General features: G+C 34.6%; 39 protein-coding genes (2 of these 39 running past the window's edge). 6 read left to right on the plus strand and 33 right to left on the minus strand.

All coding sequences use genetic code 11. From position 1 onward, the window contains the following. From AAYQ19_RS05105 to AAYQ19_RS05145, 9 genes are all read right to left on the minus strand, one after another. On the minus strand, positions 1 to 573 hold the 5' end (the start) of the coding sequence (locus AAYQ19_RS05105) for a glycoside hydrolase family 2 TIM barrel-domain containing protein (protein WP_343534574.1). Its footprint begins 1,848 nt before the window's first position; the window shows 573 of its 2,421 coding nt (coding positions 1-573); its start codon is at positions 571 to 573; its stop codon lies off the left edge, out of view. A gap of 156 nt (positions 574 to 729) precedes the next feature. Beyond that, entirely contained in the window at positions 730 to 2,313 is a 1,584-nt protein-coding gene (locus AAYQ19_RS05110) for a glycoside hydrolase (protein ID WP_343534576.1), read from the minus strand. Between the two features lie 118 nt (positions 2,314 to 2,431). Continuing rightward, complete coding sequence (locus tag AAYQ19_RS05115; RefSeq protein ID WP_343534578.1) at positions 2,432 to 4,069, minus strand: glycoside hydrolase; 1,638 nt, start codon at positions 4,067 to 4,069, stop codon at positions 2,432 to 2,434. A 1-nt stretch (position 4,070) separates the two neighbouring features. Continuing rightward, positions 4,071 to 5,672, minus strand: coding sequence for a RagB/SusD family nutrient uptake outer membrane protein (locus AAYQ19_RS05120; RefSeq protein ID WP_343534580.1), 1,602 nt, complete (start codon positions 5,670 to 5,672; stop codon positions 4,071 to 4,073). Positions 5,673 to 5,683: 11 nt separating this feature from the next. Then, the gene (locus AAYQ19_RS05125) at positions 5,684 to 8,695 is read right to left on the minus strand and encodes a SusC/RagA family TonB-linked outer membrane protein (RefSeq protein ID WP_343534582.1); all 3,012 of its coding nucleotides are present in this window, start codon (positions 8,693 to 8,695) and stop codon (positions 5,684 to 5,686) included. Positions 8,696 to 8,741: 46 nt separating this feature from the next. Beyond that, the gene (locus tag AAYQ19_RS05130; RefSeq protein ID WP_343534584.1) at positions 8,742 to 10,139 is read right to left on the minus strand and encodes a hypothetical protein; all 1,398 of its coding nucleotides are present in this window, start codon (positions 10,137 to 10,139) and stop codon (positions 8,742 to 8,744) included. 638 nt (positions 10,140 to 10,777) lie between these two features. Next, positions 10,778 to 14,812, minus strand: coding sequence for a two-component regulator propeller domain-containing protein (locus tag AAYQ19_RS05135; RefSeq protein WP_343534586.1), 4,035 nt, complete (start codon positions 14,810 to 14,812; stop codon positions 10,778 to 10,780). Between the two features lie 659 nt (positions 14,813 to 15,471). Then, positions 15,472 to 15,828, minus strand: coding sequence for a hypothetical protein (locus AAYQ19_RS05140; protein WP_343534588.1), 357 nt, complete (start codon positions 15,826 to 15,828; stop codon positions 15,472 to 15,474). A 163-nt stretch (positions 15,829 to 15,991) separates the two neighbouring features. After that, the gene (locus AAYQ19_RS05145) at positions 15,992 to 16,351 is read right to left on the minus strand and encodes a hypothetical protein (protein WP_343534590.1); all 360 of its coding nucleotides are present in this window, start codon (positions 16,349 to 16,351) and stop codon (positions 15,992 to 15,994) included. Positions 16,352 to 16,554: 203 nt separating this feature from the next. On the opposite strand from AAYQ19_RS05145, the gene AAYQ19_RS05150 reads away from it, so the two are divergent. Further along, positions 16,555 to 16,974: a hypothetical protein gene (locus AAYQ19_RS05150; protein WP_343534592.1), complete on the plus strand. Its 420-nt coding sequence runs from the start codon at positions 16,555 to 16,557 to the stop codon at positions 16,972 to 16,974. Between the two features lie 684 nt (positions 16,975 to 17,658). On the opposite strand, the gene AAYQ19_RS05155 is transcribed toward AAYQ19_RS05150, so the two are convergent. The 15 genes from AAYQ19_RS05155 to rhaT form a co-directional block, all read right to left on the minus strand. Continuing rightward, positions 17,659 to 18,120: a peptidase associated/transthyretin-like domain-containing protein gene (locus AAYQ19_RS05155; protein WP_343534594.1), complete on the minus strand. Its 462-nt coding sequence runs from the start codon at positions 18,118 to 18,120 to the stop codon at positions 17,659 to 17,661. A 166-nt stretch (positions 18,121 to 18,286) separates the two neighbouring features. Then, on the minus strand, positions 18,287 to 18,601 hold the full coding sequence (locus tag AAYQ19_RS05160; protein WP_343534596.1) for a hypothetical protein: 315 nt from the start codon (positions 18,599 to 18,601) through the stop codon (positions 18,287 to 18,289). A gap of 62 nt (positions 18,602 to 18,663) precedes the next feature. Continuing rightward, positions 18,664 to 19,077 carry a hypothetical protein gene (locus AAYQ19_RS05165; RefSeq protein ID WP_343534598.1) on the minus strand — a complete coding sequence of 138 codons (414 nt, stop codon included), beginning with the start codon at positions 19,075 to 19,077 and terminating at the stop codon, positions 18,664 to 18,666. Between the two features lie 124 nt (positions 19,078 to 19,201). Beyond that, positions 19,202 to 19,690, minus strand: a complete 489-nt coding sequence (locus AAYQ19_RS05170; protein ID WP_343534600.1) for a hypothetical protein — start codon at positions 19,688 to 19,690, stop codon at positions 19,202 to 19,204. Positions 19,691 to 20,093: 403 nt separating this feature from the next. Beyond that, positions 20,094 to 20,384, minus strand: a complete 291-nt coding sequence (locus AAYQ19_RS05175; RefSeq protein WP_343534602.1) for a hypothetical protein — start codon at positions 20,382 to 20,384, stop codon at positions 20,094 to 20,096. Further along, positions 20,353 to 20,613, minus strand: coding sequence for a hypothetical protein (locus AAYQ19_RS05180; protein ID WP_343534604.1), 261 nt, complete (start codon positions 20,611 to 20,613; stop codon positions 20,353 to 20,355). Before AAYQ19_RS05180 ends, AAYQ19_RS05175 begins: the two co-directional genes overlap by 32 nt. A gap of 257 nt (positions 20,614 to 20,870) precedes the next feature. Beyond that, on the minus strand, positions 20,871 to 21,365 hold the full coding sequence (locus AAYQ19_RS05185; RefSeq protein ID WP_343534606.1) for a hypothetical protein: 495 nt from the start codon (positions 21,363 to 21,365) through the stop codon (positions 20,871 to 20,873). 247 nt (positions 21,366 to 21,612) lie between these two features. After that, entirely contained in the window at positions 21,613 to 22,200 is a 588-nt protein-coding gene (locus tag AAYQ19_RS05190) for a LutC/YkgG family protein (RefSeq protein ID WP_343534608.1), read from the minus strand. After that, positions 22,190 to 23,593, minus strand: coding sequence for a lactate utilization protein B (locus AAYQ19_RS05195; RefSeq protein ID WP_343534610.1), 1,404 nt, complete (start codon positions 23,591 to 23,593; stop codon positions 22,190 to 22,192). The genes AAYQ19_RS05190 and AAYQ19_RS05195 overlap by 11 nt, the downstream gene beginning before the upstream one ends. A gap of 219 nt (positions 23,594 to 23,812) precedes the next feature. Further along, positions 23,813 to 25,183: a glycoside hydrolase family 28 protein gene (locus tag AAYQ19_RS05200; RefSeq protein WP_343534612.1), complete on the minus strand. Its 1,371-nt coding sequence runs from the start codon at positions 25,181 to 25,183 to the stop codon at positions 23,813 to 23,815. A 13-nt stretch (positions 25,184 to 25,196) separates the two neighbouring features. Then, positions 25,197 to 25,937: a (Fe-S)-binding protein gene (locus AAYQ19_RS05205; protein ID WP_343534614.1), complete on the minus strand. Its 741-nt coding sequence runs from the start codon at positions 25,935 to 25,937 to the stop codon at positions 25,197 to 25,199. A gap of 213 nt (positions 25,938 to 26,150) precedes the next feature. Next, a complete protein-coding gene (locus AAYQ19_RS05210) occupies positions 26,151 to 27,512 on the minus strand; it encodes an FGGY-family carbohydrate kinase (protein WP_343534616.1) in 1,362 nt (453 codons plus the stop codon). A gap of 110 nt (positions 27,513 to 27,622) precedes the next feature. Then, positions 27,623 to 28,897: a sugar isomerase gene (locus tag AAYQ19_RS05215; protein ID WP_343534618.1), complete on the minus strand. Its 1,275-nt coding sequence runs from the start codon at positions 28,895 to 28,897 to the stop codon at positions 27,623 to 27,625. 376 nt (positions 28,898 to 29,273) lie between these two features. Then, on the minus strand, positions 29,274 to 31,415 hold the full coding sequence (locus AAYQ19_RS05220) for a bifunctional aldolase/short-chain dehydrogenase (protein WP_343534619.1): 2,142 nt from the start codon (positions 31,413 to 31,415) through the stop codon (positions 29,274 to 29,276). Between the two features lie 27 nt (positions 31,416 to 31,442). After that, complete coding sequence (rhaT, locus tag AAYQ19_RS05225) at positions 31,443 to 32,513, minus strand: L-rhamnose/proton symporter RhaT (protein ID WP_343534620.1); 1,071 nt, start codon at positions 32,511 to 32,513, stop codon at positions 31,443 to 31,445. 387 nt (positions 32,514 to 32,900) lie between these two features. On the opposite strand from rhaT, the gene AAYQ19_RS05230 reads away from it, so the two are divergent. Both AAYQ19_RS05230 and AAYQ19_RS05235 read left to right on the plus strand, forming a co-directional pair. Then, entirely contained in the window at positions 32,901 to 33,941 is a 1,041-nt protein-coding gene (locus AAYQ19_RS05230) for a GntR family transcriptional regulator (RefSeq protein WP_343534622.1), read from the plus strand. Positions 33,942 to 34,067: 126 nt separating this feature from the next. Continuing rightward, positions 34,068 to 34,865 carry a hypothetical protein gene (locus AAYQ19_RS05235; RefSeq protein WP_343534624.1) on the plus strand — a complete coding sequence of 266 codons (798 nt, stop codon included), beginning with the start codon at positions 34,068 to 34,070 and terminating at the stop codon, positions 34,863 to 34,865. A gap of 337 nt (positions 34,866 to 35,202) precedes the next feature. Here AAYQ19_RS05235 and AAYQ19_RS05240 read toward each other — a convergent pair whose 3' ends face one another. The 3 genes from AAYQ19_RS05240 to AAYQ19_RS05250 form a co-directional block, all read right to left on the minus strand. Beyond that, entirely contained in the window at positions 35,203 to 37,056 is a 1,854-nt protein-coding gene (locus AAYQ19_RS05240; RefSeq protein WP_343534626.1) for a rhamnogalacturonan lyase, read from the minus strand. 204 nt (positions 37,057 to 37,260) lie between these two features. Then, positions 37,261 to 39,387, minus strand: a complete 2,127-nt coding sequence (locus AAYQ19_RS05245; protein ID WP_343534628.1) for a hypothetical protein — start codon at positions 39,385 to 39,387, stop codon at positions 37,261 to 37,263. 144 nt (positions 39,388 to 39,531) lie between these two features. After that, positions 39,532 to 42,879, minus strand: coding sequence for a DUF4450 domain-containing protein (locus AAYQ19_RS05250; RefSeq protein WP_343534630.1), 3,348 nt, complete (start codon positions 42,877 to 42,879; stop codon positions 39,532 to 39,534). A gap of 311 nt (positions 42,880 to 43,190) precedes the next feature. Between AAYQ19_RS05250 and AAYQ19_RS05255 the strand changes: the two genes are divergently transcribed. The 3 genes from AAYQ19_RS05255 (at position 43,191) to AAYQ19_RS05265 (ending at position 49,118) form a co-directional block, all read left to right on the plus strand. Then, on the plus strand, positions 43,191 to 44,546 hold the full coding sequence (locus AAYQ19_RS05255; RefSeq protein ID WP_343534632.1) for a rhamnogalacturonan acetylesterase: 1,356 nt from the start codon (positions 43,191 to 43,193) through the stop codon (positions 44,544 to 44,546). Positions 44,547 to 44,567: 21 nt separating this feature from the next. Then, the gene (locus tag AAYQ19_RS05260) at positions 44,568 to 47,432 is read left to right on the plus strand and encodes a glycoside hydrolase family 2 protein (RefSeq protein WP_343534634.1); all 2,865 of its coding nucleotides are present in this window, start codon (positions 44,568 to 44,570) and stop codon (positions 47,430 to 47,432) included. Between the two features lie 183 nt (positions 47,433 to 47,615). Then, on the plus strand, positions 47,616 to 49,118 hold the full coding sequence (locus tag AAYQ19_RS05265) for a rhamnogalacturonan acetylesterase (protein WP_343534636.1): 1,503 nt from the start codon (positions 47,616 to 47,618) through the stop codon (positions 49,116 to 49,118). A gap of 125 nt (positions 49,119 to 49,243) precedes the next feature. Here AAYQ19_RS05265 and AAYQ19_RS05270 read toward each other — a convergent pair whose 3' ends face one another. The 6 genes from AAYQ19_RS05270 to AAYQ19_RS05295 form a co-directional block, all read right to left on the minus strand. Beyond that, a complete protein-coding gene (locus tag AAYQ19_RS05270) occupies positions 49,244 to 49,420 on the minus strand; it encodes a BF3379 family histone-like protein (RefSeq protein ID WP_343534638.1) in 177 nt (58 codons plus the stop codon). 223 nt (positions 49,421 to 49,643) lie between these two features. Next, entirely contained in the window at positions 49,644 to 52,085 is a 2,442-nt protein-coding gene (locus AAYQ19_RS05275; RefSeq protein WP_343534640.1) for a glycosyl hydrolase 115 family protein, read from the minus strand. A 102-nt stretch (positions 52,086 to 52,187) separates the two neighbouring features. Beyond that, the gene (locus AAYQ19_RS05280; protein WP_343534642.1) at positions 52,188 to 53,516 is read right to left on the minus strand and encodes a rhamnogalacturonidase; all 1,329 of its coding nucleotides are present in this window, start codon (positions 53,514 to 53,516) and stop codon (positions 52,188 to 52,190) included. A 25-nt stretch (positions 53,517 to 53,541) separates the two neighbouring features. After that, the gene (locus tag AAYQ19_RS05285; protein WP_343534644.1) at positions 53,542 to 54,966 is read right to left on the minus strand and encodes a family 43 glycosylhydrolase; all 1,425 of its coding nucleotides are present in this window, start codon (positions 54,964 to 54,966) and stop codon (positions 53,542 to 53,544) included. 53 nt (positions 54,967 to 55,019) lie between these two features. Then, positions 55,020 to 56,360: a TolB-like translocation protein gene (locus AAYQ19_RS05290; RefSeq protein ID WP_343534647.1), complete on the minus strand. Its 1,341-nt coding sequence runs from the start codon at positions 56,358 to 56,360 to the stop codon at positions 55,020 to 55,022. A gap of 196 nt (positions 56,361 to 56,556) precedes the next feature. Next, positions 56,557 to 57,671, minus strand: partial view of a glycoside hydrolase family 88/105 protein gene (locus tag AAYQ19_RS05295; protein WP_343534649.1) — the 3' portion only. The gene runs 235 nt beyond the window's last position; 1,115 of the gene's 1,350 nt are visible here — the last part of the coding sequence; the start codon falls outside the window, past its right edge; the stop codon is at positions 56,557 to 56,559.

Here is a 57,671-nt window from a genome sequence, read left to right on the forward strand (position 1 = left end):
TGGATAAGCGTAAACACCCCATTGTGCAATATGAACTGGATTTGCATAAACCACCCAAACATTTCTGTAAATTCCAGAACCGGTGTACCATCTTGAATCGGCGCTTTGGCTGTGATCTACACGAACCGAAATCGTATTTTCTCCACCGTATTTCACAAATTCTGTAGCATCATAAGCAAATGAAATATATCCGTTTGGACGTTTTCCTAAAGAATGTCCGTTGATGAAAACTTCGCTTCTATTGTAAACTCCTTCAAAATACAGATACACTTTCTCGCCCGATTTGCTTTGCGGAATATTAATTGATTTTCTGTACCAAGCAATGCCACCTGGCAAATAACCAGTACAACTCGCCAAAGTTGGGCTCAATTGTCCTTTTACACTCCAGTCGTGAGGCACGTTTACCAACTGCCATTTGCTGTCATCGAAAGTGGTGTTTTTTGCATCTGGAGTTTCTTGTAGATTAAACTTCCAACTGTCATTGATTTTCTTTGAATCTCCAAACGATATCTGACTACTCGCCGACAGACACGAAAAGAGTAAAACGGGTAAAATGATTTTTTTTGTAAACATTTTTTTTAAAGGTTCTAAGATGCTAAGATTCTGAGGTCCTAAGCTTCTTTTGGGTTTATTAATAGTTTTTCTTTTTATTGTTATTTTTTGTTTCAGGTTTCAGGTTTCAAGTTCGGTCTCAAACGTGAAACTTGGAACCTGAAACTTGAAACAATTTTAATACTGCAATTCCCCCACAAACGTCACAACTGATCTTGCTGGAATTTCCAGATTATCAATTTTCTGAATATTGCTTCTTTTTAAATTTGAAGTTTCAGAAGTGATGTAAGGCGTGAATTCATTGTTTTTTAAAGTTCCTTTTGATAAATCGAACTTGTATTTTTGAGCTGATTTTCCGCAGTTTACAGCCACTACAATCAGTTTTTTATTTTGAACATCTTTGTATGCGGTCAACATTACGTCGTTTGCAGCGTCTAATTCATTTTGGTTTGGAACATCAACTCGAAGCATTCCCGGACGCACAAAAAGAGAATAATTTCCTAAAGCCCACAGCAATTTTGAATCATGGAATTCACCATCATTTCTAACATAATTTGGTTCTGTTCCTCCGTTGCTTTTTCCGTCATCCAAATAAATCAAACCGTCTTTGTAATCTACTCTTGTGATTGAAGTCCACCATTGCCATGAAGCGGCGTTTGCTACCGCAATATCATTGTGGATTAGTCTTGCAACGAACAAAGCGGTCTGCATTCCTAAATCTCTTCCGCCTCCAGAACCGCCGGGAATTTCATTCTCTCCTGGGTTTTCCAAAATGCAATATTCCGATTGCCAATATTTTAAACCCGGATTTCTTTTAATTTCCGCTGCAATTAATTTTCGGCTTAAAACCTGTCTTTCAACTGGCCAAGTCGTAAAATAACTATGACCTAAAATCACATTTTTTACATTGGAGAATTTTGAAACATTCGTTTTTGTTTTTCCAAAGAAATACTCAATCTGATTATCTCGATTTTCTTTGTTTACATTTTCATACAAGTAATCAATTTGAGCAGCTTCGGCAATTACAATTTCAGTGTTCATTTTGTTAGCTTTCAGTTTTTCTGAAAGTGATTTGGTCAAATCATAAATTTCCTGATTCGTTGCCGGAGTTCCTTCCTGACTGTTTGTATCGCCATGTTTTGGCATCCATTCCCATTGTGGTTCATTGATCGGACTTACATAGTCGAATTTAATTCCTTCTTTTTTTTCCAATCCTTGAATACTTTGAACTAAGAAATCGGCAAATTTTGGAATTGCACCATCTTTTAGATTCAGTTTATTCTTTTGAGAAGCAAAAGACAATCCGTTGTTGGTCATAAAAACCGGCGGACTATTTGTAAAAATAAGGAATTTGTCAACGCCACGTTTTTTGGCCGCTTGTAAAAACCATCTTTGTCCTTCTTGTTTCGAAAAGTCGTAAGTTCCATCAGCGTTTAAGAAACATTCACTTCTTCTCCATTCATCTGAAACTTTACTGTTTTCACCTTGTTCTGCACTTCCTGCGCCAAGATTAAATCTCCAGATTGATAGTCCGATTCCTTTAGGATTTCCTTGTGCATCAATTTCTTTACTGAAAAGCAAATCGGCAATTGCATTCTTTTTTTGCTCTGGCCACTTTCCAACAAACTGAGTTCTCCATGCATCAGATCCTCCGAAACCGTCCATCGTTTGTACTACATTATCTGTGCTTATAGTAGCCGTTCGTTGCGCGAATGACAACGAGCAGGTTGCTAGTAAAAGCGAGATATATATTTTTTTCATTTATACTTTGTTTTTTAACCGCAAAGAGCGCTAAGATTTACGCAAGGGACGCTAAGACTTTTAAACTTTGCGAACTTTGCGCTTCTTCTTTGTGTCCTTTGCGGTTAATTTTTTATTCTTACTTGTAACTTCCAACAAAAGTCACCACTGATCTAGCTGGAATTTCTAAATTAGAAGCCTCAACTGCTGTTCCTTTTTTCAAACTTAAAGTTTCAGAAGTGGTGTAAGGCGTTAATTTATTATCTGTCAAACTTCCTCCCGAAAGATTGAATTTGTAGCTTTTTGATGATTTACTGATGTTGACTGCGACTACAACCAATTTTTTATTAGCTGCATCTTTATAAGCAGTAACCATTACATCATTTAAAGTTGTTGCATTATCAACACTCGGAATTTGAACTCTTACCATCCCCGGTTTTACGAAGAATGAAAAATTTCCTAAAGCCCACAATGTTTTTGAATCTCTGATGTAACCGTCATTTTTGCAATAATCAGCATTTCCTGCTCCGTTGCTTGCTCCATCATCAACGTGAATCAAACCATCTTTGTAATCGCCACGGCTGATTGCGGTCCACCATTGCCAAGAAGTTACACCTCCTAAAGCAATATCTGTACTAATAATACGCGCTGTCCAAAGTGCAAGAGGCATTCCTAAATCTCTTCCTGCTCCTGCTCCGCCTGGCAATTCAGAAGTTCCTGGGCTTTCTAAAACACAATATTCTGATGACCAAAGACTAACACCACCAACAGACTGAATTTTTGAAGCTGCAGATTGTCTAGACGAAATCATTTCGCTCAACGGCCAAGCTTGCCAGTAGCTGTGTCCAGAAATAGTTTTCTTTACATTGCTCAATCCAGAAATCTTTTTTGTTGAATTTGCTCCAAAGAAATAATCAATCTGGTTTGATCTGCTTTCTTTTCCAGAAACGGTTTTATAAAGTGGTTCGTAAGCTCCTGCTTCACCAACTACGATTTGAGCTGCAAGTCCTTTTGATTGTAATTTTGGAGACAATACATTTACAAAACTGTAAATATTAGCATTGGTCGCCGGAGAACCTTCTTGACCAGAGCCATCCCACTCATATTGTGGCTCATTAAACGGACTCACATAATCGATTGTCAAACCTTGTTCAGTTTTTAATTTATCTAAGGAATTAACCCAGAAATCAGCCAATTCAGGCATTTTTCCATCTTTCAAATTGTAAAATTCTTTGATGCTCGCGTGCGCTTTTCCATTTTGAGTCAAGTAGACTGGTGCGCTATTGGCGAAAGCCAATAATTTTTCAACGCCACGTTCTCTTGCCGCTTTCATGAACCAAACCTGACCGGCTTGTTTGTTCATATTATAACTCACACCATCAGTTGTAAAACATTCTGTACGTCTCCATTCGTCAGTAATATCACTTGCGTCGCCCTGTTCTGAGCTTCCTGCTCCAAGGTTAAAACGCCATAATGATAATCCGATACCTTTTGGATTTCCGTCAGCATCAACTTCTTTGCTGAATAATAAATCGGCTATTTTATTTCTTTTATCTGAAGGCCAATTTTTTCCAATAAAATTAGCTTGCCAAGCATCAGAAGCACCAAAACTTTCCATCGTCTGAAGGTTCATATCCAGATTTACATTCAATTCGGCAACCGAACTTTCTGAACCTGAATTTTCAGATTTTTCAGAATCGCAAGCCACAAAAAATGTACTTGCGAAAAGCAAGCCTGCACATAGCAGACTTACTTTATTTTGATTATTAAACCTCATTTTAATAACCAGGATTTTGTGTAATTAAACCGCCACTTAAGTCAATTTCCAATTGTGGAATTGGCCATAATAAGTTTTTAGCTGGATTAAAATTGATTCCTTTATCCTGAGGTTCTCTCAAGTTTGTAGTTTCGTAGGGATCTGTAGAACTTAAATTGTATTTCACAAAAGTTCCGTTTGGTCCCATCAAAGATTCGATAACTGGTCTTCCTGTTGTTGGATCTTTTTCACGACGGATATCATATAAGCGTAATCCTTCAAAAGCCAATTCTAAACGACGCTCTTTGTAGATTTGTTTTAATAAGGTTGGTCCAGAAATTCCTGTTTTTGGATCTAATTTTACACGAGCTCTGATGATGTTGATATCAGCCAAAGCATCTCCACTTGTGTGGTAACTAGCTTCTGCTCTTGTCAAATACATTTCCGCCAAACGAATCAACGGAATGTTTAATGGCAAGTGACCGTCTTTTTTATCTAATGCACGACGTGTTGCAACTGGAATATAATATTTACGGCAAATACGTCCTGATTTATTATCATTTAAACTGAATTTGTGTGTTGGGTTCAAAACCTCATCTCCGTAAGCTGCTTCACCCCATTTTGTGATTGTACTTCTGCGACGGATTACATCATTTTCAGATAAATAAGCATTTTCTAAATCGCTTGTTGGCATACACCATCCCCAACCGTCAAGAACATCTCCCGCATCGTTGCTTGGGAAATTCTTTTTGTCTTCACCTCTAGCTCCAGCTAAAGTTGGCAAAGCAGAACCTAAACTTTTATCTTGAACAGATGAAGATTGCGCTTCAAGAATTGATTCAACACCATTGTGGTTATTTACATTCCATATATTCAAGAAATCAGCTTCAAGAGCATAAGGTCCTTCTGTAATAACTTTGTTTGAATATTGTTTTGCCTCAGCCCATTTTTCTTGGAACAATGACACACGTGCCAATAAAGCATAAGCTGCCCATTTGTTGATTCTTCCTTCTCTGTTAACTGGAATAGTTTCCAATTTTGCAGCAGATTCTTTAAGGTCGGCTTCAACTTGTTTGTAAACATCAGCAGCAGTAGCTCTTTGTAATTTCAAATCGCCAGTTCCTAATGAAGTTGTATATACTGGAACACCTCCAAAAAGATTCACCAATTCATAGTAGCAATATGCTCTCACAAATAGTGATTCTCCCATGTATTGATTTTTTTGCGCTTCGGTAATTGGCGATAAAGCCATTTTCTCTAAACCAATATTTGCCGATTGAATCGTATAAAAATGCGCCGTGTAAATACTGTTCATATCACCCATGTTATCAGGCGTGATGATGTATTGTGAACATGGTCTGTGCGCACCGCTATCTTGTCCTGTGTTACCCATCCAAGCGTCGTCAGTCGACATTTCGTTCGTAACTCTTGGCGCAATTAAAGTCCACCAGTCATTCGGGATTAATAATCTTCGAGTTAATTCGTTGGTATAATTTTCACACTCTTGTGCAGTCTGAAAATAATTTTCCAAAGTTTGTGTTCCTCTTTGCTCTTTTTCAATGAAATCACTGCAAGATGTTGCTAGAAGAGAAAACGTTAGTATAGATAATATGATTTTTTTCATGTTCGTTTTGATTAAAATGCTACATTAAGTCCCATTAAGATTGTTGGCTGTACTGGATAATTCCATCCTGCAAAACCAGAACCTAAAACTCCTCCTCCTACTTCAGGATCAACTCCTGTAAATTTTGTCCAAGTCCAAATATTTTGACCTGATAAAGAAACTCTCAATTTATCCAAACCGAATTTATTGTAGAATGAATACCCAACTTGAAGGTTTTTCAAACGCACATACGATCCATCTTCAACATATAAAGAAGAGAATTTTGTAAAGTTTTCGTTGTTGTCATCTTTTGACAAACGAGGAATAGAGTTTGAAGTCCCTTCTCCATGCCAAGCCATTTGATCCAATCCAGCAACTTTGTTTGTCAAACTTGCACCATTGTATAAATCTGAAATATTTTGGTTAACCAAATCATTTCCAATACTTGAATAAAAATTCGCAATTAAATCAAAGTTCTTATAACCAAAATTCAGGTTTAGACCCACATTGTAATCTGCCCAAGGAGAACCAATTTTTGTTCTATCCTTATCGTCTATTTTTCCATCTCCATTGATATCTTTAAAACGAACATCTCCTACTTGCGCATAAGGCTGTAATTTTGTTCCGTGCTCGTCTGTATGAGAATTGATCTCTGTTTGATTTTGGAACAATCCATCCGCAACATATCCGTAAAAATATCCTGGCTCATTTCCTTCAACAGTTAAAGTTCTGTTGCTTGCTCCATATAATTTTTCGCCATCAGCAGATAAATTCAACATTTTTACATTTACTGTTGTAAAAGTCACATCTGCACCCCAAGAGAAATCTCCTTTTTTGTCTTTATACGAAACCAATAAATCGATACCGCTTGATTCCATTGAACCAACGTTTGTCCACATTGTAGAATATCCAGGAAAACCACTGTATGTTGGGAATTGTTTCAAGAAAAGCATATCATGCGTTTTCTTTTGGTAATATTCCAAAGATCCAGAAAGTTTGTTTCTCCATAATCCGTAATCCAATCCGAAAGAAATATCCTCAACAGTTTCCCATTTAATGTCTTTATTCGCCATTGTAGAAGGATAAGCAGTATCAGCAATATTATCTCCAATTGGGTAAAAACCTTGCCCGATATTAGATTGATAAACCGCACTTGGCAAGTTTTGATTTCCAACTTTACCCCAACCTGCTCTGAATCTTAAATCGCTCAAAACATCTTTTGTAGATTCCATAAAATCTTCATTCAAAATTCTCCATGAAACCGATGCTGAAGGGAAATTTGCCCATTTGTTGTTTTCCATAAATTTTGAAGAACCATCACGTCTGAAAGTACCTGTGAAATAATATTTTCCGTCATAGTTATAAGAAAAGCGAGAAATATAAGACATCAAAGAATTTGAAGTACTAGTACCACTGCTGTTACGATTTTTTGTAGCTGCGTTTAATTCTCTCATAGAATCAGAATTATTTGGAACTCCTTCTCCATATCCCCAAAGTGTACTTTGGTTGTATTCTTCCATTGTATTACCAATCATCAAAGACGCATTGTGCTTTTCTGCAAATGTCTTAGTATAAGTAATTGTATTTTGCCATGACCAGTTAACATCAGTAGTGTTCCATTTTTCAACGCTGTTGATTTCTGCTTTTTCGTGTGCAGCATCAATTACGAAATCAGGGCTGAATTTATTTCTAACGATATCACCCACTTCAATCGAAGCTTGAGAACGAATTACTAATCCTTTGATTGGCGTGTATTGCAAATAACCGTTTGTGTTTAAGTTGTATTGATCTGTAAAATCATCATAACGTTTTACAGCTGCAACTGGATTCCAAACGTATGATGGAGAACGAGCATAAATGCTGTATTCGTTTTCAGTTCCGTTTAATTGATCTGCTGGTTTGTAAATTGGCGTTACAGGATCAATTTTGTCAAAATCTGCCCAGTTTCCAGGTGAACCATACGTTTCATAACGTGGGTTTAATGTAATTCCAGCAGAGAATTTATCCGAGAATTTAAAATCATTTGCGATTCTCATTGTAATTCTTTCCCATCCTCCTACTTCATACATAGATTCTGAATTGTAGTAGTTTAAGCTTACAGCGAAAGTATGTTTATCAGAACCTCCAGTAACTCCTAGAGAAGCATTTACAACAGGGCTTCCTTTTCTGATTCCTGCGTTCCACCAATCCGTACTTTTACCTTGGTATTGTGAAGGATTTGGCAAATAATCTGAATAACCTGAATTATTGTAAGCCGTATTCATGATCGTTGCATAACCCACTGCATCTGCCATATGATACGGATTGTTCATAATTTGCATTCCTGAACTTGTATCAAAATTGAATCTTGTTTTTCCAGCTTTTCCTTTTTTAGTTGTAATCAAGATAACCCCATTTGATGCACGAGAACCATAAATTGCACTCGCAGAAGCATCTTTCAAAACTTCCATCGATTCAATTTCGTTATTGCTTAAGAAGTTGATGCTTGTTCCCATTGGGATTCCATCAACAACATAAAGGGGATCTGTACTCAAGTTTACTGTAGAAATACCACGAATCAAAACTCTTGGTTGCGCTCCAGGACCACCTGCGCCCACAACCTGAACTCCAGAAACTTTTCCTTGAAGTGATTCCGTTACGTTTCCTACTGTCATTGTTTGAAGCTCTTTTCCTTTTACAGAAGAAATAGAACTCGTTACATCACTCTTTTTTACAGCAGCATAACCTACAACAACAATCTCATCTAGAGCTTGGCTAGATTCTTCTAAAACAATATCAAAATTTGTTTTATCACCAACTGGAACTAATTTATTAGCAAAACCTACAAAAGAGAATTCAAGTTGTGCATTTTTATTTGGAACCTCGATTACGAACTTTCCATCAAAATCTGTCGACGTATTAGTTGAAGTTCCTTTTACAACTATATTAACTCCTGGAATTGGCACAGAAGCTTTGTCCTTAACAGTACCTCCTATTTTTATTTGTCCAAATGATACCGCAGTACACATAAGGGCAATAAAAAATCCTATATATTTTAATTTCATATTAAGCTGTTTTATTAATTAAATGTTACAACAAAGTCATAACAACTTATTTTTTAGTGATGAAGACTCTTTCTAACTCCGTGTCAAGAACTACTTTGTAAACTCCCGCAGTTGCTGGATATTTCGCATTTCCATTTTCACCTGGCGACATTGTACAAATACCGTTTTTGATTAATCTCCAAGAAGGATCCCACCATTGACCAGTAAAAGTCGCTTCCATAGTTCCTGTCAAAGTATATTCTCCAACTAATTGATATGGATTTGAAGCATTGTTAGCTAAATGCAATCCTGTCATCACCCATGCATTCCAAGTATCCCAGTTTGCATCTTTGATTCCGCCACCGCAAACACTTACAAATGGTTTTCTCAGTGCCGCGTCATCATGCCATAATCCATTGGCGATATCAGCCCAAACTTTGCTAGTTGGCGTGTATTTTTCAGCAGTATATTTTAATGTATTTGGGTTTACTTTGATTTTGTAATATCCTTTTGTTGGTAAAATAATTGGTGCTGAAGCAACATCATCCACTAATTCACCTGCAGCATTTAAACCAAAACAATGTGGGGCAAAATCTGATTCTTGACCTAAGAAATAAACTTCCTTATTGTCTTTATCTGCGTAATATTTAAATTCGAAATCTTGTCCGCTTTTCTCATGGAAATACATTGGAACACCAACTGCATCAGTTGTTAAATTTGTTCCTTTTGGTTGATCACATAAAAAGATTGCTGGATATTCGTTTGTTGCTACGATATTTACATTTAAAGATCCTGTATTTGGAATCGCAAATTTATCTCTAGCTGTAATTGTCAAAACATAATCTGCAGCAGTTACAGGCAACGTATAGGTTTTGTTGAATGTATAAGACTGAGGAGATCCTGTCAATTGAACCATTTCATTAATTCCTAAAGCCTCGCACTGTACTTGTACATAATCAATACCTGAATCGTCGTTTACTACAAAGTTTACCGGCATTTGGTTGCTTGTTGACAATAAAATGACTGCTCCTTCTTTTGGCGTAACCATAGTGATTGATGGCGCAGCAAATTCACCATCTAAACGAAGATTGATTTCTTCGTTAACGGCATTTCCAGAAACGTCCGTAATAGTCAATTTGATTTTGAAAGCTTCAGAAGTTCCTCTGTTTGCTGGAACTTCAAAAAAGTAACTTAGATCGTATGATTTAAGTAAAGGATCTGTTGCGAATGTAATTACTTTATCAAGTGATAATTCTGGAATTTGAATTTCTACACTTTTTAATCCTAAATCATCAGCAAGAGCCGCTTTGATTTCGAATTTTCTGTTTGGCGCGCCATAAATTTCCTTTGTAGCAACTACTACTGTCGGATCATCAGATGGAGCGAAATCTGAATCGTTGCTTTGACATCCTGCAAAGAAGATGGCAAAAGCGGCAAGAAAAAATAAAAATATATTTTTTTTCATTTCTTAAATTTTAAGGTTAGGTTAGTTTGTTTGTTTTTAAGCGTAAAGTGATTGTTTAATTAAATGAGTTGGACTCACTTTTGAGGATCTAAATTGTCTTTTCCTTTTTGGAGACGAAAACAGACAATGAAAAATCGGTGGTTGGGTTTTTGTCATGTTAGTAAAGTTTGATTAATATTTCCTTTTTTTTCTTTTTCTTATTAATGAAGCTTTATTTTTTTTGGCCCGCAGTTTTGTCGCGGGCCAGATAAGTAATACGTAAAACCAACTCTTACAATCTTATTTTAAAGAAGGCTCAATTCTTTAAACTGATTAAAAACTTATCAAAAAAATAACACTTATAATTTTACACAGTAACACCACTTAATCTGTTACTACAGGTGCAAAGAAATGTTTAAATCACACTTCTAAGGAGGGGTAAAATGGAAAAAAAAGGAGGTCAAAATTGTAATTAACTAATATTTATAATTAAAAATTAACGAGTCTTAAAAAATAACCGAATATTTTTACAGAATCTGCAATTATTGAAAAAATCGATGTTTTGATGCTAAAACGTTTGAGTTTTTTCAAAAAAATGCACTCTCATTCGCAAAATGCAATTGAGTTGTTAAGAAAATGTAAAGTTTGAAAGATGATTTTTAACTGATAATATTCAAATCAGAATTAAAAGAGCTCTTATATTTTTTGATGTATTCGGAAGGAGTCATTCCAAAAAGTTTCACAAATTGTTGTCTAAAATATTTAGGATCTTCAAAACCAACTTCGGCACTTGCTTGTGCGATATTCATATCTTCAGTAAGCATCAACATCGCGGCGCGACGAATTCTTAAAGATCGAATAAAGGCATTCAAAGTTTGTCCTGAAATAATCTTGATTTTGGTATAAAGCGTTCTGTGGCTCATTCCCATTTCCTGTGCAAATGTTTTAATGGTAAAATCTTTTTTATGAATATTCGCTTCTACAATATCAATACACTTCTTCAAGATAAACTGATATTCCGCTGGAACTTTTTGCGTGTTTTCTTTTAAAGTAATACTGTCCAAGAAATACGTTCGAAGATTGCTTCGGTTTTTCAATAACGATTCCACACGCGCTACCAAAATATCATCATCAAAAGGTTTCATGATATAATCATCGGCGGCATCATTGATTCCTTGCAAATGTGTTTCAGGATTTTTTGAAGCCGTCAATAAAATAACCGGAATATGCGACAAATCGTTGCTTTCTTTTATTTTTCGGCACAATTCTAAACCATCCATTTGCTCCATAGTAATATCACTGATTACTAAATCTGGCATGTGTTTTTTAGTCAGTTTTAATCCTTCTTCCCCATTTTCAGCACTGTAAACCATATAATTTTCCGAAAACATTTTGATTAAATAATTTCGGATATCATCATTATCGTCAATAATTAAAACCGTACGTTTTTCCGTCAGCATTACTTTTTGGAAATCGGTTTCTGCAACTTGATTGTTAGCTGTATTGTTTTCTTCAGCGTCATCAATAATCAATTCGTCAAAAAGCTGGCTTCTAACTTGAACATCATTTGTGATTACAGCATTTTCAAAATGATCACTTCCTTTTAAGAATGTCAATTTGAAAATACTTCCTTTTCCAATTTCACTGCTGCAGCTGACTTTTCCTTTGTGCTTGTCAACAAAATATTTTACGATAAAAAGTCCGATTCCAAAACCAGTTCCAATCGAAACCTTAGAATTGATTTGCTTGAATTTTTCAAATATTACCTCAATATCTCCTTTGTCGATTCCTTCTCCACTATCTGAAATTTCCATTTCAACTTCAGCATTACTTTCAGTCAATCTCAAATTAATTTCACCTCCAATTGGCGTGTATTTAAAAGCATTCGACATTAAATTGAAAAGCGAAATTTCGATTTTTTCATAATCGCCAATAATCTCAATTTCATTCTGCGGAATATCAAAATTGTAATTAATATTTTTATCTTTTGCCTGATTTACAAAACATTGATAGACTTCATTACAAAGTTTATTGACATTAATTGGTGACAATCTTAAAGAATCAGCATCATTCTCGGCTTTTCTAAAAAGCAAAAGCTGATCGACCAAACTCAAAAGTCGTCTGGCATTTCGGTGCGCAATCGCCAAATCACTGCCCGAAGAACCGTTTTCTACACGTTCCTTCTGAACGGCTTTTTTCAGCGGATTAATAATCAGCGAAAGCGGCGTTCTAAATTCATGCGAGATATACGTAAACATCGACGATTGTTTCTCGGCAATTTCCTTTTCTTTTTTGCTTTCCAGCTCCGCAATTTTGACTTTATACTTTAGCTTTTCTTTATTTTTTTGGTAATCCAAATAAACAAATAATGCGCCTGCAATGGCAAACAAATACAAGGTATACGCCCACCAGGTTCTGTACCAAGGTGGCAATACTTGAATAGAAACTAAACTGACTTCTTTATTCCAACCCCCTTTAAAATTGGTTGTTTTTACCTTGAATGTATATTTCCCTTCCGGTAATCTTGAGTAATTTGCTTTTCGGGCTTGACCCACATAATTCCATTGTTCGTCCCAGCCTTCTAAGAAATAAGCGTAATTGATTTTATCGGCATTATTGTAATCAATCGCCACAAATTCTAATGACAAAGCGGTTTGGTCATAATCCAAACGAACTTCTTTCATTTTGCCCGAATCTGAAACTTCAACTTTGCTTTCTTCAATTGATTGATTGTTTACCGAGAAATCACTCAGCAATAAATTATTTTTCTGATTATAGCCTTTTATTGCTTCTGGAAAAAAGATGTTGAAACCGTTGATTCCGCCAAAAAGAAATTCTCCGGTCGATAATTCGATTCCGGCATTAAAACTAAATTGATTGCTTTGCAAGCCATCATTAACGGAGAAATTTCGAAACGTTTGTCGCTTTTTATCAAATCTACAAACACCGTTGTACGTACTCATCCAAAGATTTCCTTCTTTATCTTCCAGAAGTCGTAAAATCGTATTCGACGGTAAACCGTCATCTGAAGTTAGCCTTTTAAACGTATTGTTTTTTCGGTCAAACAATAAAAGTCCGCCCTCTTGAGTTCCCAGCCAAAGATTTTTGTCTTTGTCTTCGTGGATGCAACGAATTGGATTTCCAATGGAAACTTTAGTAATTTTTCGAGTATTTTTTTCGATCGAAAACAAACTGGTGTAATTGCCGCCCCAAAGTTTACCGTCACTAGTTTCGGTCAAACATTGCAAGTTTGTAACCGATTTGTCAAAAAGCACAAAACTGTTTTTTGTTCGGTCAAAAAGATAAAGCGAACCTTCATTGGTCGCACTCGCCCAAATATTGGCTTTTGAATCTTTGTAAACAAACCAAATGTTCTTTTCAATTTGTTTCGTAAAAGGATTAAAACAGGAATATTGCGTAACCGAATTGTTTGCCGGATTGATTTTATTCACGCCACCCGCCCAAGTCGAAAGCCAGATTTCATTATTATTATCCCGAATAATTCCAGTAATAAACGGACTCGAAAGCTTGTTTCCGTAATTGATGTACGAGTTTGTTTTTCGGTTCCAATATTTCAAACCAGCGCCGTCAGTTCCTACCCAAAGATTCTTTTTTTCATCTTCGCAGAAAGACAAAATGAAGTTTTCGGCCGGATTTTTAGCATTGTAGCGAATGCTTTTGAAATACTTTGGCGTATTACTCAACATACTGATGCCACCACGAAGCGAACCAAACCATTTGTTGCCGCCTTTGTCTTCGTATAAACTCCAAACCGAATTGCTTTTTGCCAACTGATTTTCGTTGACTGTATTAAATGAAATGGCTTTTTTATTTGTTCCGATGACTTTGTAAATACCACAACCGTCTGTCGTGATCCAAAGTTCTTTTTTCTTGTCTACCAAAAGATCGGTGACACTACATTTATTCGAAAAATAATTGTCTGAAATAATACCAGTTTTGGTATTGAATAGAAAAAGACCTTCGTCAGTTCCGAGCCAAAGATTTCCGTCAGAAGCTAATTTCATTGATTTGACTTCTTTAGAAAGCGAAAAAACAGCTTTTAAAGTTTTAGCCGAATAACTGTAGCTGCAAATTCCGACATTGCGCACGTACACCCAAGAATGATTGTTTTTTTTGTCTTCCTGAATTGCAATAGCATCGTAATTATTGATATTAATTTTATTTTCTAAAGCTTTTAGGGGAATCTGCTTTCCAATAAAAGAACCATTTTCGAAACTTACTAAACCCAGACTTTGAGAAGCAATCAAAAACAGATTCTCAGAAACGGAGCGCATCTGATGAATAATATCGTTTAAAATTTTCTTTTTATTTCCCGAAAAATATTCCGCAGGCTGAAATGTTGCAGTTGATTTATTATAAATACTGATTCCGTTTGCGCCTCCAACCCAAATGTTTTTTCTTGAATCGCCTTCGATATTATAAATCGCATTGAAAGAAAGGGATTTTTTGTCGTTGATTCGGTTACGGAAAACTTTAAAATTGTAGCCATCATAACGGTTAAGTCCGTCATAAGTTCCGAACCAAATATAACCTTCGCTATCCTGAAAAATTGTCGTCACCGAGTTGTTAGACAAACCATCAGAAATATCAAGAAATTTCACAGGATTATCCTGCGCAAAACTCAGCGAAGTGAAACCAAATAACAGTATAAAATGCAGAACAAAATACTTCAAAATAGAATGCTTTTATTGGAATTTGTGTAGAAACCACAATTATAAGCCTATTTATAGCAATTTTGCAAAAATCAATTCATAAAATTTTGATTTTACGACTGATATGTAAGATTAAATCTTACGTTTTTATTTTTAGTAAAGGATTGCTTATAAAATGTTTTTATGAAAATCTCTGCTAAAAATTAGAAGATTTTTGAGAAGTATATTATTCTTAACATACATAAAAATTGCGTAAAATTTTTACAACTCTAATCTAAAACTCTTGATAAAAATAACTTGAAACAATAAGTAATAACATTGATAGAGGGAGACATAAATACAATAAAAATGAATATTTGCCTAGATTATAAGTATTGTCTTCCATGATTATTTTACCATTGCCTCTCTTAGTAAAATAATAGTAGTTAAAAATACAGAAAGTAATAGGGCCAATAATAGCTAATTTTCTAATATCATAAACATTATGAATTTTGAAAATAAGAAATATCACATTCATAACAGTTATAAAATTACTCGTCTGCATAATAGCTAACATTAAATAAACTGATACTTCTGGATCGTTATTTTTTTTAGCGCTTTGAAGAAAGAAGTAGTAATAATTTAATTTATATATTCTTAGCATTTTTTTAATCTTTAAACATTTCAGAATGAAAAATAAATCAACGAAATAACAAACTTTGATTACAATACCTTTGCAAAAAATATTTTGAGCAAAATGGTCCCCAAAACAATGAAGAAATTAAAATAACAAAAAATATGATGGTTACTATTATGGAAATTCTCTCATTGTTAAAAAACATTGGTTTAGAAATTACAATCTTTTTCCCTCTTCCTGATTTAAAAAAATAAAAATAATTAAACAGCAAAAACAAAATACTGATTCCGATCATTAGCCATTTATTCATCCGTACACCCAAAAAACGAATTAAAAGCATGTCCATAATCACACTTGTAAAAAATCCCTCTCCAAATCCTAATGCCCATACTGTTAAAGCATGAGGCTCATCATCTTTCAAGATTTTTTTATAAAATAGATAACAGTAATAATATATAACATCCATATAATACAACTAAATTTTCAAAGGTTTTGATTTCAAATCTGGGGTAACGGACTGCTTAAAGCATTTCTGTCCAAAAAAAAATATTACAAGCCATAGTTTACGTATATGAGCTTGCATTTTAATTACAATTACAATTTGATTCGGCAAAAGAACTTAATGGTCTATTAATGCTTGGCATCCAGTCTAAATAAACCACACATATACTATCTCCTGCTTTTGATAAATCTTCAACATTTGAATTTCCACTGTAGACTTTTCCTTTTATCCAAAAATTGTAAACTAATGTACTTCGAAGACCTCTAACTTTTGTTGTTTCTTTTGTCAGAACAGATTTTACGCAAACTCCTTTATACTCTAATATAATATTCTTAAAAACTATCTTAATAAAAAATAAAAACATAAAACAAATAAAGATAAAGCTGATTATTCTTCTAAAATTAAATAGTTTTACTTTTTTTGATTTCTTCACGTTTTTCATTCCTTATTACTTTAACAGTTCGTGCTATTAATATTAGCAGTTTTCTCGCTAAGATAGAATTTATTTTAATTTTTCAAGATCAATAAATATTTTCAAAAAAAACACACAAACAACACATTATTAAACACTTACAAACAAAAACCATTTATTGAATCAATATTTTTTTTACCTTTAATACATTCCAACAACTTAAAAATAATATTATGAAAAGAACCGTATTAATTGTAATGGTTTTATTTGGAGCCATTTCGTTTGCAAATGCACAAAGTGTAGGAGATCTTACAAAGGCCGCAAGCAAAGCATCTCAGACCGCAGTTCCTTCGTTTGATGTTGCCAGTATTTCGAACCAAGTTATGGGATTGCTGAACCCGAAGTTGAAATTAACCGATGCACAAAAACCTATTGTAAATTCGTTGGTAAATGAAACTCTTAATAAAAAGAAAAGCATTTTACCAACAATGGCGACTGACAAAGCAGGCTACACCTCAAAAATGACAGCCAATAGAGAATCATTTCTCACTAAAATGAAAAAGAATATCACCCCAACACAATTTTCAGCATTAACTTCTTTATTGCCAAAATCAGCTTCTTCGGCATCGGCATTGGCACAAATGCTTTATTAAGGAAATAGAAATAAAAAAAGCAAAATAGTTATCTATTTTGCTTTTTTTCAATACGTTACTAAAACACCTTAAATACAACCTTACAGACTAATCCCATCTTTTATTTAATAATTCTATTTATAAAAGGAAATTTTTTATTAAACTCAATTCTAATTCTATTTCCTACTGTCAATCCTCTGATATAACTATTTTCTGTGTAAGTAGTTCCATTATATATAAATTCATACGAATAAGTAAATTTATCGGCCAGATGTCCTCTTCTTTCATAATTTTTCTCATCGATTACATATGCGTAAGTTATCTCAGTATCATATGAGTTTAAAATCCAAGAATAAAGTAATGGTTTTCTAGATATGTATAGAAAAAAACACAAGAAGAGAAGTAATTTAATATAATCTCTTCCGTATTCTTTAAAATGTTTCTTTTTGCGAACTTTTTTTCGTCTTGAATTCATTAATAATTTTATCTTATCTTTTTTTTTAATCTAAGCAATTCAGCTGGGGCTAGCGTCTCGCTCGTGCGCTCGCGAAAGCAACGGAAATAAAGTCGGGACACTTTTTAGAATTTATTGGTTCTAAGATATTAAAAAAATGCGCAAATTTAGTCCCAAAAACTTTCGGGATTGAGCAGCTTTTCTAATATTAAAACTCTTTAAGGAGCGGAAAAAAAATACCTAATGCCATTTTATATAGAACTTTTCTTTGCGTGAGGAATAAATTCTATTGTATAACAAACCTTATCCGTTAAAAACAAACCTTTATTAAATGCTTCTTTATGAAGTTCTGGCAACTTCTTAAATTCTTTCATTCGGAGTCTATCTATTTTTTTGAAAGTCATAAAATCATTTGTACCTGCTAATAGCATCACAAGCTCAACATTATCACATTTATCTTCAAGCTTAATGGGTGTCTTTTCTAATCCAATATCTATAAAGACAATTTTTTGTTCTGAAATAGGAATTTCTATTTTGAAATAACCATTCAAATCTGTTTGTCCTACTTTAATTGTGTCATTAATCATAATTGACACAAATGACATGGTTTCCATATCGTTAGAAATCACTCTTCCCTTTATTGTTTTATTCTGAGAATAAAGACTATATATTGAAACGTTGAATAAAATAAAAAATATTAGTAATCTCTTCATCTATAATTTAAAAAAAAATATAATTTAAAATTGAAAACATATTGGACATCTATGACTTTAAATGCAATACCAAAATATACAAAAAAAAGTGCAAAGTCAGTCCCGAAAACTTTCGGATTGAGTCGTTTTTTATAAGAACTCTTCGCAAAAGGTGGTGAAGAACAATCTACTTTTTATCTCCAGCAATTCTATTCATGAAAGGAAACATTTCACAATATTCAACTTTTACTGAATCTCCGACTTCGTATTTTCTATTATAACTTGGATTAACATATTTTTTATCATTAACATTAAATTCGTAATAATAAGTAAAAGCTCCAGTAATATATCCTCTTCTTAAAAATTCTTTTTTATTTATAATTTTCCCTTGTGCTGTTTTGGTAGTAACAAAATTTAATAATGGCCTATAAATTAGTACATTCTTATTTAAAGAAAATAATAGTATAAAAAAAATTATAAAAAATTTGATTTTATTATCCATTAGTCTGTATTTTTTTTAACCAAGCTACTTAAATATATGCTACTTTGCATAACTTTTCTATTTTAAGAAGTCTTTACAGAGCGGAACAAATTAATAATAAAAGAATATGGCAAAACTGTTAAAACGAATAGTAAAAAAAATAATAGAGCAATTCTAAACGACATTTTTAATGACCATTTAGAAAAAATATCATCTTTATTTTTTGTCAAATATAAATCCGGATATTGTCCTTTTTCAATTAAATCGTATTCATTACCAGTAATTGATATTGAATGCATTTGTTTTTTATATAAAAAATCCATTTCATAAGATTCTCCTCTACCACCCTTGTTGATCCTTTTATCAATAAATAAATAGGCCAAAGGCTTATTATTGACTAATGATGATTTAAAATGCAAATAGTTCTCAAAAGCAATAAAAGAAATGCTAAAAAATAATAATCCCAATACGACCTTTAAAAGTTTTTCTTTTTTCATTTTTTGTTTTCTATATGCATGCCCTGCTCTCCGAAGTATTCCTGTAGACAATGTGCAAAGTCAGTCCCGAAAAATTTCGGGATTGTGTTGCTTTTGAGTTGAACTATTCGTTGAGTGGGGCGAGTTATTGATAATATCTTTTTTTGCAATAAGTGATAACATTTTTATTTTCTTTATCGATAAGAATACTATAAAAATCGTCCTTAAGCTTACTTCTAACGTAAATCACTACTATTAAATCGTCTCCTTTTGGATATTGCTTAAAAACATAAACTTTGCCAATTCTCTTAGCGGAAACAAATAAGGTTTTTAAAAAACCTTTTTTTAATTCAGAAGGAACATTTATTTTGGTATCTCCATTATTTTCAAAACCATCAACTTTATTTAAACTTATACAAAAACTGTTGGTTAGTGATGACGTTGTTTCTAAATTGCCATCAAAAATGAAAAACTTCAATTCTGTTTCTAATTTAACTATTTCTTCTGCAAAATAGTTGACAGCTATTTCTTCATAAGGTCTTGCATTATTCTGGGCATTCAAATTAATTGCGTAAATAAATAGTAATACTGTATATACTATATTTTTTCGTAAAGCGAGGCCAACTATGTACATTATAAAGTATTTTTTATAAAATTTATTGCTAAAATTGAAAGCACAATACAGGAAATTATTATTATAACCCGCTGCGCAAATGTCTCCGACTTTGCACTTTTTCAACAAATATAATTTAAAATCAAAAGCTTCTAAAAAGTCTTTGACTTTAGATCAGAACTTATAAAATAACGCTTAGAAAACTAATCAATTAAAGTCGGGAGACTTTTTAGAAGTATTTAAATTCTCACATACATAAAAAAATTGCGCAAAGTCAGAGACATTTGCGCAGCTTTTCTATTATTAGAACTCTTTGCGGAGCGGGAGACATTTGCACAGCTTTTCTATATTAGAACTCTTTGCGGAGTGGGGTGAGGTAAACGAAATTAACTTAATAAAAATCCAATTTTATTCATTTTAAACATTATTTATTAAATTGCTCATTAAATTGTGAAATCATTAATTCTGGTTTACTAACAGAGTATTTAACCATAATAGTGTCTCCCTCACTTACTTTTTGATATGATGTAAAACCATCAATACCTATATATTCTTTATTATCAACTTCATATTTAACTCTAATATGGTTACCCTTTTGTACCGATTTTTTAACAACGATACCTTTAGTAAAATTATAATTTTGATTAATAAAATCAATATTGTCTAGCTCCTCTTGCCTTAAGTTAGTTGCTATAAAATAAACTCCAAAAGCCATCAGCCCAATTACGCCAAATACCATTAACTTGTCTTTCATAATGACTATTGTTTTTTTTAAACCTAAAAAAGCTTTTAATTTTATCTCCTACTGAATTTTGCGTAGCATTTTTCACTGTCTCACCGACAGCGCCTTTTGTTGCTGAATTAATCATCTGTGCTCTTACTGTTTTTGCTCTAGCAACTTGAGCTCCTCCTTTTGCTTTTGAAAGGTTTTCCACTGCAATCATGGCTTTAGACCCCACGCTCTCCAAAGTCTTCTCTATAAATGCTACGCAAATGTCTCCGACTTTGTGCTTTTTCAACAAATATAATTTAAAATCAAAAGCTTCTAAAAAGTCTTTGACTTTACATCAGAACTTATAAAATAACGCTTAGAAAACTAATATTTAAAGTCGGGAGACTTTTTAGAAGTATTTAAATTCTCACATACATAAAAAAATTGCGCAAAGTCAGTCCCGAAAACTTTCGGGATTGCGTAGCTTTTCTAGTTAGAACTCTTTGCGGAGCGGGGTACATTAACAAATGTTCCGATATCAAAAATAGAATTATCCTTTACTTTATGTAAAAGAAAATGAAGAGTGTCAATTCTACTAGTTTTGGGGAAACTTAACATGAACACCCCATTACCCGAACCTAAATAACCGAAATGTTTTTCTTCAATTTTCCATTCTAAAAAGTATTCACTTTTCTTAAACTCTTTGCTTGTTTTTAATCTCAAGACAATTTGATTATTTGGAGATAATGCAACCTTTCTTTTTTCTCCCTTTATAACTTTATAATGCCAGACTTTTTCAATCCATACCGCATCAATAATATTCAAATCTCCAGTTTTTAACTTCTTTGCTGTGGAGAGATAAAACCCATTTTCTTTTGAACTTAAAATTGTTGAAGATGCTTGAGGCGTTGCTGTATTGAATTCATTACAACAAATACACATTACTGCAATAATGCATAGCGTAAATATAACTTTCTTTCTCATTATCTTATTAATAATATTTGTGAGACATTGCTTTTTCCTTAGCTGGCGCGAGCGTCCTACTCGTGCACGCAAAGCATATATAAACACAAATGAAACGCTCTAGCCAATAATCGAAACTTAAAATATTTCTTTTCTAAACAAATATAATTGTATTAACCTCAAATAAATTTCACCAAACAAAAAAACTGCGCAAAGTCAAAAAACATCTGCGCAGTTTGTATTTAAAACTATTCTTAAAATAAAAATCCTATCCCAAAATAAAAACCACCAATCCCCTTGCGCCATGCGCTCCTAAAACCAACGACTGCTCAATATCAGCCGTTTTTGAAGGTCCAGCGATGAAAGTTCCGAAACCGTATTCCTGATTTCCAATTTTATAATATGCTTGATGCATGGTTGGGAAAATGTTTTCTTTGTTTACGATAATGGCCAAATATTGCGCGATAAAAGGCGAAACACGTTGACCTAGAATATCATCGGTTACCCAAAGTGCACTGTTTTCGGCTACTCCAAAATGTGCTTTTACAATCGTTAAATCAACATTTTCCAACGAATGCGGATCATCATTTGTCCAATCTAAAGTAGCAACTTCTGAAAGTTCAGGAAGTGTTGTAATTATTCGTTTTTCGTTGTTATAATTCTTTTTGATGTACGAAATAACATCATCATAATTTGAAACTTCAACTGGATATCCCCCAATGTTTTTCAACACGGTTTTATACGTTTCTAAAATATTAAATTGTTCAGAACCTAATACTTTTAAGTCTGGCAAAGCAGTAACAGATTCAGGTTGATTCTGTTTTATTTTACGTAATATATCGGCTTTACTGCTCATTGTTTTTTCCTTTTGCTTCTCTTGAATTTTTCTTGTACCAATCTCTAAATGATTCTTCTGGAACAGCTGGCATTTCGCGGTGATCGTACCATTTATTGAATTTATTATTGACCAAAGCTGGAACATTTTTCATTACAAATCGGCCTGATTTTCCGGCAATATTAAAAACCGTCGGATTGGCTAAAACTGTCGCCATTGTCTTCATTGCCATAGTTTTAGAACTCAGCGTATGCCCTTCTTTCACCAAAACCTGACGCCATTTATACAATTGATCATGGATATCAATTTTCACCGGACAAACATTCGTACATGAACCGCAAAGTGTACTTGCAAATGGCAAATCGGCATTTTTGCTCATGTCTAGATTTGGTGCTAAAATAGAACCAATTGGTCCTGCAACGGCATTGTGATAACTGTGTCCGCCACTTCTTCTGTAAACCGGACACGTATTCATACACGCGCCACAACGAATACATTTCAACGAATTTCTAAAATCTTCTCTTCCAAGTTGCGTACTTCTTCCGTTATCAACAATTACGATGTGAATTTCTTTTCCGTCTCTCGGCTTTTTAAAATGACTCGAGAAAGTAGTGATTGGCTGTCCTGTTGCGCTTCTGGCTAATAATCGGAGAAAAACACCTAAATGTTCGCGCTTCGGAATCAATTTTTCAAATCCCATGCAGGCAATGTGAACATCGGCTAAATGCGCACCCATATCCGCATTTCCTTCATTGGTACAAACCACAAATTCGCCCGTTTCTGCAATCGCAAAATTTACTCCGGTCAATGAAGCTTTTCGAGTCAAAAACGTATCACGTAGTTGTTGACGTGCCGATTCTGTTAAATATTGGGGATCAAAATTTCCTTTTTCTGTACCTAAATGTTCATGAAAAGTTTCGCTTACATCTTCTTTTTTAAGATGAATGGCAGGCAAAACAATATGACTTGGCGGTTCTTTACGAAGCTGGACAATATATTCTCCTAAATCTGAATCGATAACCTCAACGCCATTTTCAGCCAAATATTCATTCAAATGGCATTCTTCTGTAAGCATAGATTTAGATTTCACCATTTGCTTGACATCGTGTTTTGCCAAAATAGAATGCACGATTTCGTTATGTTCTTTTGCATCGGCTGCCCAATGCACTTTTATTCCGTTTTTTTGAGCATTAGCTTCAAATTCAATTAAATAATCGTGGATATTAGAAAGCACATTATTTTTGATTTTTGAAGCGGTTTCGCGCAATAATTCCCAATCTTGAATCTGATGCGCGGCTTTGTCACGCTTTTCGCGGACAAACCAAAGTGTCTCATCATGCCAATCTACACGTTTTGAATCTTTGTTAAAACGTGTTGCGGCTTCACTGTGTTCTATTATTTTTTTTGAAGACATCTTTATAATTCTTTAACCCGTTGCGTGTAATTTTTCTAACACATAGAAATATAGTTTTTGCAAACTTAAAAAAGGCGCTTTGCTCGTTTAAATAAACATAGTTTACTATGTGTGAAAGAAATGAATTTCTTTTTTTTATTCTTTGACTGAGTAATAAAACCTATGTTTCTATGTGTTAGATTTATTTCATAGCCAATGATTTAGTACTAATTCAAAAAATCAATTTTTATCTGAAAAATTGATTACATTTTCATGAATCGAATTCTTTTCTGAAACTGTATTTGCTGTAACATTTTTCAAGAAAATATTCTCTACCGGAAGTTCTTTCTGACCTTGAATTTTCGAAATAAACTTCACATTCGTCGCTTTTACGTTTTCCAAATAAACATTTTTTATTGGCGTCAAACGGCGTTCTATTGTTGGAACCAAATCACGCCATTGGTACAAAACATCAGTATCAATACCCAGAATTCCGGCATCTATTTTTCCAGCTGTAATATTACTTATGTAAATATTGTTTACAAATCCGCCTCGTCTTTCATTGGTTTTGATGAATAAAAGATGATTCAGTTTTGCGCCATCCACAACGTTGCAATTATCAATAAAAACATTTTCAACTCCACCTGAAAGTTCACTTCCAATTGCCACCAATTGATGACCGTTTTTAACTGTACAATTGCGAATAACAATATTTTTTGAAGGCGTATTTAATACCCAAGCATTCTTTCCGCAACCCGATTTTATTGCAATTGCATCATCGCCTTGATCAAAAACACAATCTTCAATTAAAACGTTCTGACTCATCTCTGGATCAACTCCGTCATTATTATGTCCGTGCGCATAGACTTTTAAATTTCGAAGCACCACATCTTTTGATAAGAAAGGATGAATCGTCCAGAAAGGGCTATTCGTAATCGTAACGCCATCCATCACAATATTTTGACAACGATTAAATTGAATAAACTGCGGACGAAAATTTGCCGTATCATTTACCATTTGTCTGTCTTCAACCGGTTTGTTGTACGAAGCCAAATAATACAATCTTTTCAAGCTTTCCATGTGCGCTTTAGGGCGTGCAAACCATTTTGTCCAAACATCCATTTTCGCTTTCAATTCACCTTCACCAGTAATCGCAATATTTTTACATTGATAGGCATAAATCAACGGCGAATAATTATAACATTCATAACCTTCCCAAGTCGATTTAACTGCTGGCAAATAATCTTTTGGATCTTCTGAAAAAAGCAAAACAGCGCCTTTATTCAAATGCAAATTTACATTGCTTTTAAAATGAATTTTCTTTGTCAGCCATTCGCCTTCTGGAATTACAACAATTCCGCCACCCGCTTTATTTGCTTTTGAAATCGCTTTCGAAATTGCTTCAGAAGTTTTTTCTTTATCGCCTTGTACAGCACCAAAATCAACAATTGAAAATTCTTTGCATTTGCTAAAATCCGGGATTTTTATTGCCGGCATTTCAAAAGGTGCTTTTACCACCACTTCTTTCAGCGTTACAGCAGACGGATCTTTCTGAAACGATAAAAAAATCAGTGAGCAAACAAGCACTAAACAAAATGATATTTTTTTCATGATTTGGTTATTTTTAGCTGGAAAGTGTATTTAAAATTTCGGCAATATGAATGGTTTTTACCTTGCTGTTTTGTCTTCTTAGAATTCCTTCTAAATGCATTAAACACGACATGTCACCGCCTGTAATATAATCTACATTCTGATTTTCGTGATCTTTAATTCGGTCTTGTCCCATTTTTACAGAAACAGCTTCTTCGGTAACACAAAAAGTTCCTCCAAAACCGCAACACTCGTCTTTTCTGGATAACGAAACCAAATCCAAGCCTTTAATTTTATAAAGCAATTGCTGTGGTTTTGAGAAAAAATGCGCGTTTAATTCGGTCATCTGCGAAAGCTTTAAACCACGCTGTCCGTGGCAACTTTGGTGCATTCCAACTCGATATGGAAAATTTCCTTCTATTTCATGAATATCCAGAATATCAGTAATAAACTCGGTTAATTCATGTACTTTTTTACGCATTTCAGATGCTACAACTTCGAGTTTATCATCGTGCAAATGTTCTTTTACGTGCAAAGTACAACTTCCAGAAGGACAAACGATGTAATCAAATCCTGCGAAATTCGAAATAAAGTTCGCATTGCAGCCTTTAGTCAAATGTTCGTAACCGCTGTTTGCCATGGGCTGTCCGCAACAAGTTTGGCCCATTGGAAAATGAACATCACAACCTAATTTCTGCAAAAGTTCATAAGTTGCGATTCCGACTTTTGGGTAAAACTGATCGACATAACATGGTATGAATAATCCGATTTTCATATTCTTGGTAATTATTTGTTTTTAACACATAAAGCTATGTGTTAAATATTTTTTCACGCAGATTTAAAATGATTTTGGCAGATGCACGCAGATTTTTCTAATTAAATCTGCTTAAATCTTTTAGATCTGAGTGAAACAAAAATCTATGCTTTTCTATGTCTTAAATATTCCTCTCGCAGTCCCGATAGCTATCGGGAGTGGCAAAATATTTTTTTAATGTTTATAAAATTTCAAATCGATTAAATCGTTTTGAATTGGTTTTGGATTCCAGTTATCGTGGATTGCCAGCGCCGCGCCTAATGCACTTGCCTGCGCCATTGAAGCCGCATAAACTTCAACATCTGGATAAGCTTCTGCCAATAAATTCATGAAAATTGAATTTTTACTGAAACCTCCGTCAACAAAAATCTTCTTCACGGGGCTATTGTGAATCACCAAATTGGTTGAAAAAACTTGCTGTTCAACAAGATCCAACATCAATTGATGATAGGCAATTTCGTAGCTTTTAAAAGTCGAAAGATCTCTTTTTTGAAATGGACATTCTTTTAAAATATCAAAATCGTATTTCTTCGGATAAATAATCTGGAAATTGAGTGATCTTAAAGTGGCAACGATCTTTTTATCAAAATAAACGTCTTTGAAAGTATCAAACGGAACATTAAAATGCGCCGCCAATCTTTTCGCTTGAATTTCGTGCTCATTGCCCGAAAATAATCTTGCCGCTTTTACTGGTTTTTCCGTGTATTGCATGTAGCACAGACAATCCTTTTGAAGTTCGTCAAAAGTCAATGGCTTATTATTAAACGGATTCAGCGAAATGCTCCAAGTTCCTGTTGACAACAAAACAAAAGGTTCTGTAAAATTGATGGTATATGGAATAATTGCAGATGAGCTGTCATGCAGACCAACTCCAATTGCCAAATCATCTTCTTTTTTCAAAACATCTTTTCCGAAATGCAACGGCGGAATTTTCTCTGAAATCCCTTCATTTTGAAGCCACTTATGATATTTCATCTTTTTGAAATTCCATAAATTGGTATGACAGCCAATGCTTGTAATATCGGCGAAAGCCTCATTTGTCAGCAAAAAACTCAAATATTGAGGCAAATGAAGACAATATTTTACTTTTTCAAAAAGCTCTGGTTTTTCCTCTTTCAGCCTGTAAATCTGCATTCCAGAATTCAGACTTCCAAGAACCGGAGAAGCAGTTTTTACAGCAAACTTTTCTTCGCCTTTATACTTGTTGTAAAACTCTTTTTTTAAATCCTCTGGATAATCTTTTAAATAATTATACAGAGGAGTCAAAACTTTTCCATTTTCGTCAATGTACACAAAGCTAGCGCCGTATGTACTAAAATTGATCGCTTTTAGAACATAGCTGGTCAATTCTTTTATTTCTGATAATCGATCAAGTATCCAGTTTTTCAGGACATCAATATCTTCGCAAGGAAAACCATCTTCATCAGCGGTTTCATCAAGATTTACTGATTTTTCCCAAACAATCTTATAGTTTTCGTCAAATAAAAATACCTTTTTGTTTGTTTTACCAATATCAAAAATTGCAACTACGTTCATTTATTTTAATTATGAATTATGAGTTATGAGTTATGAATTATGATTTTATTCGAAAAAGCTAATCAAGTCAAGTGATCAACTTATAACTCATAATTCATAACTTATAATTATTAAAGTCCTGTGGCCATTGTTTTTAATCCTCTTTCTCCAATCAAGTTGTTTCTAACCGCTAGAGAACGATACAATTCAACTGGATTTAAAGCTGCGCCAGAACGCAAACGAGCCTCAGCAACTAAAGCACGAACATCTGTACGGAAAGCATTTTGAAGAATTTCCTGCGCTTTAACCACGTCATTTTCTTCTTGTGCTTGCTCTAAAGCTTTTCTGTCAACAGAAAGTGCTTGCGCATAAGCAATCATAATCGCTTCAACTGACTGCAATAAATCTTCTAATGGATCTTTGATGTTGTGAGAAGCGTCAATCATCCATCCTAAATCTTTTGCATGGTTCATTCCTCTTGCATCCATTCCTTCAACCAATTCATTGAAAATCAAGAACAATTGATATGGTTTTAAAGCTCCAGCTGTTAAATCGTCATCACCATATTTTGAATCATTAAAGTGGAATCCACCTAATTTATTATCCATCAACAAAATAGAAACAATTTGCTCGATATTGGCATTTGGCAAATGGTGTCCTAAATCAACTAAAGTTTTTGCTTTGTCTCCTAATTTTTGAACGTAAGAATACGATTGTCCCCAATCTGCAACTGTTGTAGAGTAAAAGTTTGGTTCAGCACATTTGTATTCTAAGAATAATTTCCAGTTTGAAGGCAATGCATCGTAGATTTCCTCTAAACTTTCTAAAGTATTTTGGTAGGCTTTACGGAAATTTAATTGTCCCGGAAAGTTAGAACCATCAGCCAACCAAACTGTTAACGAATCAGAACCTAATTCGATTCCGTGTTTGATTACTTCGATATTGTGTGCAATTGCTTGTTTACGAACTGCTTTATTTACGTTTTGCAAAGAACCATATCTGTAAGTATGCTCCGCATTTGCTTGATCTTGAAACGTGTTTGAGTTCATGGCGTCAAACTTCAATCCGTGTTGCGCTGCAAGCGTTTTGATAGCTTTATAATCTGTTGGGATATCCCACGGAATATGAAGCGAAATTGCGCCAGAAGCATTGTTCAATTTGTGAAGCAAACCAACATCTTCAATTTTTTCTTCTAATGAACGAGGTTCTCCTCCACCTGCAAAACGTCCAAATCTTGTTCCTCCAGTTCCTAAAGCCCAAGATGGAATTGCGATTTGAAAATCAATTAGTTTTTGAATAATTGATTCTGTATTTTCTATTTCTGATGCTGTAAAAGCAAATTTATTTTGATGTTTTTTCAGCAATCCCTCGTTATGGGCTGCAATATTATTTGATTCAATTAACATAGCATTTTATTTTAATAGCGCACAATTTACCACATTATATCGATTGCGCTCTTGGTTAATCTTGATTATTTCATTTACTCATTGAGTATAATTGATTTGAAAGTTAATTTTAACACATAGAATCATAGATTTTATATTATATAAAGAATGACAAAGAGAAATCTATTTCTTTCACATAGCCAGCTATGTGCATTTAAAACAAGTGAAACGCCTAATTTTATTTGTTTCTAATATGTTTCTATGTGTTTAAACCAAAAGATTTTTATTTGAGTTTTTGCGTTTTAATTTTAAAAAAATCTAACGCTCGGAAATCTCCGAACGTTAGATTACAAAAAACCACCTTTGTTTTAAACAAACTTAAAAAAACTTAAACAATCTATCTGTAAAAGCCCATTCCGACACCGCCATCTACGTTTAGAGCATTTCCTGTAGATTTATCTAATAAACCGCCAACAAAAGCAAAACACGCGTTTGCGATATCATCTGGCAATATAATTTCATTCAATAATGTACGTTTTGCGTAATAAGCAGGAAGTTCTTCAACTGTAATTCCGTATGCTTTTGCGCGTCCTTCTGCCCATCCGCCAGACCAAATATTTGAATCTGAGATTACTGCATCTGGATTTACCGTATTTACGCGAATTTTATCCGCTCCAAGTTCAGCTGCCATTAAACGTGTTAAATGCGCTTGAGCTGCTTTTGCAGAACCATAACCAGGGTTATTTGGACCTGCTACAACTGCATTTTTAGAAACGATATTTACGATATCACCTCCAAAACCTTGTTTACGCATTACTTCGATTCCGGCTTTAGAAACAATAAATTGTCCTTTTACCAAGATATCATACAATCTGTCCCACTCTTCTAAAGTATGCTCTGCAATTGATTTAGAAATACTGATTCCAGCATTGTTCACAATAATATCAGCACCACCAAAAGCAAGACAAGCTTGATCTAAAGCTTTTTCTGTACTATCAGAATCAGTAACATTCAACAAAGTGCTAGAAACCGCATCTTTCCCAAACAATTTCACAAACTCAGCAGTAGCCGATTCTAAACGCTCTTCGTTGATATCATTGATTACTACGCAAGCACCTTCTTGAGCAAATTTCTTCGCGATAGCCTTACCAATTCCGCCAGCAGAACCTGTAATCACAGCTACTCTGCCAGACAATGCTTTTGGTTTTGGCATACGCTGTAATTTTGCTTCTTCCAATAACCAATATTCGATATCAAATGCTTCTTGGTGTGGCAATGAAGTGTATTCTGAAACTGCTTCAGCACCTTTCATTACGTTTACCGCATTGATATAATATTCTGACGCTAAACGCGCCATTGTTTTATCTTTTGCAAAAGTGAACATTCCAACTCCTGGATATAAAATAACAACTGGATTTGGATCACGCATTGCTGGTGAATTTGATTTTTTGCATGCATTGTAATAGTCTTTGTACATTGCACGGTATGCTTCAAATGCAGGCGTTAATTTTGCTTTGATTGCAGCAACATCTGATAAATCTTCGTTTGGATCTAATTCTAAAACCAGCGGACTGATTTTTGTTCTTAAAAAGTGATCTGGACAAGAAGTTCCGAGCGGTGCTAATTTTGCCAAATCATTTGAATTGATGAATTCCAAAACTCTTGCGTCATCTGTATAATGACCAATCATTTGACGCTCTGAAGAACAGAAACCTCTTAAGATTGGAGCTACTTTTGCTGCTTTTAATTTACGGTCAGCTTCAGGAAGACTGTCGATTTTTTTACCTCCAAAAACAGGACGTTTTTTTCCGTAGTTGCTTTCTAAATATTCAGCACATTTCTCGATTACTTCCAGCGTATTAATATAACTTTCGTATGCAGTATCTCCCCAAGTGAATAAACCATGAGAACCTAACATAATACCACGAAGTTTTTTTCCTTTCTTTTCAGCTTCTTCCAGACAGCTTCTTAATTGAAGACCAAGGTCAAAACCAGGACGTTGCCATCCAACCCATCCGATTTCTCCATCGAATAATTCTTCTGTAATTTGTTTTCCATCTTTTGCAGCAGCGATTGCAATTGCCGCGTCTGGATGCAAGTGATCGATGTGTTTGAAAGGCAAGAAACCATGCAAAGGCGTATCAATTGATGGCGCTTTTGAAGCCAAATCAAAAATACAGTGGTTGAATAATTCTACCATTTCATCTTCGAATTCAATTCCTCTGTACACATTTTCAAGATTGCGCAATCTGTCTAAGTAAAGAGCCGCACATCCCGATTTTGTCAAAGTTCCGATATCTCCACCAGAACCTTTGATCCACATTACTTCAGAGCTTTCGCCTGTTAATGGATCTTTATCTGTAATTTTTACAGAAGTGTTTCCACCTCCATAATTTGTCAATCTTAAATCGGCTCCAAGTAAGTTAGAGCGATAAATAAAAAGCGCTACTTCATCACCCGCCATTGCTGCTGCTTTAGCGTCATCCCAAAGATAGCTTACATGCTTAAAATTCATATTGTTTGTATTAGTATTCGACATTTGGTTGTTTGATTTTAGTTGATTTTTTTATAATGAATTCCCGATTCCGACCACTACGATCGAAAGCATGATTAATCCAATTCCCCACGCAAAAGTTCTGTATGTTTTTTTAGAAACACCTGTCCATTCTTTCAAATAGAAGCCCCATAAATTAGCGGTCAAAATGATCGTTGACATGTGCAGAATCCATGAACTAGCACCATTTCCTAATTTGCTTTCTCCCATACCATAAAAGAAAAACTGCAAAAACCACATTGTTCCCGCAATTGCCGAAAACAAGACGTTTTTAGCGATTGGCGTTTTTGTATTCGTATAATCTGAAAAAGTTTTATTTCTGAAGTTCAGATAAATACACCATATAAAGTTGGTTGTTAATCCGCCCCAAAGTATTATGATATAACTAACATTATTTTGGAACAAAAATTCACCTTGATTTGGGTTTGCTAATTTCCAAGCCTCGTTTGCAACTTCAGCCATTGGCTTTGCTGCTTCAATTCCGAAGTTGAAAAAAGAACTTAAAATACCTGATACAATGGCGATGATCAGTCCTTTTACCAGATTAAAATCTTTGTCTTTATCTTCGTGGCCAGTTGCAAAATCTTTTTCTTTCAACATTCCTGCTTTTCCTAAAACAGCAATACCGATAATACAGATTAAAACTCCGGCCAAAACCATTTGTCCGCCTGAATTCGAAAACATATCGCTAATCGATTCTTTTCCTGCTACTGCATTGAAATGATAGTAAATTGGTGGAATTAAAGCTCCAAACGCAGAACAGAATCCTAATGTGATCGAGTTTCCTAATGACATTCCTAAGTAACGAACACCAAGACCGTAAGTAAGTCCTCCTACTCCCCAAATCAATCCCATAGTAAAGGCTAATGCTTTAACTTGTGGTGCTGCATCAGCAATAATTTCGGTAAAATTTGGAATCGTCAAATAAGCTGCAATTGGTGGCACAATCAGCCAAGAGAAAAATCCTCCTACAAGCCAGTAGCTTTCCCAAGCCCAATTTTTAACTTTCTTGAATGGCATGTAAAAACTGCCCGAAGAAAAACCTCCAATGGAGTGAAAAATAATACCGAGTAATGCTTCCATTTAATAATTTTAGTTTGTGGTTATTGATAGTTAATCTGGTTTTGTAAAATAAGAGAATGTAAAAAAGAAAACTGTCCTGTACTATCCTTTATGGTTTTACTAAATATGTTAAAACCCAATAAAATTGGAAAGAAGAATGGTTTTTAAGTAGAAAAATAAATTTAAAATTTCTATTTTAGCAATCGATTTCGTAATTATTATATCCTCAAACATGGATAATTAATGAAATCTCCAAAAACATAAAATAAGCCTTATTTAATTTTGAGTCTTTTGTGAGAAAAGTAACAAATAAGCCGATTTGTAAGCTTTAAACCCAAAATTTTCTGCGCAAATTATAATTCAAAATTATATTCTATTAGTAATCGCCATAATCAACAAAACCACAAAATGATTAAACTTATCAAAATAGACGAAGATTCAAGGGTTCCAAAATATAAACAAATTGTAGATTCAATTTTGCAGAATATTGCCAACGGAAATTTAAAAATAAATCAAAAAATCCCTTCGATAAACAGCTTCAGTGAGGAATTTTATATGTCTCGTGATACTGTTGAAAAGGCATATAACATCTTAAAAGAGCGAAAAATCATTTCTTCTATTAGAGGAAAAGGCTATTATATTACTCGTACTAAACTTGAATCGAAGGTAAATGTGCTTTTTTTATTCAATAAGTTGAGTGCTTATAAAATGAAAACGTATAGCTCTTTCATCAATACCGTAGGCGCAAACGCACATACGGATCTTCATATTTATCATTGCGACGAAACTTTATTTTTGAATTTGTTGGACAAATTTGAAGGCGCTTACGATTATTATGTAATCACAACGCATTTTAAAACGGATGAATTAAAACATTTAAGTTTTACTGATGAAGTTGTAAAAGCAATTGAACGTATTCCGAAAGAGAAATTAGTCATTATGGACAACATTAAACTCGGAATGGAAGGCGAAATCATCAAGATTTATCAAGATTTTGAAAATGATATTTATAATGCCTTAAAAGAAGGACTTTCGAAAATATCAAAATATAAAAGACTGATTTTAATTTATCCTGAAAAAGCAGTTTATCCTTATCCGAGAAGAATTTTGCACGGTTTCAGAAAGTTTTGTGTGGAGCATGAAATCAATTTTGAGATTCTGAGCGAAGTCTATGACGATATGATTCTGAAAAAAGGCGATTTATTTATTACTATTGAAGAATCGGATCTTGTGAATTTAATGAAGCAAATTCGCGATGAAGAATTTGTTTTAGGAGAAGAAATCGGCGTCATCTCCTATAATGATACACCACTTAAAGAATTATTAGGCATCACCACGATGTCAACCGACTTCAATGTAATGGGCGAAACCGCTGCTCGAATGATTTTGAATAAGGAAAAAGGAGAATTTAAAGTACCTTTTAATTTTATTGATCGAAATTCGATTTAAGGTACTGAGGTGCTAAGAAGCTAAGGTTCTGAGCTAAAAAGAACTTTTTACAATTCATCTTTATCAAATGTGCCTATTACAAATTAAAGACTGAAAATTTACAGCAAAAAAATTACAAGTATTTTTATGAGTAGAGAAACATATGTATTTATAATCGATTCCAAAAAAGCAAAAGAAAAACTAATACCGGAAATAGAGAACAACACGAATTATAATATCACATTAAAAGAATTTATAGAAGATTCTAACAAACGAGAAAGTATTCGGAATCAAATTTCGTATGAAAAAATAATTAAAAAAATAAGCACTGATTTTAATGAGATCACCACTAAGGAACTTGCTGAAATTTTCTTTTGGCTTCTAAATCTGGAAATCAAAGTAAATCATAGCGAAAGAAAAATGTTCTATGATAATGAGTATGATTTTTATAATAATTTAAAAGAATTAGGTATTGAACTTGTTTATGAAATGGCTCAAAAAGATCGTTGTTGGGTTTTCATGTATCAATTAGGTCAATATGAGTCTTTAAATAAACTAGGCTTATATTCAGATGATGATGATTGGCAAGATTATGAAATTAGTAATCTACAATTTAAAGAATATTTAGATTACCTACTGTTGCTTTTGAGCAAAATAGAAATTGAAAACCAAAATCCCATTACTGAAGTAAGTGCCGTTTTAAATACTTTCAGCAATAACGAAAAATTAAATAAACATGTTGATTACTCCCTTGAAGAAATAAGAAATGAAAATAAAGTCGAAGATGAAAAAAAGAGAGAGATTGAAAGTCAAAATCTAATTTACAGAGGATCTTATCAATGTTCTTATTATTATTTGGCAGAAACAATGTTTGAACAAATATCTGAACTTAAAGAAAAACTTAAGAATTATAATGGTAAAATTTTAGTAATTGATAGTCAATAAATATCCTTTCCTTTTTTTATTTCACGCAGATTTTATTTTCATTTGCATCTGAACATTTTATGTCCTCCTGAGCGAAGTCGAAGGATATGCGTAAAGTTATTACAAACATTTATCCCAAATATTGTCATTTCGACGAAGGAGAAATCTTCGCTAGAAACTCAATACAGATTGACAATATACTTTGTAGAGCTACTTGCGAAGATTTCTCCTTCGTCGAAATGACAAACTGTGCCAGCATAAAACGCAAAAGACGCACAACTGTGCGTCTCTACGTTAAAACCTTTGAACATATTCTTTGCGAGATTAAAAAAACTTAGAACCTTAGTATCTTAGAATCTTATTTTTTAGTCACCAAAGAAATCTTCGGTTTCGGTGCCGGCTTCATGGCTGCCCCCATATAAAAACTTGTATGCGGAGGCTGATTATAACCAATATTCTGCCATGCAATACTCAATCTGTATTGTGGATCATGCATTAAAGTATATTGTCTAACATCAGTTGGAATTGTAGTCGAGTAAATTCGAAGCTCTTTATTATCCTCAGATCTTAAAATCAATTCTTCACGCCAATCTCCTAGAATATCAGCAGAAAGTCCTGGAGTCTTTTTGGTTCCGTTATTCGAAACCGCTCCAGTTGCGGTGAATAATCTTCCTTTATTGTATTTATCAATATAATTTGAATCCAAAAGCTCTCGAGAAGTATCACCGTCCCAGTAAATCAAGAAATTAACTGAGCTTGGCGCTTTCCCAACAACTTTTCCTTTCATATCATATAAATCAGGAGAACCCGCCCACCAAAATTGAGCACCTCTCAGCGTTGGATCAATATTATCGGCAACGCCTCTTCCAACATCTTCATTTATAGAACCTGTAAATAGAACTTTTCCATCTGCTGCACCGAAAATTGCAACACCCGGTCCTGTTGTATTATTCTCAATTTCATGAATTCCGAAAACCTCTAAACCTGGCAAATCTGGATCTAAATCTGACACGTGAATGGCATCTCCATGTCTAAAACCTGTTGTATATAAACCTTTTCCATTATCATCAACGCACATTGAACCATAAATGATTTCGTCTTTCCCATCGTTATCAACATCTGTAACGGTAAGATTATGATTTCCCATTCCAGAATACGGATTTTCAGAATCTTTACTGTCGAAAACCCATCTTGAAGTCAGTTTTTTATCTTTAAAATCCCAAGCTGCTAAAACGATTCTTCCATAATAACCACGGCACATTACAACGCTTGGATGAACGCCATCCAGATAAGCAACACAAGCCAGGAAACGATCCATACGATTTCCTTTTGTATCATTTCCGCCACTTCCGCCATGTCCACCCCAGCCTGCCAAATCACCTCTTGGCGCAATATAATCGACAGTTGTAATGAGTTTTCCTGTTCTTCCGTCAAACACAGAAAGATATTCTGGACCTTTTAAAATTTTGCCATAAGTTCCTGAATTTGGGTCGCGATCTACCCAATCTTTTGTAGCATCACCAACAACGTTATTTGCACTATCAGTAGTTCCGTCAGCAGTTTTGCAAACCAATTCTGCAATTCCATCACCATCCAAATCATAGACCATGAATTGTGTATAATGAGCACCTTCGCGAATGTTTTTGCCTAAATTAATCTGCCATAAAAATTTTCCATCCAATGTATAAGCTTGAAATATAGGCGGATCTGTAATTCCAGTATGCGAATTGTCGTGTCCTCTTCCAGTCATGTGAACGATCAAATCATATCTTCCGTCTCCATCTAAATCTCCAACCGAAAGATCATTTGCGGTATAACCTTCAATTTCTTTTAATTTAATTGACATATAATCTTTATCCGGACTTGAAGCTGGAATAGTAAAACTTCCTTTTGCATCACTTTCTTTTCCTTTTACAACCGTTTTTACAAACCAAGTATTTTCTTCTTGCGAATTTGCTTTTGCATCTACAAAATTTGTCGCTCCAGAAATTGGTTTATCATTCAGTTTAATCGCTTTTTGGTTGCCACTTTTTCGGTATAAATTAAATGCTAAATTATCAGGATCAGTTCCTAAAACACGCCATCCAATAAAAAACTGTCCGTTGTTTTTGACCGCGACAACACCACGATCAAGATTTTCCATTTGCCTCTGACTGAAAACACTCAGACTTATGAAAAGCATTAGTAATGAAATAAATTTATTATTATTCATATAGTTTATTTGGTTTTGGTTAATTGTTTCACGCAGATTTAAAAAGATTTAAGCAGATCTATTTAAGATTTTGATACAACGAAATCTGCGCAAATCAGCTTAAATCTGTTTAGATCTGCGTGCAAAAGCTTTTAATAATAAAGTTTTCCGACTTTACGAGAAACTTAGCCTCTTAGAATCTTAGTAACTTAGAATCTTAAAAAATTAAAAAAACTTTTTAAATCCTTCGCTCTGCACTTTCCACGTTCCGTCTTTTGGGAAACCCGGATTTTCTTCTGTCGATCCTTCCCAGCCTGCGCACATCATCGCAACAGCTGTCAACAAACCTCCATTTCCTGGAAGATAAAGTGTCAATCTTTCAGCTTGGTAATTGTGTCCGTTTTTTAAATAGGTATTTGTTGTCACATTCATAAACAAGGCATCAATTGCTTTTTCGGGCATTTGCAAACGCGCTGCCGTCATCGCCGTCATTGGGAAATCCCAACCCCAAGTTTTATCCCAAGACCAAGTTTTCCAAACCAAATCAAAAGTATTTTTCATGATTTTTTTATCCAATAGCGAAGTTTCAGGCAACATTCCGAAAGTTCCTAAAACTGAAGGGTGATCGGTTTTAAATTCTGGATTAGTATACGAATCTGTTGCACTTTCTGTAGCCAAATAAACATCTCCCGAAACTGGAAGTTTTGATAATTTAGCCAAAACTGTTTCCCATTTTTCAGGCACTTTCTGGTTTAATCCATGCTTCCATGAAATTGCTGTTTTCAATGCCCAATTCCAATAGGCCAATTCATAAGTTGGGTTGAAAGTCTCCATTGCCTTAAAACGTTCTTGTGCTGGAATAACTCCCGGACCTAATACATAACGATCGTTTTTAGCATCATAATTAGCAAATGAAGCCATAAAATCAGCCGTTGCAAAAACACGTTCACTATATAACTTCATGGTCGAGGCTGTTGGTTTTGCACGGTACATCAATTCAGCATAAGTGATGAAATGCGGTTGTTGCCAAATCAAAAATGAACCTACAGACGACGGACTTTCATTCCCTTCAGGGTCTGTCATTTTTTGCCATCTTGCGCCTTCAAAACCTTGTCTTTTAGCAATACCTTTAGCTTTGTCAAAAACTTTTTGATACCAAGGAAGGCTTTTTTCCAATAATTCTGGTCTGTTCCAAAGTGCAAAATGAACGCCGTGCCACCAATGCATTTCTAAATGCGGTTTTCCATACCAACTATTGTAAGTCAAACCAGTTTCCTGAGGCGGTACTTTTCCTGTACATTGCAGTTTTGTCAAGTATTGCGACAAAATAACTCTTCGTTCTAATTCTTTAGCTCTAGGGTCTGTACTTCCTGAAAAATCTACGGCTGCACCGCTTAACCAAAATTGTTCCCAACCTTTAATACTACTGCTTTCAATTTCTGCAAAAGAAGAATTTGAAGCCTTATTATTCGCTAAAGCAAAAAGACAGCTCAATTCTAAAGTATTTGTATTTGATGCTTCAACTACAAAATAATGAGCTCCAGCTTTTTTAATTTGCGCATTTCCTTTCCAAGCTAAATCAACATTGTATGAAATACTGTCCATCACATGCGTCACAACCGCTTCCGTTTTTGATTTTTGCTTCAGCGTACTTGTATAATTTTGCGTTCCTTCATATTTTGTTCCATAATCAGCCCAGTCTCCTGTTGGAAACGGAATTCTCAAACTGATTTTTAAACGTTTTTGCTGTAATAAATCTGATTTTACTTTTACTCCAATTGCATCTTTCTGTTGATGTGAAGCTGTTAAAACCGTAACTGGCGTTCCTTCAACTTCAAAATAACTTTCAATTTCGCCAGTCCATAAATTCAATTTTTGAGCAATAGATTTTATGTCTGATGATTTTGCCAAACTTCCATCTTTCTTCGTAATTTCAAAACCTAAATTTCCTAATTGCAATAAATGCGGATTTTGTCTGAACCAATTATTAGCATCGACTTTTCTTTTAGGCTCTTTTATTTGAACGGAATACGAGACATTTCTGCCATATTGCTGATAATCTCTTAAAGTTTCAGAAAACTTAAAATTTTCCGTGTTTTTATAACTATCCCACCCCCAATCTGACTGCGTTCCAAGCGGAATTCCGTGCTGATATTCTTTAGGAAAAGTCTGTAATCCCGTCGCGTCAACCGTAAATGCAAAAGTTCCGTTTCCAACAGTTAAGGAAGCTAAAGTATCTATAGCCGTAATTTGAACATTATGTCGGTTCACGAGCGCCTTTCGGTCAATTTTCTGTTGCGCAAAAAGCGAAAGAGAAAACAGAAATGCAGTAATAAATTGATATTTTTTCATTCGGTTATGTTTTTATTTTTTGTTTCAGGTTTCATGTTTCATGTTTCAAAGGCTTCGACTTCGCTCAGCATGACAAGCAATTATCTAATTTTCAAATTGGCACATTTTCTAATTATTTAATTTTCCAATTAACTCATTTTCTAATTATCTAATTAAAGTAACACTCATCAATCCAATCACCACATCATTTGCAATGGTTTTCAAAGTCAGACTTTTTAATGTTTTATTTTTATCCAAAGGCAAATCTAAAATTGTTCCCGCACCGCCGTCAATTCCATAATTTGTAAATCCTTTAATTATTGTAAAATCCTTAAAATCTCTCGAAATTTCACCGGTTTTCAAATACACTCTAAATGGTTTTGGCGCATCGGTTGTAAAAGCAAGTCCATCAACGAAATAATCTTGTTCAATTGGCCACCAGTTTTCCGGATTTTTTAAAGGCAATATTTCAGAAGTTCCATCGGTATAATTTACGGTTATTTCTCCGTTTGTCATTCGGCTTTGCATTGGGTTTGTACTTCCTGCGAGCATGAAATAAGCGTGTGAAGCTTTTCCATTTAACGGAATATCAACACTTTTTGGATAATTATCCCACATCGAAGTGAAAATTATATTCTTCTGATTTTCATCCGATGGCGTTTTAAACGGGATTCTGTTTGGCGTTTTTATTTCACCCGTTTGTTTTGCTTTTTCGCGCAAACCTTTGTCATCAATTTTCACTGAAATATTTGGATAACACCAGTTCCCAATTCCTTGTTTCGGAAGTTGCAACGTTACAGTTTGTGGTCTCGGAGACAAATATTCAACATTAAAAATATCGGTAACTTTTGCATTGAAATAATCAGAAAGTGAAATAGTTTCTGCTCGCTGTGATTTTTCCAAAGGCAAATCCCAATTTACAGTTGTTTGATTTTTTTCTTCTGATTTTAAATTGAATTCAATTGGTTTCCACCAAGAAAATTCGCCTTGTTTCATTTCAACAAAAAAGGCTTTATTTCCTGCTCCATTTACAGTTGATTTGAGCGTTTTTGGCGTCTTTTCAAGATTAACCAAAACGGTTTGCGGATCATAAACCGAAATTATTTCTCCTTTATCAATCGAAACATTTAAAACATCCCCAGAATTATACGAAGGTTTTATTGCCGTTGTTGCCAAAGTTTCTCCTTTCCAATTCACAACAATATCATACTTTTCATTATAAGGAACTTCAATGGTTATTTTAGGATTTCCGATACTTTCTTTAATTGGTTTCCAACTTACTATTTTTCCGTTCACTTTAATGTTTTCAATTCCGTCGAAAGGTGCATTCAGAACCAACTTTAAATTCATTTTTACTCCAAAATGATTTTCAATATGATAAGAATCTTGCTTGTTTTTTCTGTTGAAAGCAATCGAAACATCAGGAACTTCCAGAGAAGCTTCATTCCATTCCGAAGGAAAACCAGGCTGAATCGTCAAAACTTCAGCAATAGCATCGGGCTGAATTCCGAAAAGTCCTTCAACTAAAGTTCGAGACGCCATTCCGATTGGGTCAGCAAAATCACGATACAATTCGCCACGCATTGCATCTTGATACAAAAGCTGTTCAAAACCTCCCGGCGAAGCGCCTAAATATAAGCTTTCAATCAAAACACTTTCCCACATTTTGAATGCTTTATCCGGTTGTCCGCCTTGCCAAAAAGCGAGAGAAGTATGCAATTGTTCCGCCAAAGCCACGTTATTTATTGACCAAGTATAAGGTTGCCAGTTTGTTGTGCTAATTACGTATAAATCTTTTTTATCTAAACCTTCAGCAGAAATTGGGATATGCGGAATTTGATTATTCACATAACCTAACATTTGATAACTCTCAAACGGATTTGAAACTTCTGAATCAATAGTATGATAAATGCTCCAAACTCCCGGTGAATCGTGCAATAATCGGTTTCCTAAAGCGTCTTTGTATTCTGCAAAAATTCCTTTTTTTGCAATCCAAAGTTGTTCTTTTGAAGCTTTTAAAATTTTCTCTGCTTCTTTTTCGTAAGGTGTTGCATCTTTTCCGATTTTTTTAGCCAATTCGGCAACCGTTTTATTCGCATAATAATTATATGCTGAGGAATGAATTACTGCTCCTCCGCTATATTGTAATGCGTCGCTCGCCCAAATTGTCGCATATGCATCATAAAGTCCGTCATTATCGGGATCGAAATTTCGCTTTTCCCAATTCAAATGTCTTTCAATTGTTGGCCACATTTCTTTTAGAAAAGCAATATCCCCAGTCCATTTGAAATGACGTAACATTTGATCGAAAAAAACCAAATTCATATCATAATGATGCGCAACCGTATTTTTATTCGGATTACGGCTGATGTAACCACTACTGAACATTGAAGTACCAATTTCTTCTTTCTGGCGCGCCAAGTTTCGTTCTTGATCTAAAATAATCGGGCCGTTTTCAGGCGAAGTTACTTGCGAATTGCTGTAACTTGTAAAATGCGTTTTTGCTCTATCATGCCAACCCAGCGGATCTGCTGTGTATGCACCACGCCATGCATTTAGGTACATTCTCCACGCGATCGCGCCATGAAGATAAGCTGGATTTTCCCAAATTCCATCTGAGGAAATTGAAAGTGCAAAACCTAAATTATTAATGTATGGATCTGGTGTTTTGACTTTTACTCGGTTAGCCAAAACTTGTGTTTCCTGAACCGATTTTTCATAAAGCTGTGCAATTCCTTTTTGCGAAACATCTGTTTTTAGATCTTCCGTGGCAAACAGCCAATAAATTCCTTTTTCAGAAATGCTTTTCGTTTTTCCAGAAAGAACAGGCAAATTTTCAACTTTTGAATTGTAAAGTTCTAAAGGCGAATTTTGCAGTTTTGCATTCGCTAAATTTAGAATTGATTCAGGAAAAAATCCAAGCAGGCTTTTATTATTTCCTGTTTTTTGTTTGTTGCTTTCAGAACCGTATTCCAATAAAAATGATTGTTTTTGTAACGTATATTTATTGTTCAAACAATATTCAGGTTGCAAATAAAAAACCGATTCTGGGTCGGCGCCAATATCACCATCACGACTAAATTTCTTTCCAGTTGCGCCTCCAAAAGCCCAAATCAAATTGGCGTTTTTAGAAACATTTTTGCCATATATTTTTACGACAAAACCTTCTTTTTCTTTTAAAGCTACGACATCAACAAACAGTTTTCCTTTTCCTAAAATTGCATCTTCAATCGTATAATGCATTGTTCCTAAAATATATCTTGTATCGATTTTAGAAGCTTCGGTAATCCATTTGCTTTCTTTACCGTTTGCAATTCCTACTTTGAAATTCCCTCCCATTCCTGGCATATACATCGCAAATTCCGGCAAATCACCTGTTTCAACTCTAAATCCAGTGTTCGATCCATATAAAGCGCGATTGAATTTTCGAGTTCCATTTTTTAAAACAAAAGCATTTTCTTCTGGCGCATAATGTAGTTTGCGTACTTCTTTATTTTGTCCAAAAAGGGGCACAAAACATAAAAAAAGTAAACTTAAAAATGTCCGAAAAAAATGTTCCTTTGTTTTCATAAAGGCGTAAAAAAGTGCTGAATCTAAATAAGAATTAAATAAAATTAAAATCGTTTTTTTTTATCAATTCAATAATAATGATGCAATTTCTTTGTTTTTTTGTGGTATACCATCCTGTACCTTCCTGATTTACGAAATATAAAAAGCATATTAATTTTTAGCATTTTTAATTCCTTTTTAACATCATAGTACAGGATACTATATCAAAAATGAACCATTAAGTTTGAAAATAAAAAAATTAAAATCTCAAAAAATTGGTAAAAATCAGTACTTTCTTATCGATGGTTATTTGTTTAGCAATGCCGAGTCAATTCTTTGCTATGCATTCCAACATTCCTTTAAATACAACAGTTTGTTCTTCTTCGGAAAATAAAAATGAATCACAACTTTTTGTTTTTGGAACTTCGGCAAAAGACAAAAAAAACACGTTAATAAATAACGCTTTAATTTATTCAGAAGCAAAAGGTTACGGATTTGATTTCAACTCGGCTTCTAATGTAAAAATCAACTCAAATAATTTTTCAATTACAAATCCAGCATACTTTTCAGTTGCTGTTCCAGAAGGGAATTACCAAGTTGAAGTGGTTATAGGAAGCGCTGAAAAAGATTCAAAAGTGACTATAAAAGCAGAATCACGACGTTTAATGCTGAATGAATTTGTGGTGGCAAAAGGTCAAAAAACAACGCAGACTTTTAATGTAAATGTCCGAAATATTAAAATTGATGACCAAACCAATATCAGTTTAAAAGACAGAGAAAAAGAAATTTTAAACTGGGATAATAAATTAACGCTTGAATTTTTAGGCGAAGTTTCAATTCAAAGCATCAAAATAACTAAAAAAGATAATTTGACTGTTGTTTATTTAGCTGGAGATTCAACCGTTACAGATCAAGATGTAGAGCCTTGGGCATCTTGGGGACAGTTTATTACGAATTACTTTGATTCGAATGTTGTCGTTGCAAATTATGCGTATTCGGGCTCTTCTTTGAGTTCATTTAAAGGAGCAAATCGTCTGAAAAAAATACTTTCAGAAATCAAAAAAGGAGATTATTTATTTGTAGAATTTGGACATAACGACGAAAAAATAAAAGGTGCCGGAAATGGCCCATGGGAATCATACTCTAATTTATTAACTGAATTTGTAAATTCGGCTAAAGAAAAAGGCGCAATTCCGGTTTTGGTTACCCCAACACAAAGAAGATTCTTCAATGAAAATGGCACTTTAAAAGATACTCATGGAGATTTTCCACCAGCGATGCGAGCTGTCGCTCAAAAAAACAATATCGCTTTGATTGATGTTACCAAAATGACGACTACTTTGTATGAAACGTGGGGCGACGAACCTTCGAGAAAAGCATTTGTACAATATCCAGCCAATACATTTCCTGGGCAAATAAAAGCATTGGACGATAATACGCATTTTAATAGTTTTGGTGCCAATGAAATCGCACTTTGCGTTTTAAAAGGAATTCGTGAACTTGATATTCCGTTGAAAAAACAAATCAAAAAAGAGACACCAGATTATAATCCGAATAAACCAAATTTCATTTCGAGTTGGACGCTTCCAATGAGCGCGCGTTTTGAAATCGTTAAACCAGATGGCAATTAACCATCAAAGAATTACTTTACTATGCTACTAAAAAACACTATCCAAAATCTCTCGCTTGCTGCGTTTGCCTTTTTTCTCACCCAAAATAGCAATGCACAGCAAACCGACAAAGTGTATCTTTCTGGAGAAGATTTTGAACATCCTGTAAAATGGGATTTTTATTGTACCGATGGAAACAACAGCAAAACTTGGACTACGATCAATGTTCCATCGCAATGGGAATTAGAAGGTTTTGGCGAATATACCTACGGCCGTTGGTACAAGGAATTGAACCAAAAAGAGCCAAGCAAGGAAGAAGGTCTATACAAATACGAATTTGATGTTCCTGCATCATACAACGGAAAAGAAGTTTTGATCGCTTTTGGTGGATCAATGACAGATACTGAAGTTAAAGTAAATGGGAAACTGGCTGGAGCAATTCATCAAGGTGGTTTTTATGAATTCAAATATGATATTTCGTCTCTATTGAAATATGGTTCTAAAAATACTTTAGAAGTTCACGTTTGGAAACAATCAGCAAATAAATCGGTTAATGCGGCGGAAAGAAGAGCAGATTGGTGGCTTTTTGGAGGTATTTATCGTCCAGTTTGGTTGGAAGTTTCTCCAAAATCGCATATCGAAAACATTGCGGTAAATCCGAAAATGGACGGATCGCTTACAGTGGACTTGAATTTAAAAAATGTTCCTAAAAATGCCACTTTAGAAGCAACTTTAAAAGGTTTAAATGGAGAAAATTTCCAAACTTTTACTTTTCCTGTAAAAGCAAAAAGTACTAAAGAAAACATTGCTGCTCAATGGAAAAACGTAAAACCTTGGAATCCAGAAACACCAAATTTATACAACTTACAGCTTGTTTTAAAACAAAACGGAACCGTACTTCATCAATATGACAAACGTATTGGTTTCAGAACTTTAGAGTTCAAAAAACAAGACGGAATTTACATGAATGGCACTAAAATCGTGATGAAGGGTATCAACCGTCACTCATTTTGGCCAGAAGGCGGAAGAAGCACCAGCAAACGCATAAGTTTGTTAGATGCTAAATTGATTAAAGACATGAACATGAATGCCGTTCGTGGGCATTATCCTCCAGATACACACTTTTTGGAAGTTTGTGATTCACTTGGGCTTTTTGTTTTAAATGAATTGGCAGGCTGGCAAAACTCGTATGATACTGAAACCGGAGCAAAATTGGCTAAAGAAATGATTACGAGAGATGTAAATCATCCGTCAGTAATTATTTGGGACAATGGAAATGAAGGTGGATGGAATTATGCTACAGATAAAATCTTTGAAGAAAATGATCCTCAAAAAAGAATCGTAATTCACCCTTGGGCTGATTTCAACGGCTGGGACACGCACCACTACCCGACTTATTTAACAGGAATGCACCGTTTTAACGCTGGTGAAAATGTATTTTTCCCAACTGAATTTATGCACGGAACTTATGACAACGGCCACGGAGCAGCGCTAGAAGATTTCTGGAACCGCTATAAAGAAAGTCCGCTTTTTGCAGGAGGATTTATGTGGGCCATGTTAGACGAAGCCGTATTCCGCTCTGATTGGAAAGGCGATGCAAAATTTGATTCGAAAGGTTCATTAGCAGCTGATGGAATTTTAGGACCGCATCGTGAAAGAGAAGGAAGTTATTATACTGTAAAAGAAGTTTGGGCGCCAATTCAATTTCAGCCAAAGCAAGTTACACCAGATTTTGACGGTTCTTTCTTGATTACAAACGATTATCTTTTCAGCAATTTGAATACTTGCAAAATGGAATTCAAAGTATTGCAATCGGATAAAAATGTGCTTTATACGAATGGAACTGCAAAAGAAATCGCGTCTGGAAAAATTGAAATCCCGAGTATTGATCCGGGAGAAACACACAAAATTAAATTAGCAGTTCCGAATAATTTTGCTGAAGGTGATGTACTGTCGATTTCAGCTTACGATCAGTTTGGAAAAGAAATTTATACTTGGACTTGGCCTATTCACAAAGCTTTATTTTATGCTAATAAATTTTTAGCTGTTGAAAATACAAAAACAAAAGCATCAGTAGTAAAAACAGCAACTGACGTTACTTTAAAAGGAAACGATGTTACTGTTGTTTTGAACGCTACAAATGGAGAAATTACTTCTGTTAAAAACGGAACTTCAACTATTCCATTAACAAATGGTCCGCGTCCTATTGGAATGAAAGCCAAATTAAAAGACATTCAGGTTTCACAAGAAGGCGACAAAGCAGTTTGTTTGGTTTCCTACGCTGGCGGAATTTCGACTATCAAATGGACTATGGAAGCTGATGGAAGATTTAAAATGGAAATGATTGTTTTGAAAAACGAAAGAGCAAACGGTGCAGACGGATTTGACGGTGCCTTTTTTGAAGATAAAATCAATTCGTTCGGAATCACTTTCAGTTTTCCTGAGAAAGAAGTTAAAGGAATAAAATGGTTTGGAAGAGGCCCTTATCATGTTTGGAAAAACAGAATTAAAGGAACAACTTACGGCATTTGGGAGAAAGATTACAACAACACAATTACAGGAGAAAGTTTTGAAAATTTGATTTATCCAGAATTTAAAGGTTATCATGCGAATTTATTGGGAGCAAACTTAAAAGCAGGTGCTTCATCGTTCAAAGTTTTCAGTGAATCGGATAATTTATTCTTGAGATTATTTACGCCAGAACTGCCTAAAAATGGTTTCCCAGGAAGCAATCCGCAACCGGCATTTCCAGAAGGCGATATTTCGTTTATGTATGAAATTCCGGCAATGAGAGATTTCAAACCATTGGAACAACAAGGCCCTCAAAGTCAGCCAACAAATATCAGAATCAAAAGCGGTGATGATGGTATTAAAATGAATTTGTGGTTTGATTTTAGAAATAATTAATTTTTTGTTTCAGGTTTAACGTTTCAAGTTTACATACTATATCTTTTAACCGCAAAGCGCGCTAAGGTTTTATAGCAAACGTTCGAAAGTAAAGTTCGCAAAGCTTTGCGCACATCGCGTAATCCTTTGCGAACTTTGCGGTTAAATAAGCTCAGATAAGTCATTATAATTTACATTTAAAATATGAAATCATTTAAAATATTATTTGCCCTCTTACTGGCATTTTTATTCTTCAATTTTACTCCAAAACAAGACAATAAACCTACTGTTTATATGGTAGGCGATTCTACAGTTAAAAACGGAAGAGGACAAGGCGACGGTGGACTTTGGGGCTGGGGAGATTATATAGGTCAGTTTTTAGACACTACAAAAGTCAATATTGAAAATCATGCTTTGGGTGGCACTAGCAGTAGAACTTTCCAAGATAAAGGTTTATGGACTGAGGTTTTAAACAAACTCAAAAAAGGCGATTATGTTTTGATTCAATTTGGACATAATGACGACGGACCAATAAACGATAGTCTTCGCGCCCGCGGAACAATCAAAGGAATTGGAAATGAAACTCAAGAAATCGATAATATTCTCACCAAAAAACATGAAATCGTTCACAGTTACGGCTGGTACATTCAAAAAGTGGTTCGCGAAGCCAAATCAAAAGGAGCGATTCCGATTATTTGTTCACCGATTCCAAGAAACGATTGGAAAGAAGGAAAAGTGCCTCGCAACGATAAATCATACGGTTTATGGGCGAAACAAATTGCTGAAAAGGAAAAAGTTACTTTCATCAATTTGAATGAAAAAATGGCTGTTGAAATGGAGAAATTGGGTGAAGCAAAAGTAACCGGAACTTATTTCTACAAAAAAGATCATACGCATACGTCTGCAAAAGGTGCTGTACTTTCAGCTTCGGTTATTATCAACGAATTGAAAACGAGTAAAAACTCTTTAAAAAATTATATTTTAAAAGATCCGAAAATTGTGCTACCGCCAAAGAAAAAACTATTCTTGATAGGTGATTCAACAATGGCAAACAACAACAATAATCCTGATGCTGTCGGCTGGGGCGTTCAATTTCCGCAATATTGTGATACGACGAGAATTGAAGTAATCAATAAAGCAAGAGGCGGAAGAAGCACTAGAACTTTTGTTTACGAAGGCCTTTGGGACGAAGTAAAAAATCAATTGCAACCTGGAAATTTCGTTATCATTCAATTCGGCCATAACGACGCTGGCGATATTGACAAAGAAAAATTCAGAGGCTCCTTAAAAGGAAATGGCGACGAAACACAAGAAGTAACGCGTCCAGACGGCTCAAAAGAGATTGTACATACTTTCGGGTGGTATATGGTAAAATTTATCAAAGAAGCCAAAGAAAAAGGCGCTATTCCGATTGTGATAAGCTTGACACCAAGAAACGAATGGCCAAACGACAAAGCCGAACGCAGAAGTGATACTTATGTAATCTGGTCAAAAATAGCGGCTGAAAAAGAAAATGTTCCATTTATTGATTTAAATGATATTGTTGCGACTAAATACGAAGCTTTAGGAAAAGAAAAAGTAAAACCATTTTTTCCAAAAGACCATACACACACAGGAGCCGAAGGCGCAGCATTTAACGCTCAAACTGTTGCAGAAAGCCTTAAAAAAATAAAAGATTGCAATTTGAAAGACTATATTGAGTTATGAGTTATGAATTATAAATTATGAGTTCAATACAAATCAACTTATAATTCATAACTCATAATTCATAACTATAAAAAAACCTCGCTTACATGACATAAGCGAGGTTTTTGTTTTTGAATACCTAAGTATTATTTTTTTGATTCTTCGATAGAAACTTTTCTGAATTCTTTCAAAAGTTTTTCAATTTCTAAAGTAGCTTTACGAGCTCTTGGTCCTGCAGCTTTAATACCTTTTTCAGTTAAAGATTCTGCTTCAGTTTTGAATGTTTCAATTTCGGCGTTGATTTTTACTAATAAATCTTTCATTGCTTATACTTGTTAAATTAAGGCGCAAAAATAAAAGTTTGCTTGAACTATAACGCACGTTTAGTGTTAAAATTATAACTGTTTTGGGCGTTTGAGTTAATATTAATTTAACCCGACTTGTTGCAAACTCTAAATCAACGGATTACAAAAATTACCAAATCAACTTTTTTTAAATATTTTTTCTTTTTGCTGTTCTTACTGCTTCATAATCATTATTTAATGCCTATTTCAAAGGTATTTCGTAAGAACTTCCTTCGCTTGAAGGATACACCGCGAGCTGATCGAGCACAATCCCTGTCTGGTTCACCTCAACTTTGATTGTATGTTTTCCTTTCTCAAAATTCGATGCTGGAAGTTTTACAATGGCGCTATTTCGTAAAACATTTTCCTTCCAAGTTTTATCGCGATCTCTCGTATTGGTTTTAAAATTTTGTAAGACATTTTTATCCACCTGAATTCCGATTTCATGGTCGAAACTATTGGCATGCGTTGGAAGCAAACGAACTTCAATTTCATATTCTCCCGAATTTTTAATTTCGAATTCGTAGATCACAAAAGGTTTTTCTGCTTTGAAATAGTGTTGTTTCAACGGAAATAAAGTAATCGCATTATTGCTGTACCCTAAACCGTTAATCGTTTTCCAATTGTAATTTTTAAATCCGTTTTGAGAAACAAATTTGTTGGCTTGAATAGCGATTCTATTTTCAGTTGATTTTTGTTCTTTTTTGATGAATTCAGGCTTTTTAACCGAATCAAAAACAGGAAGATTCCTTGGATGCATCGACATCATTTTATTCCATTTCCCGTTGCTTAATTTAGTGTTGTAGAAATCGGTTAGTTCTTCAATCTTTTTATAGGATTCCGAAGCCAAAGTTTCATATTTCGCTTTTTCTTTTTCATTTGAAGTGATTACTGCTAAATTCCAATAAAGAAACTTATGATTCATGTACGCCGCTCCTTTTACGGGATAAACTGCCAATTGAAACCAAGCATCTTTTCTTTCTTGCGGAATTACCGCTGAAAGGCTATCGACTTTCTCAATCAATTTGTCATAAGCTTTAATTCTGTTCCAAATCTCATTTTCGGAGAAATCGGAAAGCTTCACCTGAGTTGTCGGTTCAGTTTGGCTCCAACCCATGTATTCAGGTTTTCTCAGAAATGCCAAACGATAATATTCTTCAAAAACTTCACTGATTTCAGAACTGATTTTCGGAGAAAATTCTCTTGCCGCCCAATCTTTCAAATATTGATTAATCCCATCCGATTTGATGCTGCTGATATTCCACGCCATATCCAAAAACAATTCCGTATCATACTCGGCAGGTTTTATGTCACCTACATTTACAATCCACATTTTGTTTGCGCCGTTTTGATACGCTTTATTCATTTCGTACCAAATCAAACCTGGTTGCATTGTACTCAGCCAAAGATAATCATGTGGCCTACCCCAATAACTGATGTGATAATAAACCCCACTTCCTCCTACTCTTTTTTGCTCTTCTTCATTACTCAAACGACGAATATATCCGTAATTATCATCGGGCCAAACCAAAGTAATATCACTCGGAACTTTTAGTTCGTTATCATATAATTCCAATACTTCTTTATAAGGAACAAAAGCTTGTGGAATTTCTGCTAAAGGCTTTTTGAAAGTATTAGAAAGCATTTCACGCTGATTTTGAATAATCTTTTCAACCATTTCAATTGACTCTTTCAAATCTTTTGCGCCTTCCATTTTACTGTCATGCACGCCTCGCATTCCGAGTGTCATGATCGTTTCATTTTGCGCCGATTTTAATTCGTCTAAACGCTCTTGCCAATATTGATCAACTTTCGCCTTATTAGTAAAATAATTATAATCTCCGTAGATTTTTGGCTTCCATTCGTCAACATTGTTTCGAAGCATTGGCTCTGCGTGAGAAGATCCAATTACGATATGATATTTCTGAGCCATTTCCTTATTTCCGGGAATTGTAAAAAATCCTTTTGTTGACGGATGCATGGCTGGCCAGATCGTATTGGCTTTTAATCGTAATAGTAATTGAAAGATTTTCTCGTAAGTTTTCGGACCAATATCACCTGTTTCTGGTTCAAATGTTTTGGCTGCCCAAGGTTGCAATGCCCAATCTTCATCATTTAAAAAGATACCTCGATATTGAACTGAAGGCGAAGAAACTATTTTGTTCTGCGAAAGATTCAAAGAAAGTTTTTCTTGTTTAATTGGATGAACATCAGCCCACCATTTCCAAGGTGAAATGCCTAATTTTTCTGAAATTTCAAAAATAGAATAAACTGTTCCTCGTACATCTGAACCAACTACCAGAAGATTTTCTTTTTCTTTTTGAATCAAAAATTTCTCCCATTGACCAGATAATTCTTTTTTGTTTTTAAACGAATTAAAAAGCTTGTCCGAAGTTTGTCCAATGTAAATACCATTCTTTGAAAAGGAATCTGCTTGTATTATCTCTGGACGTTTACCCGTCAATTCTTGAACATCATCTGCAAGTTCGTTCACCGCCCAAACAATCAACGGATCGGTGTTTTTATCAATACAAATGTTAACTGCATGATTGGAATCAGCAATTAAAAATTCAGACGAACTTTTGTTCTGACTAAAGCAATTTATTGCTATGATCGAGAGAATTAATAATAGAAGTTTCTTCATTTTGAGAATGAGAGAATTTGACAATTAGAAAATGAGATAATTAAAATATCGAAACTTTGCTGTTTTAAACTTAGCACCTTAGAAACTTAGCGCCTTAGAACCTTAATTCACAAGCTGTTTATTTACATAAACATTTTTAAAAGTCACATTCTTAATAAGACTTTTATCAATTTCTGTTTTAGCTGACTCCACATTTATATTTTCAAAAGTAAAATTCGATAAACGAACATTCGGGTCATTTTCAACTCCGTAGAACGTATCGCATTTCAATTCGATATTTTTCAACGTCACATTATCTCCGTAAGAAAGTGGAACATCAGGACGACCTTTTAAATCAAAAAATTGTTTCCAAGCAAAAACTGCCAATCCCGTTTTAGCTTCACCTTTAATATCCTCCACTCTAATGTATTCGTAATTTTGAGGTGTGTCTGGACGCATTTTCAGCCACAACATTCTTGATGCACCGTCAATTTTACAGTTACGCATAATGATGTTTCTGTTATGAATGGCCTCGCTTCCGTTAGTTAAAGCCGAATGACAGAAACCGAAATTACAATCTTCAATAATTACGTTTTTATTCGGTCCGTTGTTTGGATCTTTGTCTGCGTATGGACCTTTTCCGCCTTTTAAAGCAACCGCATCATCATTAACCGACATGAAACAGCCTTTTACCAAAACGTTCGTACAAATATCAACGTCGATTGCATCTGTACTTGGCGCTTTATCTTTTAAGTGTGGTGAAAAAATATACAAATCCAATAATTTCACATTATTGCATTTATAGAAATGATTCGTCCAAAAACCTGAATTAATCAATTTTACGTCTTGAAATTGAACATTATTGGAGTTCCAAACAAAAACCAATCTTGGTCTTGAAACTTCAAGGTTCGTACATTTTGGATTTTCCTTACGACGTGCCCAGAAAGCATCCCAATATTTTTTTCCATTTCCGTTGATGGTTCCTTTTCCTGAAATCGAAAAATTATCAACTCCATAAGCGTTTACTAAAGCAGGAAAATAATCCAGATTTTGACCTTCCATTCTTGAAGCCATAATTGGGAAATCGGCAATATTATCAGAACCTTTTAAAACGCCACCTTCACTTACATACAAAGTTGTTTTTGGTTTAAAAAATAAAGCGCCACTCAAGAAAACTCCTTTTGGAATTACAATTACACCACCGCCATTTGCAGAAGCTTTGTCAATTACCTTCTGAATTGCTAAGGTCTGAATCTTAGTACTGTCTTTACTTACACCGAAATCAGTAATTGTGTATTTTTTACCTAACTCTTTTAATTCTAATTTTTTATAAGTCTTAAACCAAACCGGAATTTCAGTTCCGTCTGGGAATTTATCGTTGTTGTATTTTTGCGAAAATGCACTCTGAGAAATTCCCAAAACACACAAAACCAAAGTGAAAAACTTTTTCATTGTATTCTATTTTTATTTTTTTGTTTTATTTTTTTATGGCGATTTCAGTAACAGAAATAAAATTTCCTGTACTTCCATAATTTGTCTTTTTTTTATCCGACCAATTTGGTCTTTCGCCCGTCGTGTAAACGGTTAAAATATAATTTCCCGTTTTCAACAATGGCGATTTATAAACTGTTGTTTCTGTTACGCTTTTACTATACAAATCGACAATTGCTGTAGTAAGTGTTTGCCCTTTGTCAGTTGCCAAAATCACTTTTGCGTAACCCTTTTTATCATCAACAAAACTCTTTAAAGCAATTTGTTGGCCTTTGAATTGTACCGAAAATGAAGCATTTACATCATCTGATTTACTTTCTGAACTAGTATTTATCCAATTACCCGAATATTTGATTTCCTTACTCGTATTCTTCAGAATTTTATCTGTGTTTTTAGGTACCGAAAATTTTCCAGTAACCAAATCAATTTGCCAACTTTCCAAATAATTCGGGATTTGCAAAGATGTTCCCGAAATCGTAAGCGGTTGCCAAACATAAGTTGCCGAAGAAGCCTGTTTAGGAAACGACCAACGATCGCCCATAAACATATAGGTAGTTTCTTTTGAGCCTTGAATTGGCAAAACAAAAGTCGATTGCGAATTCCATGTCAATGTTTCCTTTGGCGCAATCAAACCTCTAAATTCCCACGGGCCTTTTACTGAATTTGACGTGTAATAGTAATTGTCGTTTTTCTCCCAACTCGTTAAATGCGAACCAATAAAATAATACAAATTATCTTTTTTAAGCATTGTTGGCGATTCGAATCCAGTTGTAATATTTTCGTTCACTTTCTCCGTAACCGATTTATAATCATCACTCAATTTATAAATTTCGCCACCATGAACCAAAATGTACCCAGAACCATCTGTATCTTGAAAAGTTCCCATATCCCATTTTTTGATTGGTTTTCCATCCAATAAAATCGGGCCTTTGAAAGTATAGGGACCTTCTATATTTTTTGAAACCGCATAACCCACAAATTGATCTTTATAGGTTAATGAATCGGCGTGCATGTACATTACAAATTCTGATGTTTTGGGACATTTCATCACTTTCACCCTTTCTCCAACTCGATTTGGCCCCAATTTCCCAGATTCTTGAACGGGAAGTGCTTGCTTTTCAAATTTCCAATTATAAAGATCTTTTGACGAATAACAATTAAATCCAGCAAATGCATTGCTTGCATCCGAATGTGCTTCTCCAAACAAATAAAAAGTACCATTTTCTTTTACAATGCAAGCGCCATGTGCGCTCACAATATTTCCGTTTTGATCCAACCAAGGTGTGCCAGAATTAATAGCGTCATATTTCCCGGCTTGTTGCCCAAATACAAAAACCGAATTCATCAAAAGAAACAAACAAATCATTTCTTTTGCAAAATCTTTTATATTGAAATAAATCTTAGTAAACATCCTATTTCTTTCTTCTTTCTTCTAACTTCTTTCTTCTAACTTCTTTCTTCTAATTATTTACGTTTCAACCACTCTTTAGGAACATTCACAATACAAATATTCAGCGTACGATTATCCTCAGAAAGCATCGCCGATTGGATTTCAATTTTCGTTCCATCTCTATTAAAAGTCGGGTGAACATGATCTGCAGCAGTTTCTTTATGTCCTGTTGTTAACATCATCATTTCATTTGTTTTTCGATCAATCAAATATAAACTTCTTGAAAAATCATCTCCAACAGCCCATCTTCCGTCAGAAGATCCGTGAACATGCCACAGACCGCTTCCGCTCTTCGTTTGTCCTGCAATAATCATTTCGCGTGTTCTCAAATTTACAATTGCCAATCCCGTAGGTTTTTCTCTAGTTCCAGAATTTCCCCAATTGCTTTCCTGACCCGGATTTTGCGGATTTCTGACTTCTGTGCTATTCGTTACTTCAACTGGAGCATCATTTTGAATATCAATTTTTCTATGTCCCATAATCGCCATAGCAACTTCATCTTTAGAAATTACGACTTCATGCGTTACCCATTCAAAATCAGATTCTGGATATAAAGGTCTCAAACCTGTTCCGTCCGCCATAACCGTCCATGTGCGTTGTGGAGATTTTCCGCCAGTTTCCCAACAAAAAACCAATTCGCCCGGATTCCAGATATTAGATTGAATATGTCCGACTTGAAATGGTACAGAAACAACATGCTTAATTTCTCCAGTTTTGATGTTCATACTGCTGATTCCGCCTGGACCTGCGCCCATATTTCGTGGACCAAAACTTTTTTCAATTTTAATATTTGGATCCAAATGTCTTGCGGCTTCTTCTTTCCCAATTCTGAAATAAACGCGATCTTCATTGGCATCCAAAGCCATATCGCCGGACGCGCCCATCTCCGGATTTGTAACGCCACAAACACGCTCGTAAGCCGAAACTGGTTTCATTTTTCCTGCTTCACTGTCTTTAAAAACAGCTTCCAGATTCACTTCCATGATTTGCATTCTATTGCCTTCACCAGTGCGCATATAGTACAATTTCATTGATTTTTGAGCCATGCATAAAGTACCAGAATAACCGCCTTCGGTAACTTGAACCATTACGCCTGATTTTTCATTTACCGCAAGAGCATCTCCGTTGGCTCTTTTTGTTCTAAAAATCAACCATTCACCATCAGCTGTCCATTGCGGATGCGTTGGGTATGTTTTTGAATCTCCTGCCGACTTTGTTGTCAAGAAAATCAATTCTTGGCCTGTTACAGGATCTTTAATAATCTTTTTTTCTGAAGGAAATCGCTTTCCAATCTGACCAAAAATCGTTAGACCAGATAATAGGAAAAGTATATTTAGGGAGGATTTTAATTTCATGTGCTTTTCTTTGTGTACCCCTAGCTGAAGCTAGGGGCTATGTTTTTATTTAGCAACGCTAATAATTTATGCCTTATGATTTAAAAGATCATAGTGTACCGCTAGCCGAAGCTAGGCACTATGTTTTTATTTAGCATATCAATAAATTATGATTTACAACTCATAACTCATAATTTATAATTCATAACTAATTGAACTATTTATGCAGATTATCTTTTCCTTCGATTTTTAATTGGATCGAACTATCGTTAATTTGAAATTGACTGTCTTTCAAAAGCAAAATCACTTCAGATCCAGCCAATAAAACGGGACCATAACCATGAGCTGCAAAAACACTAATTGGACGATAATAATAAAATGCAGGATCAAAGCCCATTCCGGTTCCAACGCAAGTTCCTTCGACTTGACCTTTGTCGTTTACTTTTGTAGAAACTGCATTCCACGCCAATAAAACTGCTGGCGCATATGTCATTTTATCCACATAACCGCGATTGATTGCTCTTGCTATAGAATACGCATAAATTGCTGTTGCTGAAGTTTCTAAATACGAATCATTTCGATCTAACAATTGATGCCAAAAACCAGTTCCGTCTTGATATTGAACCAATCCTGCAATGTGTTTTTGTAGTTGTGTCAAAACTTGATTGTAACCTGGATGATTTTTTGGAAGTACTTCTAACAATTCGACCATTGTCATAACTGCCCATCCATTTGCTCTAGCCCAATGAAACTGTGGATGAACCTGCATCGATTCTACCCAGCCGTGCATGTAAATTCCTTTTTGGCTGTTGAACATTCTTTCAGAAAACTGATTTACTTGTTTAACTGCATCATCAAAATATTTTGTATTTCCGGTATAGCTTCCCATTTGTGCCAATGCAGGAACACTCATAAACATATCATCCAACCAAAGCGTATTATCCTGTGGTCTGTTTCGTGCTAAAGTTCCGTCTTTCAGTCTGAATTGTTTGTTGCTGATAAAATCGATATAATTGTTTACTAACGGATCAACATTAGCTTTCAAACCATCTTTTTTTGCTTTAATAAAAGCTGCACAAAGAGCTCCTGCAAAATCCAGTGCTTCAGGATGAAGCGTTCTGAGCATGTCTTTATCCTTGATGTTTTTCTCGTTGTAATTTTCGGCTATATCTGCTATTAACTGCACTCTTTTATTGGTGTAATCAGCATAATATTTTTCGCCCGTTGCTTTAGAAGCCAAAAGCATTCCGGCATACGTCACTCCCCATTCATAACTCGTCAACCTAAAAGCACCAGGTTCAAAAACAATATCCTGATTTCCTTTTTTATAAT

The sequence above is a fragment of the Flavobacterium mesophilum genome (genome assembly GCF_039581405.1).
GTDB lineage: Bacteria > Bacteroidota > Bacteroidia > Flavobacteriales > Flavobacteriaceae > Flavobacterium.

Excerpts from the sequence above, each read along its gene's own strand:
- AAYQ19_RS05110 (WP_343534576.1), bottom strand. The coding sequence starts at position 2,313 with ATGAAAAAAATATATATCTCGCTTTTACTAGCAACCTGCTCGTTGTCA.
- AAYQ19_RS05115 (WP_343534578.1), bottom strand. The coding sequence starts at position 4,069 with ATGAGGTTTAATAATCAAAATAAAGTAAGTCTGCTATGTGCAGGCTTG.
- AAYQ19_RS05120 (WP_343534580.1), bottom strand. The coding sequence starts at position 5,672 with ATGAAAAAAATCATATTATCTATACTAACGTTTTCTCTTCTAGCAACA.
- AAYQ19_RS05125 (WP_343534582.1), bottom strand. The coding sequence starts at position 8,695 with ATGAAATTAAAATATATAGGATTTTTTATTGCCCTTATGTGTACTGCG.
- AAYQ19_RS05130 (WP_343534584.1), bottom strand. The coding sequence starts at position 10,139 with ATGAAAAAAAATATATTTTTATTTTTTCTTGCCGCTTTTGCCATCTTC.
- AAYQ19_RS05145 (WP_343534590.1), bottom strand. The coding sequence starts at position 16,351 with ATGAAAAACGTGAAGAAATCAAAAAAAGTAAAACTATTTAATTTTAGA.
- AAYQ19_RS05150 (WP_343534592.1), top strand. The coding sequence starts at position 16,555 with ATGAAAAGAACCGTATTAATTGTAATGGTTTTATTTGGAGCCATTTCG.
- AAYQ19_RS05155 (WP_343534594.1), bottom strand. The coding sequence starts at position 18,120 with ATGAAGAGATTACTAATATTTTTTATTTTATTCAACGTTTCAATATAT.
- AAYQ19_RS05160 (WP_343534596.1), bottom strand. The coding sequence starts at position 18,601 with ATGGATAATAAAATCAAATTTTTTATAATTTTTTTTATACTATTATTT.
- AAYQ19_RS05165 (WP_343534598.1), bottom strand. The coding sequence starts at position 19,077 with ATGAAAAAAGAAAAACTTTTAAAGGTCGTATTGGGATTATTATTTTTT.
- AAYQ19_RS05170 (WP_343534600.1), bottom strand. The coding sequence starts at position 19,690 with ATGTACATAGTTGGCCTCGCTTTACGAAAAAATATAGTATATACAGTA.
- AAYQ19_RS05175 (WP_343534602.1), bottom strand. The coding sequence starts at position 20,384 with ATGGCTTTTGGAGTTTATTTTATAGCAACTAACTTAAGGCAAGAGGAG.
- AAYQ19_RS05180 (WP_343534604.1), bottom strand. The coding sequence starts at position 20,613 with ATGATTGCAGTGGAAAACCTTTCAAAAGCAAAAGGAGGAGCTCAAGTT.
- AAYQ19_RS05185 (WP_343534606.1), bottom strand. The coding sequence starts at position 21,365 with ATGAGAAAGAAAGTTATATTTACGCTATGCATTATTGCAGTAATGTGT.
- AAYQ19_RS05190 (WP_343534608.1), bottom strand. The coding sequence starts at position 22,200 with ATGAGCAGTAAAGCCGATATATTACGTAAAATAAAACAGAATCAACCT.
- AAYQ19_RS05195 (WP_343534610.1), bottom strand. The coding sequence starts at position 23,593 with ATGTCTTCAAAAAAAATAATAGAACACAGTGAAGCCGCAACACGTTTT.
- AAYQ19_RS05200 (WP_343534612.1), bottom strand. The coding sequence starts at position 25,183 with ATGAAAAAAATATCATTTTGTTTAGTGCTTGTTTGCTCACTGATTTTT.
- AAYQ19_RS05205 (WP_343534614.1), bottom strand. The coding sequence starts at position 25,937 with ATGAAAATCGGATTATTCATACCATGTTATGTCGATCAGTTTTACCCA.
- AAYQ19_RS05210 (WP_343534616.1), bottom strand. The coding sequence starts at position 27,512 with ATGAACGTAGTTGCAATTTTTGATATTGGTAAAACAAACAAAAAGGTA.
- AAYQ19_RS05215 (WP_343534618.1), bottom strand. The coding sequence starts at position 28,897 with ATGTTAATTGAATCAAATAATATTGCAGCCCATAACGAGGGATTGCTG.
- AAYQ19_RS05220 (WP_343534619.1), bottom strand. The coding sequence starts at position 31,415 with ATGTCGAATACTAATACAAACAATATGAATTTTAAGCATGTAAGCTAT.
- rhaT (WP_343534620.1), bottom strand. The coding sequence starts at position 32,513 with ATGGAAGCATTACTCGGTATTATTTTTCACTCCATTGGAGGTTTTTCT.
- AAYQ19_RS05230 (WP_343534622.1), top strand. The coding sequence starts at position 32,901 with ATGATTAAACTTATCAAAATAGACGAAGATTCAAGGGTTCCAAAATAT.
- AAYQ19_RS05235 (WP_343534624.1), top strand. The coding sequence starts at position 34,068 with ATGAGTAGAGAAACATATGTATTTATAATCGATTCCAAAAAAGCAAAA.
- AAYQ19_RS05240 (WP_343534626.1), bottom strand. The coding sequence starts at position 37,056 with ATGAATAATAATAAATTTATTTCATTACTAATGCTTTTCATAAGTCTG.
- AAYQ19_RS05245 (WP_343534628.1), bottom strand. The coding sequence starts at position 39,387 with ATGAAAAAATATCAATTTATTACTGCATTTCTGTTTTCTCTTTCGCTT.
- AAYQ19_RS05260 (WP_343534634.1), top strand. The coding sequence starts at position 44,568 with ATGCTACTAAAAAACACTATCCAAAATCTCTCGCTTGCTGCGTTTGCC.
- AAYQ19_RS05265 (WP_343534636.1), top strand. The coding sequence starts at position 47,616 with ATGAAATCATTTAAAATATTATTTGCCCTCTTACTGGCATTTTTATTC.
- AAYQ19_RS05270 (WP_343534638.1), bottom strand. The coding sequence starts at position 49,420 with ATGAAAGATTTATTAGTAAAAATCAACGCCGAAATTGAAACATTCAAA.
- AAYQ19_RS05275 (WP_343534640.1), bottom strand. The coding sequence starts at position 52,085 with ATGAAGAAACTTCTATTATTAATTCTCTCGATCATAGCAATAAATTGC.
- AAYQ19_RS05280 (WP_343534642.1), bottom strand. The coding sequence starts at position 53,516 with ATGAAAAAGTTTTTCACTTTGGTTTTGTGTGTTTTGGGAATTTCTCAG.
- AAYQ19_RS05285 (WP_343534644.1), bottom strand. The coding sequence starts at position 54,966 with ATGTTTACTAAGATTTATTTCAATATAAAAGATTTTGCAAAAGAAATG.
- AAYQ19_RS05290 (WP_343534647.1), bottom strand. The coding sequence starts at position 56,360 with ATGAAATTAAAATCCTCCCTAAATATACTTTTCCTATTATCTGGTCTA.